The 57,671-nt window shown below is 43.8% G+C and carries 48 protein-coding genes and 1 tRNA gene (2 of these 49 running past the window's edge); 19 read left to right on the top strand and 30 right to left on the bottom strand.

The genetic code is table 11. The annotated features are described in order from the left end of the window. Nucleotides 1-501: the final stretch of a molybdopterin guanine dinucleotide-containing S/N-oxide reductase gene (locus OH456_RS02070; protein ID WP_270032695.1), read on the top strand. Its footprint begins 1,947 nt before the window's first position; only the last 501 of its 2,448 coding nucleotides appear in the window; its start codon lies off the left edge, out of view; it ends in the stop codon at nt 499-501. Nucleotides 502-573: 72 nt separating this feature from the next. Here OH456_RS02070 and pdxY read toward each other — a convergent pair whose 3' ends face one another. Next, on the bottom strand, nt 574-1,431 hold the full coding sequence (gene pdxY / locus OH456_RS02075) for a pyridoxal kinase PdxY (RefSeq protein ID WP_270032696.1): 858 nt from the start codon (nt 1,429-1,431) through the stop codon (nt 574-576). A 224-nt stretch (nt 1,432-1,655) separates the two neighbouring features. Between pdxY and OH456_RS02080 the strand changes: the two genes are divergently transcribed. Together OH456_RS02080 and gltS are read left to right on the top strand one after the other, a co-directional pair. Continuing rightward, complete coding sequence (locus OH456_RS02080) at nt 1,656-2,930, top strand: mechanosensitive ion channel family protein (RefSeq protein WP_270032697.1); 1,275 nt, start codon at nt 1,656-1,658, stop codon at nt 2,928-2,930. A 366-nt stretch (nt 2,931-3,296) separates the two neighbouring features. Beyond that, nucleotides 3,297-4,523 carry a sodium/glutamate symporter gene (gltS, locus tag OH456_RS02085; protein ID WP_006069332.1) on the top strand — a complete coding sequence of 409 codons (1,227 nt, stop codon included), beginning with the start codon at nt 3,297-3,299 and terminating at the stop codon, nt 4,521-4,523. Between the two features lie 70 nt (nt 4,524-4,593). On the opposite strand, the gene OH456_RS02090 is transcribed toward gltS, so the two are convergent. From OH456_RS02090 to OH456_RS02110, 5 genes are all read right to left on the bottom strand, one after another. Further along, the gene (locus OH456_RS02090) at nt 4,594-5,136 is read right to left on the bottom strand and encodes a glutathione peroxidase (RefSeq protein WP_242456584.1); all 543 of its coding nucleotides are present in this window, start codon (nt 5,134-5,136) and stop codon (nt 4,594-4,596) included. Between the two features lie 198 nt (nt 5,137-5,334). Then, on the bottom strand, nt 5,335-6,261 hold the full coding sequence (locus OH456_RS02095) for a DnaJ C-terminal domain-containing protein (protein ID WP_038226117.1): 927 nt from the start codon (nt 6,259-6,261) through the stop codon (nt 5,335-5,337). Nucleotides 6,262-6,403: 142 nt separating this feature from the next. Beyond that, nucleotides 6,404-8,299 carry a molecular chaperone DnaK gene (dnaK, locus tag OH456_RS02100; protein ID WP_270032698.1) on the bottom strand — a complete coding sequence of 632 codons (1,896 nt, stop codon included), beginning with the start codon at nt 8,297-8,299 and terminating at the stop codon, nt 6,404-6,406. A gap of 203 nt (nt 8,300-8,502) precedes the next feature. Then, nucleotides 8,503-8,922, bottom strand: a complete 420-nt coding sequence (locus OH456_RS02105; protein ID WP_031493751.1) for an Hsp20 family protein — start codon at nt 8,920-8,922, stop codon at nt 8,503-8,505. 282 nt (nt 8,923-9,204) lie between these two features. Beyond that, complete coding sequence (locus tag OH456_RS02110; protein WP_270032699.1) at nt 9,205-12,063, bottom strand: M16 family metallopeptidase; 2,859 nt, start codon at nt 12,061-12,063, stop codon at nt 9,205-9,207. A 352-nt stretch (nt 12,064-12,415) separates the two neighbouring features. Here OH456_RS02110 and glgC point away from each other — a divergent pair, with 352 nt between their 5' ends. Further along, nucleotides 12,416-13,729 (top strand): glucose-1-phosphate adenylyltransferase, encoded by a 1,314-nt coding sequence (gene glgC, locus OH456_RS02115; protein WP_270032700.1) that lies wholly within the window; start codon nt 12,416-12,418, stop codon nt 13,727-13,729. Nucleotides 13,730-13,791: 62 nt separating this feature from the next. On the opposite strand, the gene OH456_RS02120 is transcribed toward glgC, so the two are convergent. The 3 genes from OH456_RS02120 to OH456_RS02130 form a co-directional block, all read right to left on the bottom strand. Further along, nucleotides 13,792-14,922 (bottom strand): MFS transporter, encoded by a 1,131-nt coding sequence (locus tag OH456_RS02120; RefSeq protein WP_270032701.1) that lies wholly within the window; start codon nt 14,920-14,922, stop codon nt 13,792-13,794. Nucleotides 14,923-15,044: 122 nt separating this feature from the next. Next, nucleotides 15,045-15,995, bottom strand: a complete 951-nt coding sequence (locus OH456_RS02125) for a glycyl-radical enzyme activating protein (RefSeq protein ID WP_252039508.1) — start codon at nt 15,993-15,995, stop codon at nt 15,045-15,047. 70 nt (nt 15,996-16,065) lie between these two features. Then, nucleotides 16,066-18,357, bottom strand: a complete 2,292-nt coding sequence (locus OH456_RS02130) for a pyruvate formate lyase family protein (RefSeq protein WP_270032702.1) — start codon at nt 18,355-18,357, stop codon at nt 16,066-16,068. Between the two features lie 261 nt (nt 18,358-18,618). Here OH456_RS02130 and OH456_RS02135 point away from each other — a divergent pair, with 261 nt between their 5' ends. Then, complete coding sequence (locus OH456_RS02135) at nt 18,619-19,305, top strand: GntR family transcriptional regulator (protein WP_006069342.1); 687 nt, start codon at nt 18,619-18,621, stop codon at nt 19,303-19,305. A gap of 313 nt (nt 19,306-19,618) precedes the next feature. Then, nucleotides 19,619-21,538, top strand: coding sequence for a PTS fructose transporter subunit IIABC (locus tag OH456_RS02140; RefSeq protein WP_006069343.1), 1,920 nt, complete (start codon nt 19,619-19,621; stop codon nt 21,536-21,538). Between the two features lie 129 nt (nt 21,539-21,667). On the opposite strand, the gene OH456_RS02145 is transcribed toward OH456_RS02140, so the two are convergent. From OH456_RS02145 to OH456_RS02175, 7 genes are all read right to left on the bottom strand, one after another. Continuing rightward, nucleotides 21,668-22,495, bottom strand: a complete 828-nt coding sequence (locus OH456_RS02145) for a hypothetical protein (RefSeq protein WP_270032703.1) — start codon at nt 22,493-22,495, stop codon at nt 21,668-21,670. An 11-nt stretch (nt 22,496-22,506) separates the two neighbouring features. Beyond that, nucleotides 22,507-23,043 (bottom strand): PadR family transcriptional regulator, encoded by a 537-nt coding sequence (locus OH456_RS02150; RefSeq protein WP_198558557.1) that lies wholly within the window; start codon nt 23,041-23,043, stop codon nt 22,507-22,509. Nucleotides 23,044-23,104: 61 nt separating this feature from the next. Continuing rightward, entirely contained in the window at nt 23,105-23,329 is a 225-nt protein-coding gene (locus OH456_RS02155) for a YqaE/Pmp3 family membrane protein (RefSeq protein ID WP_086027610.1), read from the bottom strand. Between the two features lie 193 nt (nt 23,330-23,522). Beyond that, complete coding sequence (locus OH456_RS02160; RefSeq protein WP_198558558.1) at nt 23,523-24,137, bottom strand: outer membrane beta-barrel protein; 615 nt, start codon at nt 24,135-24,137, stop codon at nt 23,523-23,525. A 97-nt stretch (nt 24,138-24,234) separates the two neighbouring features. After that, nucleotides 24,235-25,245 carry a DUF1989 domain-containing protein gene (locus tag OH456_RS02165; RefSeq protein WP_006069348.1) on the bottom strand — a complete coding sequence of 337 codons (1,011 nt, stop codon included), beginning with the start codon at nt 25,243-25,245 and terminating at the stop codon, nt 24,235-24,237. A 118-nt stretch (nt 25,246-25,363) separates the two neighbouring features. Further along, nucleotides 25,364-25,663, bottom strand: coding sequence for a hypothetical protein (locus OH456_RS02170; protein ID WP_006069349.1), 300 nt, complete (start codon nt 25,661-25,663; stop codon nt 25,364-25,366). A 12-nt stretch (nt 25,664-25,675) separates the two neighbouring features. Then, entirely contained in the window at nt 25,676-26,596 is a 921-nt protein-coding gene (locus OH456_RS02175; protein ID WP_270032704.1) for a DUF1989 domain-containing protein, read from the bottom strand. 253 nt (nt 26,597-26,849) lie between these two features. Here OH456_RS02175 and OH456_RS02180 point away from each other — a divergent pair, with 253 nt between their 5' ends. Together OH456_RS02180 and yghU are read left to right on the top strand one after the other, a co-directional pair. Further along, entirely contained in the window at nt 26,850-27,725 is an 876-nt protein-coding gene (locus OH456_RS02180; protein WP_240205695.1) for a LysR family transcriptional regulator, read from the top strand. A 145-nt stretch (nt 27,726-27,870) separates the two neighbouring features. Then, nucleotides 27,871-28,731: a glutathione-dependent disulfide-bond oxidoreductase gene (gene yghU / locus OH456_RS02185; RefSeq protein ID WP_270032705.1), complete on the top strand. Its 861-nt coding sequence runs from the start codon at nt 27,871-27,873 to the stop codon at nt 28,729-28,731. Nucleotides 28,732-28,799: 68 nt separating this feature from the next. On the opposite strand, the gene OH456_RS02190 is transcribed toward yghU, so the two are convergent. Then, nucleotides 28,800-29,186 carry a hypothetical protein gene (locus OH456_RS02190; protein ID WP_006069353.1) on the bottom strand — a complete coding sequence of 129 codons (387 nt, stop codon included), beginning with the start codon at nt 29,184-29,186 and terminating at the stop codon, nt 28,800-28,802. A gap of 237 nt (nt 29,187-29,423) precedes the next feature. Next, nucleotides 29,424-30,083, bottom strand: a complete 660-nt coding sequence (locus OH456_RS02195) for a nitroreductase family protein (RefSeq protein ID WP_006069354.1) — start codon at nt 30,081-30,083, stop codon at nt 29,424-29,426. Between the two features lie 311 nt (nt 30,084-30,394). Between OH456_RS02195 and OH456_RS02200 the strand changes: the two genes are divergently transcribed. Together OH456_RS02200 and OH456_RS02205 are read left to right on the top strand one after the other, a co-directional pair. Continuing rightward, nucleotides 30,395-30,820 carry a universal stress protein gene (locus OH456_RS02200; RefSeq protein WP_006069355.1) on the top strand — a complete coding sequence of 142 codons (426 nt, stop codon included), beginning with the start codon at nt 30,395-30,397 and terminating at the stop codon, nt 30,818-30,820. A 130-nt stretch (nt 30,821-30,950) separates the two neighbouring features. Next, a complete protein-coding gene (locus OH456_RS02205) occupies nt 30,951-31,547 on the top strand; it encodes a TetR/AcrR family transcriptional regulator (protein WP_270032706.1) in 597 nt (198 codons plus the stop codon). A gap of 92 nt (nt 31,548-31,639) precedes the next feature. Here OH456_RS02205 and OH456_RS02210 read toward each other — a convergent pair whose 3' ends face one another. Further along, nucleotides 31,640-33,127, bottom strand: a complete 1,488-nt coding sequence (locus OH456_RS02210; RefSeq protein WP_062458657.1) for an MDR family MFS transporter — start codon at nt 33,125-33,127, stop codon at nt 31,640-31,642. Next, complete coding sequence (locus OH456_RS02215) at nt 33,124-34,149, bottom strand: HlyD family secretion protein (protein WP_198558562.1); 1,026 nt, start codon at nt 34,147-34,149, stop codon at nt 33,124-33,126. The genes OH456_RS02210 and OH456_RS02215 overlap by 4 nt, the downstream gene beginning before the upstream one ends. A 237-nt stretch (nt 34,150-34,386) precedes the next feature. Between OH456_RS02215 and OH456_RS02220 the strand changes: the two genes are divergently transcribed. From OH456_RS02220 to OH456_RS02235, 4 genes are all read left to right on the top strand, one after another. Next, entirely contained in the window at nt 34,387-35,310 is a 924-nt protein-coding gene (locus OH456_RS02220; RefSeq protein ID WP_006069359.1) for a LysR family transcriptional regulator, read from the top strand. A 214-nt stretch (nt 35,311-35,524) separates the two neighbouring features. Then, nucleotides 35,525-37,531 (top strand): TonB-dependent receptor domain-containing protein, encoded by a 2,007-nt coding sequence (locus tag OH456_RS02225; protein ID WP_270032707.1) that lies wholly within the window; start codon nt 35,525-35,527, stop codon nt 37,529-37,531. 209 nt (nt 37,532-37,740) lie between these two features. Next, nucleotides 37,741-38,904, top strand: a complete 1,164-nt coding sequence (locus OH456_RS02230; protein WP_252039498.1) for an efflux RND transporter periplasmic adaptor subunit — start codon at nt 37,741-37,743, stop codon at nt 38,902-38,904. 9 nt (nt 38,905-38,913) lie between these two features. After that, complete coding sequence (locus tag OH456_RS02235; RefSeq protein ID WP_270032708.1) at nt 38,914-42,027, top strand: efflux RND transporter permease subunit; 3,114 nt, start codon at nt 38,914-38,916, stop codon at nt 42,025-42,027. 58 nt (nt 42,028-42,085) lie between these two features. Here the strand turns inward: OH456_RS02235 and OH456_RS02240 are convergent, their stop codons facing one another. Continuing rightward, nucleotides 42,086-42,688: a DUF2913 family protein gene (locus OH456_RS02240; protein WP_006069363.1), complete on the bottom strand. Its 603-nt coding sequence runs from the start codon at nt 42,686-42,688 to the stop codon at nt 42,086-42,088. 59 nt (nt 42,689-42,747) lie between these two features. Continuing rightward, nucleotides 42,748-42,831 (bottom strand) — tRNA-Leu (locus OH456_RS02245). A 628-nt stretch (nt 42,832-43,459) separates the two neighbouring features. Between OH456_RS02245 and OH456_RS02250 the strand changes: the two genes are divergently transcribed. From OH456_RS02250 to OH456_RS02265, 4 genes are all read left to right on the top strand, one after another. Further along, nucleotides 43,460-43,633, top strand: coding sequence for a hypothetical protein (locus tag OH456_RS02250; protein ID WP_006069364.1), 174 nt, complete (start codon nt 43,460-43,462; stop codon nt 43,631-43,633). 7 nt (nt 43,634-43,640) lie between these two features. Continuing rightward, on the top strand, nt 43,641-44,102 hold the full coding sequence (locus OH456_RS02255) for a hypothetical protein (protein WP_006069365.1): 462 nt from the start codon (nt 43,641-43,643) through the stop codon (nt 44,100-44,102). Then, on the top strand, nt 44,099-45,130 hold the full coding sequence (locus OH456_RS02260) for an HlyD family secretion protein (RefSeq protein WP_088878927.1): 1,032 nt from the start codon (nt 44,099-44,101) through the stop codon (nt 45,128-45,130). The genes OH456_RS02255 and OH456_RS02260 overlap by 4 nt, the downstream gene beginning before the upstream one ends. 275 nt (nt 45,131-45,405) lie before the next feature. Further along, on the top strand, nt 45,406-46,089 hold the full coding sequence (locus OH456_RS02265; protein ID WP_198558566.1) for a hypothetical protein: 684 nt from the start codon (nt 45,406-45,408) through the stop codon (nt 46,087-46,089). A 118-nt stretch (nt 46,090-46,207) separates the two neighbouring features. Here OH456_RS02265 and OH456_RS02270 read toward each other — a convergent pair whose 3' ends face one another. The 3 genes from OH456_RS02270 to OH456_RS02280 form a co-directional block, all read right to left on the bottom strand. Next, nucleotides 46,208-47,020, bottom strand: coding sequence for a hypothetical protein (locus tag OH456_RS02270; RefSeq protein WP_006069368.1), 813 nt, complete (start codon nt 47,018-47,020; stop codon nt 46,208-46,210). Between the two features lie 248 nt (nt 47,021-47,268). After that, nucleotides 47,269-47,607: a hypothetical protein gene (locus OH456_RS02275; protein WP_124941717.1), complete on the bottom strand. Its 339-nt coding sequence runs from the start codon at nt 47,605-47,607 to the stop codon at nt 47,269-47,271. 11 nt (nt 47,608-47,618) lie between these two features. Beyond that, nucleotides 47,619-48,881 carry a serine hydrolase domain-containing protein gene (locus tag OH456_RS02280; RefSeq protein ID WP_270032709.1) on the bottom strand — a complete coding sequence of 421 codons (1,263 nt, stop codon included), beginning with the start codon at nt 48,879-48,881 and terminating at the stop codon, nt 47,619-47,621. Nucleotides 48,882-49,144: 263 nt separating this feature from the next. Between OH456_RS02280 and OH456_RS02285 the strand changes: the two genes are divergently transcribed. Continuing rightward, on the top strand, nt 49,145-52,195 hold the full coding sequence (locus OH456_RS02285; protein ID WP_270032710.1) for an efflux RND transporter permease subunit: 3,051 nt from the start codon (nt 49,145-49,147) through the stop codon (nt 52,193-52,195). A 41-nt stretch (nt 52,196-52,236) separates the two neighbouring features. Here the strand turns inward: OH456_RS02285 and OH456_RS02290 are convergent, their stop codons facing one another. The 5 genes from OH456_RS02290 to gntH form a co-directional block, all read right to left on the bottom strand. Next, nucleotides 52,237-53,121 (bottom strand): DMT family transporter, encoded by an 885-nt coding sequence (locus OH456_RS02290; RefSeq protein WP_006069372.1) that lies wholly within the window; start codon nt 53,119-53,121, stop codon nt 52,237-52,239. A 151-nt stretch (nt 53,122-53,272) separates the two neighbouring features. Continuing rightward, nucleotides 53,273-55,456: a TonB-dependent receptor domain-containing protein gene (locus tag OH456_RS02295; protein ID WP_270032711.1), complete on the bottom strand. Its 2,184-nt coding sequence runs from the start codon at nt 55,454-55,456 to the stop codon at nt 53,273-53,275. A gap of 174 nt (nt 55,457-55,630) precedes the next feature. Continuing rightward, entirely contained in the window at nt 55,631-56,059 is a 429-nt protein-coding gene (locus OH456_RS02300; protein WP_031494541.1) for a hypothetical protein, read from the bottom strand. Next, nucleotides 56,056-56,427, bottom strand: coding sequence for a hypothetical protein (locus tag OH456_RS02305; RefSeq protein WP_062458680.1), 372 nt, complete (start codon nt 56,425-56,427; stop codon nt 56,056-56,058). The genes OH456_RS02300 and OH456_RS02305 overlap by 4 nt, the downstream gene beginning before the upstream one ends. Nucleotides 56,428-56,507: 80 nt before the next feature. Further along, nucleotides 56,508-57,671: the 3' portion of a guanitoxin biosynthesis MBL fold metallo-hydrolase GntH gene (gntH, locus tag OH456_RS02310; protein ID WP_006069376.1), read on the bottom strand. The gene runs 465 nt beyond the window's last position; the window shows 1,164 of its 1,629 coding nt (coding positions 466-1,629); the start codon falls outside the window, past its right edge — the gene reads right to left on this strand; its stop codon occupies nt 56,508-56,510.

Here is a 57,671-nt window from a genome sequence, read left to right on the forward strand (position 1 = left end):
GGCTACGAAGATTGCCCAGCACACCCTACTTGGATGGAGCCGACCGAGTTCTTCGGCTCAGCTAAAGATGGCGAGCTACAGCTAATGACAGCGCACGCTGCTCACCGCCTACACAGTCAATTTAACTACGCTAAGCTTCGTGAAGAATATGCAATCGCTAACCGCGAGCCGATTTCAATTAACACTGAAGATGCGAAGAAGTATGGAATCAAGTCCGGCGATTTGGTTCGTGCATACAATGACCGTGGCCAAGTATTAGTTGGAGCGCTGGTTACCGATGGCATCAAACAAGGTTCTGTTTGTATCCATGAGGGTGGCTGGCCTGACCTTGATCCTGAAACTGGCATGTGCCGAAATGGTGGTGCGAACGTGCTGACTAGCGATATTCCAACTTCACGTCTTGCTAACGGATGTGCAGCGAACTCTTCATTAGTCCGTATCGAGAAGTACACTGGCAAAGTACCGGGATTAATGGCATTCACTCCGCCAAAGAATGCGTAATGTAATTCGGTAAGCAAAACGGGAAACCTAAAGGTTTCCCGTTTTTTCATTGTATAAATATCACGTCAGTCGTTATTTAACCTGAACAATCGTAAACTGCTCTTCAGGCGCCACGATCTCTTCCTGAGCTGCAATAGTTTGTAGTTCCCATTCTTGACGGTTTTGCGTCTCTTTTAAAATGGCATAGCTGGCATTATTCGCGTGAGCAAAAGCTTGCTCGGCCGTCCAGCCCTTTAATAATCCAGCTGTGAATAACGCCGAGATCAAATCACCAACACCAACCGGTTGTTTTGTAAATATCAGATGTGGACGTTGAGCAATAAAGCAGCCTTCTTGCGTTGCCAACATCATGGTAAATTTATCGTTAGAAATACTATGTAGGTGTTTCACCAGTACCATCTTAGGTCCCAATGTCAGTGCTTTCTGGCACGCCGCTACGGCATCTTCTAATGATTCAATATCCATCTGGGTGAACTGGCTGAGTTCAAACTGATTAGGAACGATAACGTCTGCCATTGGCATAACGTCATTAACTAAATACTCGGTGGTTCCTTGAGGGACAATACAACCTTTCTCCGGGTCACCCATCACTGGGTCACAGACATAAATCGCATCCGGGTTTCGCTGCTTCACTTTAGTGACGGCATCCTTAACTGCAAGACACTGCTCTGCACTACCTTGGTAACCAGACAACACCGCATTGCAGTCCTTTAGCTGACCAATATTGTCGATACCAGCGATAAGCTCTGAAATGTCTTCTGCCGAAAATGCTTTCCCTGTCCAACCTTGTTGATACTGAGTGTGGTTTGAAAACTGCACGGTGTGAATTGGCCACACTTCAAAACCCATTCTCTGAAGTGGGAAAACCGCAGAGCTGTTACCTGCGTGACCGTAAACCACATGCGATTGAATAGAGATAACACCTTTCATTGGAACTCCTGCACATTATTGTTCTGATTTAATTCATTGTATTTTCAATATGAGCGCCATCTTGTCAGCAAACAAGAGAAAGGTAATAAATTTCTTATCAGATATTCATAAGTTTCTTTAAACTGTATTGGAAACAAAAGCGTACACTTGTTTCTTCGTCTACGCTTTTTACATAGAATTGCTCCAAAAACGGTCTAACAATATTAAAAACCAAGGACTTTAGTTTGATTGAACACCACTTTCGCGACTTTGTTGCAGATAAATTAAACATCTATATGTCGACAGGCGAGCTCGATGGCGGAACGATGACACTCGTGTTAATCGTTATAAGCTTAGCCATTGCGCTGATATGTTTTATGGTTGCCCATCATGTGTTTGTGCGTTTCTTTAATCATATTCTGCTCAAAACCAATAAACCTCTGGCGGAATGCGTCACTAATAATCGTGTATTCGAAAAACTCTCTATTCTTACACCACTGTTAGTACTAAACATATTCATACCCATTGCCATCAGCCACTATGACATTCTATCGACAGTAATTGATCGAATCTTAGCCATTTTGATTTTGCTTGTGATTCTCTGGATGGTGTATTGCTTCTTAGATGCGGTGAACGATCTTGCAACTTACAAAGGCATCACGCGTCGCATGCCTATAAAGAGTTTTGTCCAACTGATTAAGCTGTTTACCTTCTTTATTGGCGTCATTGTTACTATTTCAATATTGGCCAATGAAGCGCCCGTAATCTTGTTCTCAGGGCTTGGGGTGGCGACTGGTTTTGTCATGCTGGTCTTCAAAGACACTATATTAGGGTTTGTAGCCGGTATTCAGCTTTCAGCTAACAGAATGGTGAGCCTCAATGACTGGATACAAATGGACTCTTATGGCGCGAACGGTACTGTAGAAGAGATCTCGCTCACTACCATTAAGGTTCGCAACTTCGATAATACTGTCAGCATGCTACCTGCCTATGCATTAGTGCAAAATGCTTTCATTAACTGGCAAGGAATGTCTGACTCTGGAGGGCGTAGAATTACTCGTTCAGTCAATTTAGATGTAACATCGATTCGGTTTGTTTCCAAAGAAGAAGTTGAAGAACTCACCAAACTTCGTTTATTGAGACAGTATATTTTTGAGAAGTCTAAAGAGATGGACGACTACAATCAGAGCTTGGAGCAAGATGACCTAGAAGCGAATCAACGCAAGTTCACCAACATCGGACTGTTTAGAGCTTATTTGAATGCCTACTTGCACGCGAACAAAGACATTCATCAGTATATGTTGATTATGGTCAGACAACTTCAACCAACACCAGAAGGGATACCGCTACAGATCTACGGTTTCACCAACACCACCGATTGGGGACTCTATGAAGGCATTCAATCTGATCTTTTCGATCATATCTATGCCATCATGCCACTATTCGGACTGCGACCATTTCAACAGCTTACTAGCCATGATTTCATTGCCAGTAATAGCTCACACTCTTCAAAAATCTAACTTCAATTCTCTGGCCTGAGGCGTAACACGCCTCAGCATCAGCCGATAAAACTTTTATAAATCCCATATTATTTCGCATATAAGCCATTAAATTTTCTATCTAAATATATTGTTTATCGATTGGTAACTAGCTCATTATTTCGGCACTAATCACGCCTGTTATGCTTCCCTTCCAACAATAGTATTGGTAGTAAACACCTGCCTTTTGAGACGTTGCTTACTCGTAAGGTTGCCAAGTCGAATACAATTAGATTCGACTTTTTTAGCGTCATAGTTTGCCCAATCACATTATAAGACGACGCTACAGGACGAAAGCAGTCGTTACACTCTCAGCCTCAAGGATGGTATAGACAATCGAAGTTAACTATGCACAACACTATTACCATTGATCCATTACAGTCGTTTTTGATCGCGATTGTTGTCCTGTTCGTCGGTAACTTTCTTAAAAAAAGAGTCGCCTTTCTCGACAAATACAATATCCCAGAGCCAATCATAGGCGGTCTTATTGCTGCTGTCTTAATCACGATTCCGCACTTAAATGGTATTGCGATTGAATTTTCACTGCCGTTAAAAGATACCTTTATGATGCTGTTTTTCAGCACAGTGGGTTTGACAGCTAGTTACAAACAGCTTGCTAAAGGTGGTTTTAAAGTCTTTTTGTTTCTGTTTGTCGCAACGGTCTACATCATTATTCAAAATGGTGTAGGTGTAGCGCTAGCATCAGCGCTTGGCTTGAATCCACTTATGGGATTAATCGCTGGTTCAATCACGCTTTCTGGTGGGCATGGCACTGGCGCAGCATGGGCGGGCACATTTACCGAGCAATATGGCATTCAGAATACACTTGAGCTTGCTATGGCTTCCGCCACATTTGGTCTTATCATTGGTGGCATTATCGGTGGTCCAGTTGGGAACCGACTAGCAACCAAGAACAAGCTAAGTTCAGAGTTTGGCGTAAAGCATGATATTCACGCCTCACACCCAGAACTTATGACATACGACGAGGCTCAGCAAGACAAAGTCACCTCTAAAAGTATCGTTGAAGTGATTGGTCTGCTTATGATTTGCGTCGTAGGTGCTAAAACCCTCGGACCAATGATTAAGTCGCTTGGCATTCGCTGGCTTATGATCCCTGACTTTGTCTACGCACTCTTTATTGGGGTCATCATCACCAATCTATTTGAGGCAACAGGGATTAAACGTATCAATATGGAAACGGTTCATATATTAGGAACGACTTCTCTCAACTTCTTCTTGTCGATGGCCCTGATGAGTTTACAGCTTTGGGAGATATACAATCTCGCGGTACCGTTCCTGATAATTCTCACGGTTCAAACTATCGTAATGGCATTATTTGCGTATTTCGTGACGTTTCGAGTGATGGGAAAGAACTATGATGCTGCAGTTATCGCCAGTGGACATTGCGGTTTTGGGATGGGAGCTACACCGACTGCCGTGATGAATATGGGCTCAACAGTAAGCCGTTTTGGGCCATCACCAATGGCTTTCATGGTCGTACCTATTGTAGGCGCTTTCTTTATCGACTTAACCAACCTAATTATCATTCAAAGCTACATCTTCTTTATTGGTTGATACCGCTCACGATAGGCCCAAAGCTTGGATAATCATCTCAGGCTCTTGGGTCTCTTCTATATCGAACCGTCTACAACTGTTTTTCTATCATTTGGGTGATTTTAGTGTCAGTAGGAGAAATACCTGAAGAGAATACACCAACCACCGCACCATTTTTGTCGATAAGATATTTGTAGAAATTCCACTTTGGGGAAACCCCGCTCTGCTTAGCTATTTCGGAAAACACCGGGTTGGCTTGCTGTCCTTTCACTGAACTGCGCGCCATCATTGGAAATGTGACGCCAAAATCGAGAAAGCAGACTTTCGCGGTATTCTCTTCGCTGCCACGATCTTGGTTGAAGTCGTTCGATGGGAAACCAACAACACTAAAGCCCTGGTCCTTAAATTGATTATGTAGCTGTTCTAATTGCTCAAACTGTCCGGTAAAGCCACATTGACTCGCGGTATTAACCACCAATAGTACTTTGCCCTGAAACTGCTCACACAGATTGACATCATTCGTCGAGTTTAAGGCTCTTTGAGTTGAATTGAGTATCGTAGGACAAGAGGCTGCCAATGTCTCTTTCGCTAGTAAGCCAAATAGTAGTCCTAAGACCAATGCTTTTAAAACCATGCTCATACTCACCTCCCTTAGACAATGATTTGTTTACGGGTAAGAATAAGAATAGTTCATCGGCAACGATGCTCAAGAATTGAAATAATCACTTATTTGATGCATAAAAATTCAGCCACATAAAGTGGCTGAATTCTAATACGTTACATTGTAATGCGTTGGCTTTAAGGCGGGCTTAGTTCATTTTACTTTAAAAGACTAAAGCGTTGCTCTGAATTGTTCTAACAACTCACGCTGTGCATCGGTCAGATTGGTTGGTGTTTCAACTTGAATCTTCACCAATAGATCGCCCGTTTCACCTTTACGATTTGTTATGCCTTTGCCAGTCATCTTGAACTTGCGCCCAGTTTGCGTACCCGCAGGGATTTTAAGCTTAAAGCGACTGTCTAGCACATTCACTTCTACTTCCCCCCCCAGAGCTGCAGTGACCATATCAACCTTGGTATTGCAGATAAGGTCATTACCATCGCGATCTAAAAACGCATGTGACCTAGTTGCAATAACGAGTAGTAAATCACCCGCAGGCCCACCATTGACACCTAATCCACCTTTACCTGAGTAGCGAATCTTTTCGCCATCTTTGATACCGGCAGGGATCTTTACATTGATCTTTTTCTGTTCACCATTGATTGGCAATTCGACCGTTTTTTCAGCCCCTTGAACTGCATCAATAAAGTCGACCGTCAGAGTATATTCTTGGTCTTGCCCTTTTTGAGCGCGCGGACGCCCACGACCACCTCGAGCTTGTGAGAAGATATCCTCAAAGCCACCAAAGCCGCCGCCACCGAAGCTACCTCCGCCAAAACCGCCACCTCGTTGACGGAATGCGTCACCGAAGATGTCTTCGAACCCACCGCCGCCATGACCACCGTGACCGCCATGTCCACCAAAGCCGCCACCTTCGAATGCCGCATGACCAAATTGGTCGTACTGACTACGTTTTTCTTTGTCCGTTAGAATTTCATAAGCTTCTTTTACTTCTTTGAAATTCGCTTCTGCCGTCGCATCTCCGGGATTTTTATCGGGGTGATATTTCATCGCCAACTTCTTGTAGGCTTTTTTAATATCTTTCTCTGAGGCTCCCTTGGAGACACCTAGCACGCTGTAATAATCTCGTTTTGACATGCTAAAACCTCACTCAATTTCTCACTCAAACGGAAAAAAGGGCGTATGAGTTCCCTCTTACGCCCTGAATACCGATAAGTTTATGTATTTATGAACATAACTCAACTTTTAATTGCTCGAAAACAATTATCTGTCGGTGGCGTTACTTCACTTCTTCGAAGTCAGCTTCAACCACATCGTCATCAACATTTGATTTAGCTTGAGCCTCACCATTTGCCGCTTGAGCTTTCTGTTGAGCGATTTCCATTAGCTTTTGAGCTGCAGCCATTAGCGCTTGTACTTTCGCGTCGATCGCTTCTTTGTCTTCACCCTTGCGAGCTTCTTCAAGCTCAGTGATCGCTGCTTCGATCTTCTCTTTATCTTCTGCAGGTAGCGCTTCACCAGCTTCTTCTACTTGCTTACGAGTACTATGAATCACTTGGTCAGCTTGGTTACGTGCCGTTGCTAGCTCTTCGAACTTCTTGTCCGCTTCTTTGTTAGCTTCTGCTTCTTGAACCATTTTCTCAATGTCTGCATCGCTCAGGCCACCTGAAGCTTGGATAGTGATCTTCTGCTCTTTGCCAGTCGATTTATCTTTCGCAGAAACATTCAAGATACCATTGGCATCAATATCGAACGTCACTTCAATCTGTGGCAATCCACGTGGCGCAGGCTGAATACCCTCTAGATTGAATTGACCTAGAGACTTGTTGTACATCGCTTGCTTACGCTCACCTTGAACAACGTGAATAGTCACCGCACTTTGGTTATCTTCTGCGGTTGAGAATACTTGATTCGCTTTAGTTGGAATCGTCGTGTTTTTCTCAACAAGCTTAGTCATGACGCCGCCCATAGTCTCGATACCTAGAGACAGAGGAGTAACGTCTAGCAGAAGTACGTCTTTAACATCACCAGCTAGTACACCACCTTGAACTGCAGCACCCATTGCTACTGCTTCATCTGGGTTCACGTCACGGCGAGCTTCTTTACCGAAGAACTCAGCCACTTTCGCTTGAACCATAGGCATACGCGTTTGGCCACCAACAAGAATGATATCGTTGATATCACCAACAGTTAACTCGGCATCCGCAAGTGCGGTTTTCAATGGCTCAATTGAACGCATCACGAGATCTTCAACTAGAGATTCTAGTTTCGCACGAGTCACTTTTACGTTCATGTGCTTAGGACCCGTTGCGTCAGCTGTTACATACGGTAGGTTCACATCAGTTTGAGAAGTAGAAGAAAGCTCGATCTTCGCTTTTTCTGCTGCTTCTTTAACACGCTGCATTGCTAGTGGATCGTTTTTAAGATCAATACCTTGCTCTTTCTTAAACTCATCAACCAAATAGTTGATTAGACGATTGTCAAAGTCTTCACCACCAAGGTGTGTGTCACCATTAGTTGCAAGAACTTCAAAGGTTTGCTCGCCTTCGACTTCATCAATCTCAATGATAGAGATATCGAATGTACCACCACCAAGGTCATACACAGCGACGGTGCGGTCACCACCTTTCTTGTCTAGACCGTAAGCAAGTGCTGCTGCTGTTGGTTCATTGATGATACGTTTAACTTCTAGTCCTGCGATACGACCAGCATCTTTGGTTGCTTGACGCTGTGCATCGTTAAAGTAAGCAGGAACTGTGATAACAGCGCCAGTTACTTCCTCACCAAGGAAATCTTCCGCAGTTTTCTTCATTTTCTTAAGTACTTCAGCAGATACTTGAGGAGCCGCCATTTGTTGGCCTTTTGCTTCTACCCACGCATCACCGTTGTCCGCCTTAACGATTTTGTAAGGCATGATTTCGATATCACGCTGAACTTCTTCGTCTTCAAAACGACGACCGATTAGACGCTTAATAGCAAATAGCGTGTTCTCTGGGTTTGTAACTGCTTGACGTTTTGCAGGTTGACCTACTAGCGTTTCGCCGTCTGTATAAGCGATAACCGATGCGGTTGTGCGCTCACCTTCAGCATTTTCGATTACGCGTGGTTTGTCGCCATCGAGCACTGCAACACATGAATTTGTTGTACCTAAATCAATACCAATAATTTTACTCATAATAATACCTCTCCTCTTCGCATTATTTTTTCTAATGCAAAGTATGTAATTCTATTCTTTATTTGAGTGCAAGTATTTCACTCTTGCACTCTAGATGTCGCTACACTGCATGTGTAGGCAGCAATACTTTTTAGATAAGGCTAGTGAGATCCAATTTCAAATCGAATTCTAAAATCGCCTTATCACATTTCACTTCTCAATGATTATTTGTTGATTGAGATTTTACGTGGCTGCATTGCTTCTGGAACTTCACGAACAAGATCAACGTGCAATAAACCATTTTCCATGCTTGCGGCCTTAACGGTTACGTAGTCAGCAAGTTGGAACTTACGTTCAAAGTTACGCTCTGCGATGCCTTGATAAACGTAGTTTGGTTTGGTTTCTACAGACTTAACTTCACCAGAAACGATAAGCATATTTTCGTTCTGAGTAAGAGTTAGTGCATCTTCAGAAAAGCCTGCAACAGCCATCGTTATACGATAGTTATTTTCGTCTTTCTGTTCGATATTGTATGGAGGGTATCCATTAGAAGATGGCTTTTTCGCGCTATTTTCCGCTAGGTTGAATAGGCGATCAAAACCAATGGCATGACGGTATAGGGGAGAAAAATCTACATTACGCATAATACTATCCTCATAAATAAGCAATAGTTCTTGATGTTTGATTCACCAAGACCGGAGACATACTCTGTTGCACCTCATTGGCGCCTTAAGACATATGTTCCATGTGTTAACAGGTTAAAGGAGCTTGTTGATATCGACTATTGCAACGTCAACGTCCTTTGATTACAGTTGCCTTTACTTCCCTAATTAGGCGAAGTAGACAACTCAGGAACTCCATTCGGCAGTTCGTGTAATCAATATATGCTTCCGAGATAAACCTGTCAACACTAATATTAGTTTTTTTTATTCTTCTTTTTCTTTGGGCAGTACCGCAACTGTGATCATATCTTTCAGAACGATTTGTTTCGCTAACTGTTGAACATCAGCCGCAGTCACCGCCGATACTAACTGTTTAAACGTCTGCTCATTAGCAAGGTTCTCGGGATAACTTGAAGCTTTGTACATCAGACCAAACCAAAAACCATTATTCTCGTAGCTCTGTTCAATACCATCAATCATAGGCGTCACTGCACGCTTAAGCTCATCATTCGATACACCCGTTTCCTGGATGTCTCTGATCAACTTACGATAGATATCAAACACGATATCGACATTATCAACTGTGGTATTGCTGTTCAAACTAAGATAACCGTAGTCCTTGTACAGTAGTGACTGTGACGAATCTACCCATGGTGAATACGCCTTACCCGTCTTTTCTCGAATAGCATCGTTGACGCGCAGCTGCAAAATAGAACGCAGTACCGCGAATCCAACCACTTGCTTATAATCGCGTCCATCAGGCAAAGAGAAGTAGCCCGACGCTAGTGCCGTGTTCTGTTCTCCTTGGTGATACAACGTGTAATGCTCACCAACGTTAAGCTGGATATCATCTCTTGGTCTAGGAACAAAGTCTTGTGCCTTGATATTTAACGCTCCAAACGTCTGAGCGACATAATCCACCGCCTGTTGTTGGGTGATGTTACCCAGCAAAGACACTTCGATTGGACCTTGATTAACAGAGCGATCGACAAACTGCTTCAATGCGGTTAACGGTAGTTTGTCGATTACCTCCACTTTCGGGTATTCCCAGCGAGGGTCATCTTGATACAACACCTTGCCAACATTAAAACCTAATACGCCCTCTGGAGTTGTCGGGTAACTGTCATAAACTGACTTGAGGCTCTGTACAGCAAGAGCATGACCGCTTGGTCTGTATCCAGGATGTGTCAAAAATGCCGCTGCCACTTTTAGTTGGTCTAGAGTATCTTGTGGTGGCACTCGGTAGTGACCTTCGATAGCATCATCAGTCAGGTAGTAACTGGCACCAATTTGTCGCCCTGAGAAAATTGACCGTAAATCGTTAATATCATGAGCTTCCAAGCCACCAGCGATGAAGGCAGAGTCAAACAAGGTAGCTAATGGGGAATCTTTCTTTGCAAGATCAAGCTTGCCTTTGCCCACTCGAACACTGATATAGACCGCATTGGATTCAAACTCAGTTGGTTTAACATTGAGATAAACGCCATTGTCGAATCGATATCGTGTCACATCTCCAAAGGCGGTTTTCTCAATTAGCTTGGCTGTCCCTGGTTGCCCAAAGTTCTGATACGCAAACTGTACTTTTTCTGCTTCTGCATATGGCTTAACTTGCGTCGATTCACTGTCTTTGTATGCCTCAAGTACCGTCTTGGCCGTAACCTTGGACTGGGGTTTGTCCATCACATAAATTCTTGGATGCTTATCGCTCCAATGCTTGTTGAATATTTGGTTATACGCAGAAATCTCTTTCGGTAACACATCACTTTCGAATAATGACAATGCAAATTCATTGCTCGTTGATACCGCTTTATTATTGATATCATTAACGACACCTGCTACGTAGCTCGAACTCAGCGTATCTTTAGTGGCTTCAGCATCCAGCTTTAATAATGTGTGATATTTATCTAATTGACGCTGAATTTCTTGTTTAGAAAACCCGTACTTAACCGCCTGCCTTAGGGATGATTCCAGCATATTGACCCCAGCCTGCCATTGGTCCGACTTTGTCGCGACACTCAGTTGATTACTCGTAACAACATCAAACTGATTGTAAGAGCCAACATAGGGAGATAACAGTTCGCCTTGGCTTGCGAAAGCGGTTGTCTCTAGACGGTATTGAAGCGCCTGATTAGCTACATAAAGCATGAACTCTTCAACTCGCTTGGCACGAGAATCAGGCGCTCGATTTATAGGCTCTAAGTAGTTAAATTCAACATGTGTCGTCACATTGCTATCTTTAAAGACTCTTGCTTCGGCTGTGGTTGGAAACATCACTTGCTTGCTATAAGGAACAATGTCATGACCTTTGTTATCCCAGCTTGCAAATTGTTTCTCTACCATAGAGAACACAGATTGGACGTCAACATCTCCGGCAATAACTAGGGTTGTATGATTAGGCGTGTAATAGTTATGGTAGAACGCTTTTAATCTCGATTGATTAACTTCCTTCATTCCTTCTAACGTGCCAAGTGGAATACGATCGATAATATTCGCCCCTTGAAGTACATAGCTAGACCAATCTTTAAGTATTCTTAAATCTAAAGTTGTTCGTTCGCGAACTTCTGAAGAAATAACGGGTAACTCACGAGCAATAGCATCCTTATCTAGTGTTAATTCTGATGCCGTTTCTCTCATCAAAAACAAGGCCGTCGATAGCGTCTCTTTATCGTTTTTTGGCAGATCTAACATGTAAACCGTCTGCTTAAAGTTCGTTTCTGCGTTACTGTCCTTACCAAAAGACAGTCCGTGTCGCTCTAGAATCTGAATCATGTCGCCTTCAGGCACATTAGTAGAACCGTTAAACGCCATATGCTCTAAAAAGTGCGCAAGACCCGGTTGTTTGCCAGTTTCTTGTAGCGATCCCGCACCAACTCGCATTCGAATCGAAATCGCTTTTTTCGGTTTTACGTTCTGAATTACGACAACCCGCATACCATTGTCTAAGACTTTTACATGCAATTTCTCATTCAACGGCAAATCAGACTGTTCAAACCAAAGGGTTGCTTTATTATTCGGCGTCTCAACATGCGCATTGGTTGCATATGAGAATGATAGAAGGAGCAAGGTAACGATAAATACTGATGATTTCATCAGATAAGCTCGACCTAATTGAGGAAAAACCATATCAAAAATTCCCTGAAAGTTGGTGTTGTCACTTGGGCGTAACAATACACAGATAGTGTGCATAGTTTCTTATTGTATTAAAAACTAACCAATGTCTTTGTAATAGTCTGTAGTAGCGTGTTTCGCAATTACATTGTTGCGAGGCATATGTGACAAATCACCTATTTCATAATTTTTGATAAATCTTTACCCACTATGGTATGGATTGCATAAGAAAATTCTGCTCTTATGGAAAGGATTATTAACGACGTCATCGAGCGTGAGAGTCGACAAATAACCGTCCCAAAGAAGGACGACGACAGCCACACTCCCCCGAAACGTCTTTTGTGCTTGTAATATAAGGAGTTATACAATGCCGAAGGAAAATCAATATTCCCACATTTCTAGTAACGCTCGTCTTCGTAATACCACCGCGATGATCCTAGCGGGAGGTAAGGGAACACGGCTTAAAGAACTCACCTCAACTATTGCTAAACCAGCGGTCTCATTTGGCGGCAAATTCAAAATCATCGACTTTGCCTTGTCAAACTGTATTAACTCTGGTATCCGCAAAGTTGGTGTACTCACTCAGTACATGGCTCAGGACCTAATTAGCCATATACAATCAGGTTGGCAATCGTCCTATTCTGCCTTAGGTGAAGGTGTCCATATCATTCCTGCGCAACAACGTGTTGGCGAAAACTGGTATCGAGGCACTGCGGACGCTATTTACCAAAACCTCGACCTGATAAAACGACACGATCAAACTGAGCGCATCTTGATTCTTGGTGGAGACCATATCTACAAGATGGACTACTCTCGAATGATCAACTTCCATGTGGAAAGCGGCGCTGATGTCACCGTGGCTTGTATTCAAAAACCCATCGAGCAAGCATCTGAATTTGGCGTAATGGGATTAAACGACGAAGGCGATATCATCAACTTTGTAGAGAAACCAGCAAACCCAACCCCTATGCCTAACGATGACTCTAAGGCTCTCATTTCAATGGGCATCTACATTTTTAACGTAGATGTTCTAGATGCTGAATTGCGTCAGGCTCTTACCTGTCCTGACTATAAGCACGATTTCGGACACAACATCATCCCTAGTCTTATCGGTCGCAGCAATCTCAAAGGCTATGTGTTTACAGAACGTGGTCACCCGGGCGCCAATGGCTATTGGCGAGATGTCGGTCATGTAGATGAATATTATGCTGCCACGATGGACTTACTCGCTCCGACACCAGAATTAGATATCTATGACAAGAGCTGGCCTATTATGACCAACCAAGTTCAGCGTCCTGGAGCTAAGTTTCTGTTTAATGACCCAAATCGTCGTGGATATGCCGTAGACTCAGTGGTTTGCGCCGGCGCAATTATCTCGGGTGCACAGGTTACACATACTTTGGTCTCTTCTGATGTTCGCATCGATGATTTTACCGAAATCACTGACAGCATTTTGCTGCCAAGTGCTTCGGTAGGACAAAACTGCAAGCTGAAGAAAGTGATTGTCGGCGAAAACTGTCACATTCCAAACAGTATGGAAATCGGCTTTGACGTGGAACTGGATAAGCATCGCTTTACTGTTACTGACGAAGGCATCGTCCTCGTAACTCAGGACATGTTCCCGCTGAAAGAAGACAGCCCTCTCGTTTCCGAAGGTGAGAAAAACGCTCAAACCGCGTAACGGCTTCTCGCATTCCTCTATCAAAACGCCCTAAACTATCAGGGCGTTTTGTGTTTATTAGGTTATACGTTGCGTGAGTTCTTAATAGCTACGATCATCACAAGAAGTACAAAGTACAGTCCAAGAAGCGGAAATGCAGAACCGATAGGCAAAGTCGAAGCAACAAACGAGACCAACGCCGTACACAACCAACTGCCCGAAAAAACAATGGCGTTAGCGACTCCGGCAATATGCGGGAAAGGTAATAACGCCTTTCCCAGATATAACGGAAATAGCATTCCCAGAGAAACTATAATCACGGCAACTGGCAACAAGAACGCCAACAAATTCAACCCATAAATATATTGAAATGACATACCAATCACTAACGCGGCTAGCGACGCAGTGATTGCAACGTTGGTTTTCCGTTCAGCGGATACACTAAATAAAAAACGATTTGCCAAATTACCTAGCAACCAACATGCACCCAACGCTAATGCAATATTGCCATAAAATACCGGACTATAACCCAAACGAGATTGGATGATAAAAGGGCCGACGGTATTGAACGCTGGCAAAATACTGTAGAAAACACCACAAATGATGGCTGTACGTTGAAAGTTTCGATTAAAAACGATCTCGGTAAGATTGCTTTTAATTTGCTCCCCACGTAATGGCTGCACAATTTGCAGTGTTTCACGAAAAAACAAGCAAAGAAAAACGCCTCCTAATGCGACCCAGATTGCCAGAGCAATAAAGACAGATTGCCAACCAAACATAGATTCTAAATGACCGCCTACAAACGGGGACAAGGTAATTCCCATCGCAAACGAAATCGTAATCCAGTTAACCGCTTTCAGATACTCCGCTCCATGATACATATCTTTGATCACTGCCCTGCCTCCAACACAAATCAGAGACACGGCTAGTCCTTCAACCAATCGAAGTACAATTAAGCTGTAGATGTTGGGAGAAATGATGGACAGGAGCAAGGCAGCAACCAGCAAGAAGACTCCTATAAGCATTGGTGTCTTGCGGCCGTATGCATCGACAATAAAACCAGCAACTAACTGCCCAAGGCCAAACCCCAACATTGCTGACGTAAATGACCATTGAGTTACCGTTTCAGTAGACGAAAACTCGGTTTTGATGGAAGGAAGAGATGGCACCACAATATCCACTACTATCCCACCTAGAGAGATGAGCAGGTACATAAGAATTGCGAGGTTATTTCTTTGCTGGTTAGTCATAGCAAGTAATAAAAATATCAATTTGGTGGTATATCTACTCTTTTAATCCTAGTCCTCCTCAACGTCTAGATAACGAAAATTCACAACTAACTCAGCGTAACGTTAATCTCACCATAGCGTTTTATCGATTCAATCCAAGAGTTTACTTCGTTGTCGTCAGGCATTTCCGCATCGACATCATACGTTTTGCCAATTTCGGTCGCTTTTCCTTTGCCAAAATTATGATAAGGAAGCACCTCGACCTTTTGGATATTTGTCATAGACTTCGCATGCTGTGCTATTGCCGCAAAGTGGTCATCAGAAAGGTTGTAACCGGGGATCATAGGGCAACGTAGAATCACTGATGCGTTGATTTCGTTAAGCAGCTGAAGGTTGGTATCTACCAAGCGGCGGGTCATGCCCGTTAGCGTTTTATGAAGCTCATCTCCGGTGGCCTTGTAGTCAAATAAGAACAGATCGACATACGGCGCTATCATTCGATAATGTTCCGTTTTGGAAGCACCATTGGTTTCAACACACACATGCACATCATTAGCTTTGCACATTTTCGCCAACGCTAAACAAAATTCGAATTGCTTAAGCGCTTCCCCACCGGATAATGTAATACCGCCGCCTGACTTGTCGAAATACACCTTGTCTTTAATGACCTCAGCAAAAACCTGTTCTACCGTCATCTCCTTCCCATAGATCTTGAGTGCATCTTGCATACAAGCATCAACGCATTGACCACAGGTTTGGCAAGCGTCAAAATCAACATTGTGGTTACCTTCAGCATCAAAACTATGTACATTGTTAGGACATACTTGCTCGCAACGACGACAACCAACACATTTATCCGCATTGAACGCGAGCTGTTTCTGAGCGCTCAGTGATTCAGGATTGTGGCACCACACACACTTCATTTGACAACCTTTCATAAACACTGCCGTTCTAACACCTGGGCCGTCATTGACACTGAATTTCTGGATGTCGAATACCACACCTGTAGTTGATGATTGAGCGAAGGATGTTTGAGAAGTAGAGTCTTTGATGAGCATGTTTTGCCTCATAACTGTCGCAAGAAAAAAGGGCGAACCTAAACTGCCGTGTTCGCCCAATCGGAGGTGTTTAGTCGTTAAGCGTGCGATTTAGAATTTCTAGCTGTACGTCTTTATCTAGGTTGACGAATTTGGCACTAAATCCACCCACACGAACCACAAGATTCGGGTATTTTTCGGGATTGTGATAAGCATCTTCAAGCTCACCTTTGCCCACTACGCTGACCATAATTTGTGGCCCGCCCTGTTCAAAGTAGCCATCCAGTAAAGCTTCAACGATCATGCGTTTGTTTTGGTACATATTCTTACTGAACTTCATGTTTTGCACCGAACCCGCATGTATCTCGGCTTTCAATTTTGCCAGCGAGTTTAGCATCGCCGTTGGTCCGTTTTTATCAGCACCACTTTGCGGATTGTTGGCATTACTCATATAAACACCAGTATGACGGCCATCAGCCGACGCGCTGGTTGCACGTCCCCACTCAGTGTTCACTTGGTTATTGATGATAACGACTAAGTAGCTGTCCATACCCACCTTTGCCGCGGAATCTTTAATGCCGTTGCATATGTACTCGTGCATTTCCACCGCGATATCATCGACATACGCATCATCATTACCAAACTTAGGTGCGTTGATCAGATCGTATTTCATACGGTCATAACCATCAAAATTGACGCGTAGTGCCTGAATAAGCTCGCTATAACTGTATTTTTTGTCCTCAAAGATGACTTTTTTGATTGCCGCTAAAGAATCGTAAGCGTTGGTGTTGCCGTACGTTTCGTTAGTACCACCCAACTTATACACGCCACCATCCAGTAGAGCTTTACTACGACCAATACAGTCATCCGTCAAAATACTGGTAAACAAGAAACCCACTTCCTGATTCATCACTTGATAAGAGAATGCTTGAGCTTTCGAGGTCAGTTCAATATAGAAATCCAGCAGGTCTTTGTAGTTCTTGACCACATCATCAAAGCTTGTGACTTGCTCAGGTTGTAGCAATGTGGTGCCGCCACTTTTGTTTTGACCGTCCCAGAAGTCCGTGCCGCCTGTAAGCGAAATGTTTAGAATTTTTAGGATGTTGATACACGTGTTCGGAGTTCCAACACTTTTACCAGATAGCACAAATTCACCACAGCCGAATGGAACATAGTGTTGTGCATCTTGTTCGGAAATCTGCATCGAGTTCATTACGGCAGGTACGTTCACATCATCATTATATAGAATCGGATAGGTCAGACCTTCGCCAATCGCTTCTAGGGCATCTTGGTAAACTCCCTGATTCATCCCTTTGTAAATTCGAAGAGTAAACTGCGGCTCAGTATCTTTGTTCTCACGCACTGCCTGAATCGCAAGCTTGCAATATACATCTGCGGTTTCAGGATTGCGTCGACCAAGACCACCAACAACGACTCGACCATTAACCGTGGTTTTACGAGCTTCAATAAGGCGATAGTGTGATCGAATATAATTGATAGCTTGACGTTCAGTAATGCGCCCAGCCTCCAAGTCAGCTACCAGTAAATCACCTAAATAATCATCCATACGACCAAAGTTCACCACCCCAGAACATAAGCTATACAACCATGAGAGCTGGATACCTTGTAAGAATGTTTGTGGTTTATCATTGCGAATGGCATTGAGCGCATCGATCAAGTCATTCATTTGATGTTTTCGCGTTAGGTCAGTGGTGGCTTCAAGCTCTTTCGCACACAGTTTGATATGGTGATCAATGACCTTCTCAACAATATCAAAGCAACCCAAGAAGGATTCATGCAGCGCAATGGCTTTTGTATCGTGACAAGCGCGAGCAGAATCGAGCTTGTCACCAATTAGGCGGCGCATACCGCCGATACCATTATCAATCAGCTTATTGTAATCAAGGTACATGCCGCTAAGGCGTGCTGTGGCAATAGCAGGATAGTTTACGTCAACAAACTTACCAAGCGTGGCTTCGGTTAACGTTTGGCGGAAGTAAATGGAGCGCGTGTCTCTCTCTTTCCAGTAGTCCAACAATACGTCTACTCGGCTATGCTCTTCAGGAGAAAGTTCCGTTTTAAAGGCTTCAAGTTTGTCAAAATTACAGTAGTGACCCACGCCACCGACAGAAGTCACACTACCAAAACCAATAGGCAGAGCGTCTAGACGACCCACGACGATATCTTCCGATTCGATTTGGCGGAACAACACAGGATAGAGTTCAGACAAGCAAGCCACTTCTCGTTTATAAAGATTTTCTTCGCTTTGATGGGCTCGCGTATAAGCTTCCATAATTTCAAGCTGCAGTATTGCTGGCTTCTCGCATGGAATTTTCTTGTTTACGTCTACTTGGCTTGGATTATTTTCGATTTTGGATGACATGGTAGGGCTCCTCGTATCTTTATGAGATAACCATAAATCCACACTAAAAATATGTAAATACAAATATTGGTGATTTTGCCAAAAGAATGATCGAGATCATGCATCAAAAAATGTTACTAACCACTTTGTTTTGGAATGGGCTTTTCTGGTAACATCTTGAGTATTAACGGATGGTCTCTCGATACCTTTTACTAGATATGTGTTAACAGGTATCGGCTTAAGAGGCTTTGGTCAGCAATTTGTATAGTTGTAAATGAAGTAATGAAATACGTAGAAGTTTATCAAGCAATCAAGGCTGACATTATCAATGGCCTTTCTCCAGCTTGGTCTCAGCTCGAAGGTGAGCACGCACTATCAGATAAATTTGGTGTCAGTCGCCCAACGTTAAGAAAAGCGATTGAGAAGTTAAAACAAGAGTCTTTTGTGCACTCTAGACAAGGTTCTGGTATTTTTGTCAATCCGCCAGAGTTTTACCAAGACAACAATTTAACTAGTATTTCTGAGCGAATTAATAAAGACACTGACTTAAAAAACATCGTGCTAGAATTTAGTTCAGTCCTAGCAGATCAATCACTTGCAGATAAGTTTCGTTTAGAAGCTGGCGCTAATCTTCATCACTTCAAAAGAATGCGTATCATCAATGGTGAACCCGCTATTCTTGAAGAAACTTGGATGCCAAAGAGTTTATTTCCTGACTTCACAGAAGCTCACTGTGAGCACTCTGTTCTTACCTACGTGGAGCAAGTTGCAGGGCATAACATAAGTCATGATGCAAAAACCATCTCCGGCAAGATGCTGAATGACAAAGAAGCATTCCTGCTAAGAGTCGAGCCCGGACACTTGTGCCTTTCTATCCAACATAATGTGTATCTCCTGCATTCAGTACTCGCGCAATACACCATTGAAACCTTGGCTTCAAACGAACTGACCACTGTATCAATACGCTGATTTATCAGTTATTTAAATCACCATATAGGCGGCTTTATCCTATTAAAACCGCCTGTGTTCTCTCCTCAACTACCCCACGCCTTTGGTTAAGACCCAGTCAAAAACCACCACTTGACTTAACAAATATTTTTGTGACTTTGGAAGTGCTTTGGTTTCCAATATTCGTTATCCACCTCACAGTTCACCACAAATCAATATACCCACACACAATATAATGATTTAGATCAATCTCTATCTACAAAACCATTACTAAGATTATTTTAAATTTGTAAATACATAAATTAAAAATCCCTACCAAGAAGAGATCTACATTATGATGAAAGAGATCCTAAACGCGCAGCTAATCAAGCTTGATTTGGCGGCAACCGACAAGGACGCGGTATTCAATGAATTAGCAGATGTGCTAGTCAATGCTGGCAAAGTATCTGACAAACAACAATTTGTGAAAGATGTCTGGGCACGCGAAGAAACTGGTAACACAGGTTTTGAAGATGGCATTGCACTACCACATGCCAAGAGCGCCTCAGTTGTTTCGCCAGCGATTGCCGTTGGTATCAGCAAACAAGGCATCGAATACGGCGCGGAAGACGGACAACCTTCTAATATCTTCTTTATGATTGCTTCGCCTGAAAAAGCGAGCAACTTCCATGTCGAAGTCCTTGCGAAATTATCTTCAAAGATAGTTGAGCCAACATTTTTAGAAAACCTACGAAGCGCGACATCTAATGAAGAGGCGCTTGCCTTATTAGTGGCAGACGACAAAGCATCGCAACCAACTGTCGAAGCTACCAAAGGCTTTATTATTGGTGTGACGGGTTGTCCGGTAGGGGTTGCACACACTTACTTAGCAGCAGAGGGCATCGAAAATGCTGCCGCCGAAATGGGGTACGAGTGCAAAGTTGAAACAAACGGCTCTGTCGGTGTTAAAAACATCCCTACCGAAGAAGAAATTGCGCGTGCCGATGCCATTGTTGTGGCTTGCGATAAACAAGTTGATCTTAATCGCTTTAAAGGTAAGCGCGTTATTATCACTGGCGTCAAAAAAGCCATCAAAGATGCTGACAAGTTGATTGAACAAGCCCTTGCCGCCCCTCTCTATGCGGGTGATGGTAAGTCTAGCGCGAGCCAAGCGACAACGAGTCCTGGTGGGTCAGGCAAAGACCTATACAAGTACCTAATGAATGGCGTATCTCACATGATCCCATTTGTAGTCGTCGGCGGTATTTTGATTGCCATTTCCCTAGCTATCGGCGGAGAACCAACCCCGGGCGGCCTTGCTATTCCTGAAGGCAGTTTGTGGAACAAGATCCTTGATGTCGGTGTGGTCGGCTTCACCCTAATGATTCCGGTTCTAGCCGGTTATATTGCTTACGCTATCGCGGACCGTCCAGGGCTTGCACCGGGCCTCATTGGTGGCTGGATTGCCAACAACGGTTCATTCTATGACGCTGATGCTGGTACAGGTTTTATTGGTGCAATCATTGCTGGTCTCTTGGTTGGTTACTTCGTGAAATGGATTGTCAGCTTCAATTACTCGAAGATGATTCAACCACTGGTCCCTATTATGATCGCGCCAATCGCTGGCTCGCTCTTTATTGCCGCCGTATTCATCTTCATCATCGGTGCCCCAATCGCGGGCATCATGGAAACCATGAACAACGTCCTAGCGAACTTATCAACCGGGAACGTAATCATCATTGGTTTGGTCATCGGTTTGATGCAAGGTTTCGATATGGGTGGTCCATTTGGTAAAGTGGCCTTCCTATTCAGTGTTGGTCTGATTGCCGAAGGACAAACTCAGTTTATGGGTGCACAAGCGGCAGCCATTCCAGTTGCTCCATTAGGTATGGCATTAGCTGCATTCCTCGGTAGCCGCATGAAACTGTTCGAACGCGAAGAAGTCGAAAACGCAAAAGCAGCAACCGCTATGGGCATGGTCGGTATCTCCGAAGGCGCCATTCCGTTCGCTGCACGTGACCCATTTGCTGTAATCCCTGCGAACATGATTGGTTCAGCAGTAGCTTGTGTGCTTGGCTTTACCTTCGGTCTAACTTGTAACGTTGCACACGGTGGCCCAATCGTCGTTCTACTTGGTGCGTTCAACAAACCTGTTCTAGCATTGCTCGCAATGGCTATCGGTGTTGTCACTACGGCCGCTGTTGCGATTACGCTGAAGAAGATTCGCTATAACAAAGCGCAAAAAGAACAAGCGACACAGTTAGCAATGAGCTAAGTCCCTTGCATATTCGTAGTCTCAACCATAAGTAACCAGGCGACGTCATAAGCCAGCAGTGAACTCTGCTGGCTTTTTAGTTTAGCCAAATACGCACAGGTCGGCGCACTACAATCATGACCGTCCGAGTTATCGTTTACACATTAAATAGAGTTTCGATTTGGGGGTTGCAGATACGCTTTTTCCACTAAGAAACGCGGCCTGTTCCTCATCTAGCCAAAAGGGTAAAGCTACGGGCCATGCAGTCACATCAATATGACGTTTTAGAGCTTCAATATCCGGCTTAGTTACTAAACTGGCATTTAGCGATTGGCATGTTTGCTTCGCTACTTCATAAGAGAAACGTTGCCAACGTTGGTTAGCTTCCCAGTTAGAAATGCGTGGACTCTCCGGATAGGTAGGAATAAAGAAAGTCTGTTCGCCAACTTGTTGTTGGGTCTCAATAACAACCTTTGGTTCGTTGTAACTCTGAAGGACTGATGTCACTTGACTACGATTCGCAGAGATGAATACGTGCTGCCGGAGAAAAGTCTCTTTTTTAATCAGGCTTGAAATATAACGTCCAACCACCTTGGCATCGATATATTGAAAGTAAGGACCACTCAAGCATCGGTAGTACTCTCCGTCAAAAGATTGCACTAGGTTACTTTGCGTAGCAATTGCCACCTTTCGGTGAGTATCATCAACATGAAATGGATTAGAAGAGGCTCCGCATTGCACCCAATAAAAAGCAGGCTTTTCGTCAGGTTCATCATTTCCATACAGCCCCTGACCAATAGGACAGTCCGGTGATAGAAGCGGCAAAAATGATGAGTATCGCGTTGTATCACAACGCTCTTGTACGTACTCGGTAGCCGCACTTTCATGTTCAAGCGCTAACAGTGGAAAGCTATTGATAAGTAAGACGGTTAGAGCGAACCGTTTGTAGTGTGAAGCAAGCAAAGTGTACATTCCCAAAGCGAGTTCCTTTACAGCACTTCTGGAACGATCATGACCTCTCGCTCTAGCGTTTCATCAATGCATTCGTTTAGCCATTGGATTCGTGCTTGTAGCTGTTTACATTGAAGCTTAGCGGAAGAAGCTTTCTGCCTGTCGTGAGCAACATTTTCTAGATAAAGCAGAATGTTGTTCAGCGCTTGTTGAGTTTGGTGCAAGCCACTGAGCAAATGTGAATGTATGACATCACTAGAATCCATACTTCCGCTTGCCATCAATTTTGCGCACAGCTCATCTCGTGTTGCAGGAAATGCTAGCTTTCGCCCAAGCCAATTGGCAAGTGCCTCTCTCCCCTCTTTTTCAACTATATATTGTCGTTCTGTTGGCTGATAGCTGTGCTCGGTCGTACTCGTACTAATCCAACCATACGAGGTCATTCGTTTTAGTTCGGTATATACCTGTTGAGAGTTAACTTGCCAGTATGGTAACGCATTGATAGTTCGAACTAACGTCGCACCATTCACCGCTTTTGTACTAAGGTGAGTCAATAAAATGTATTTGAGTGCCATATTCGCCAGATGATTCAAGGAGTTGGTTTAACATTCTCTAGAGCTAAGTTCAAAACCTTCTCTATTCATCATCTAAGGCAACATTTATTTTTTTATCTGTTTCGTATTGATTCAGTGCGTACACAGACCAAATAACCGCAGGTATCCAACCAATTAAAGTTATTTGCAGAATCAAACAGATCACCCCCGCTACAGGTTTTCCGATTGTGAAAAATTGCAACCATGGAATAAGAATCGCTATTAATAGTCTCATTAGTGTTTCTCTATTGACCAAAAAGTTGGTCATCTACCATTGAAAATATTGCACTAGTATATCTTTCACTCGAAAACATTGATGTCCGATTATTCTTGCTTTGTTTCCTTCATTCTTAATAGGTTGGCATCTATTAGAATCCGCGAACTCGGCCAATGCGCCAATTAATTACGGCAACCTAAAAATAAAGCCAGAAGAAATCAGGCGATCTCCTCTGGCAGTTCATTTAGAATTTAAACCCTACGGTAAAACCAAATTGGGCGTTCTCTTTCACTGGGGTTCGCACTTCTTGATTTCCTGTCATATAAAGACTTTGTACTCTTGCATCTGCATAGATCCCCACCGGCGTTGTTAGCCTTAAACCCGCAGCAGACGTCAGATAATTTCCTGAAAAATTGCCACTATATGAATCAATATTATCTTGGGTGTCGCTAGTAATAGCGACTAAAAGTCCCACATTGTGCGACTCAATAGAACCACTTACGTGTGCACCGCCAAAAGCAGCATAAGGCTTTAGGTCCCACCCATCCGCGATATTAAAAGCATAACCTATTTCACCTTCAATTCGCGCGTCGTAGCCATCCGTCTTGCCACCATACAACGCCTTAGATGAGTACTGATTGTGCTCACCATCGAATCTCATTAATGAACCATTAACCGAGAAAATCCGATTAAAATCATAACCAACCTCTATTTTTGGCTGTGCCTTTAGTGTCCCTACCCCATCCACTTTCATCCCTGTTGTTGCTCCGGCCCCGATACGCAAACCAGCATAGTCATTGCTTGCTTGAGCCATGCTCGAGAAACCCGTTACCAATGCAACTAACAGTACTTTTTTCATTTACTACCTCTGTCTTTAGAAATGACGCGCAAATAGCGCAAGTGACAACCGCCTAACCCCGCTAAAAAGCGGGGGAAGAAGGAGGAAGAGGTATGTACTACCTTGAAGCTAAGTGGGCTAATTCGACAGGTAGTTTAATCTCGTCGACTGGGCAATCATGGGCTAGCGTTTGGTCGCGCTTGGCAACACGCTCCAATGCAGCTTGTTCCCAACCTTGAATCCGCTTAGTGGCTTCGCCGTGTATAGGAGCAATACCCGTGTCATACACTTCAATAAACACATCGTTATTCTTAATCTTTGAATAGCAGGTGTGTTGGTCACCATAAGGACAGTTTGAAATCACAACATACAGGTCTTTTTCTGCGTACCACTCAATCGCCGTTCCATCTTTCACAGGTGGGGTTGGACACATTCGAGCTCGCGTAATTCTGTTCTCATCTTGGGTAAAGCGATTGCCTTGAAAGATATTCCAATCATTACGGTCCGAGAAAAATTGAATCACTTCCTGACGCAAGGTGTCATCTTCAATGTTAGCAATGGCAGGAATTCGCCCAAAGCCATGAATAAAGTTCTCATGACAAGAGTTACGCACGTTTTCTTTACCTTGTGCCAATCCAATCAACTCAGGAGAGCAATGCGCTGCTAACCAAATATGCGAGAAACCTTCTGGTAATTCGTCATATGGGAACTCATCTTCCACCAGCGTCGCCATCTTTTCGAAATGACGGCTTTGAGACCAAATACCGGAATAGAGTCTTTGGTTAAGCCCTTCAACAGCTGTAGAGCTTAAGTGACAGCTGTATTGCTCTAAGTCTGGGGTTACCATCAGCACGTCCATAATCTGAGTACGACCATTGTTACCTTTTGCGTTTGGACGCTGCTCAATACGAATAACCTGACCTTTTTTCACTAAGAAGGCATTACCGGTTTCTGCTTCAAGTACGTCCGTGTAAACCAATTGACGTTTTTTACCAGACTTAGTCGCCCTCACTTTTTGGTAGAAGTCCAAGTCTGGGCTGATTGCTCTCGCAAACGTCTCTACTGGGTCAACATCAGAGTTATAACTAGAGTCGAAGTTTTCTACTTGATTTACATGTTTATGGCACATAAGTATTTACCTATGATTGCAACATCCATGTAGGCTACGGCCGAGGGTTCCTGGCTCGACTTCAGAAATTTAGTGAGCGTCCTTGCTCAGTTTTTGTCCTTTAGAAGATTGATGTCTGTTACTTACTATTGCGCTTTGAAGATTTAAACAACGTCTTAATCTTGCGCTTTATTAAGCCTACGAGGGGCTTTCCTAGAATGGCGATGGAGCCAAATAAAATGACTTCATTAATGGCAAACCCAATGCCGACTATCGATACCGTTTGTTCTGCAGACCAACTCATTGAAGCACCTAACGCTCCAAGTCCTGCTGGCACAGCAAACATTCCTATGTTGGTGATAATGAAGGCAACCAGCGCCACCTTCTTTATCGGAGTATCAACCAACATTGTTAAATTTGAGTCTGGTTGATTCGACATAAAGACCCCTCTCTATTTAATCGAGTTATCTTTGGTCGCAATGCGTTGGTAGATTCGTTCTTCCCAACCACCGATATCTCCCAAGTGTTTGGTTTCCGGTTGAATTCCCGTGTCATAAACGCTCACATACACTGGGTTTGGACGGGCCTCTGGGTAAGGCAATGCTTGGTCTGCATAAGGACAATTACTTACCACTACATAAATGTCTTTTTCAGCATAGAACTCACAGCCGACACCATCATCAACCGTCGGTGTAGGGGCTAAGACACAGCGCGTAATACCATTGTCGTCTTGAGTGAATTTATTCGGTTGGAACATGTTCACATCATTTCGGTCAGCAAACGTCTGTACCACTTGACGTCGTAGCGTTTCATTTTCAATAGCTGCAATTGCCGGGACTCGGTTGAAGCCTTGAATAAAGTTCTCTTGGCAGCTATTCACGTTGCCTTCTTCGCCATAACACATATGTAGCCATTCAGGGCAGCAATGCGCTGCAAAGAAGATGTGACTAAAATCTTCATCCATTTTTTCGTATGGAAACTCATCTTCAACCAAGGTTACGATTTTCTCCATATAACGGCTTTGTGACCAAACTGCGCTGTACAACCTTTGATTCAGACCTTCTACCGCGCTGGTATTTAGGTGGTCACCATATTGTTCAAGATCTGGAGTGACAAAATGAACGTCAATGATTTGAGTGCGATTATTGTGTAGGGTTGGACGCTGTTCAAAACGAATGACCTGACCTGCTTTCACCAAAAATGCATTACCCGTGTGAGGTAACAACACATCATCATAGACATGCTGGCGTGTGCCATTGGCTTTAGTGCCACGAACGTCTTCATAGAAAGCGACGTTTGGTGAGACTTTACGCTCATAGGTTTTTACTGGGTCAATGTCTTCGTTGTATACAGATTTGATGTCAGTTGTCATGGTCTTTACCTTCTCTAACTATAATAAAGCGCGTCCGTTCAACTATGTATTGTCAAAACGTTGTTGCCGTTTCCCCCTCTGACAACGCTTATATTAGTCATTTTTTCTGAAATACAAATTCAGTAAACCTTAAAAATAATTGACAGAACAAAACAAAAACCTTAGCAGCTACCCCGAGTTGCAAAGCTCATGAATTCACCTAACATTAAGTGTTATCTACAAGATGAAGAACTTAGGTGTAAGTTTTACTGACATGTTAACTGTTAATCTGCTCCAACTTCAGGCATTCGTTCTCGCTGCGGAAACAGGTTCGTTTTCTGCCGCAGCTAGAAAAATGAAAAAAACTCATTCAGCAATAAGCATGACCATCTCCAATTTAGAGTTAGATGTTAATCAAGCGTTGTTTGATCGTGCCACGCGAAACCCCACCTTGACGGCAGCTGGAGAAGTTCTTCTAAAAGAGGCCAAACTTGTCTTAGCACAATGTGAGAATTTTGAGCGCTTGGCTAATGAACTTGACCCAGAAGAGGAAACGGAATTTACCTTGGCGCTGGATAGTGTTTACAGCGTTCCGATGGAAAAAGAGATTCTGACGTTGCTCGCCGACAAATTTCCAAAGCTTAAACTCAAACTGGTCGAGAAGCCTTCCTCCGGAGTTATTGCATCAGTAGTAAAAGGTGAGGCTAACATTGGTTTCACTCTGCTAGAGCAGCCTATTTTCAGCAATCTAGGATCCATCGCTCTACCTTCAGCGGAGCTACTATACGTGGCTAGTCCCGAGCACCCACTAGCCAAGCTGGAAAAGGTGACACTCGTGGACTTACAACGTCACAGGCAAGCCTATCTTTCCCACGACGTCAACGTTAAGGATACCAGCATCTCAGCCAACGTCTGGGAGTGTGAGTCTATATCAGCGGCCAAGACAGCTATCGCCTATGGAACTTGCTGGGGTATGGCGGTTGAACCCTTTATTAGACCGCAAATTACTTCAGGGAAGCTCGTAAAACTCAATGTTGAGTCATCGCTGAAAAAGAGTATTCCTGCGGCTTTGATATGGAAAATTGGTGATGAGTCAGGGCGGGTTCACAACGCAATTCGCGCTTTGTATACCGAGCAGAAGCTGGACTAAAAGACCAGTAACTTTCTCGTCATATATTATAATTGAACGATTGTTCAAAATATTTGCGATACTAATAAAAACGAGTTAGGATTTTTCTATCAAGTCGGATTCTGATGAAGCAAAAAAGCTTCCATTCAATGCATTAGGAGATGCTATGAGTAACGAATATATCCCACCTAAAGTTTGGACTCACGACAGTGAAAGCGGCGGCCAATGGGCTAGCATTAACAGGCCGGATTCTGGAGCACGCCATGAACAAGCACTGCCTGTTGGAGAGCATGCTTTACAGCTTTACTCTCTCGCTACACCAAATGGGCAGAAGGTTACCATCATGCTAGAAGAGCTGCTTGCTCTGGGTAAATCTGACGCTGAATACGACGCTTACTTAATCAACATTGGCGAAGGCGATCAATTTGGTTCTGGCTTTGTAGACGTTAACCCAAACTCGAAGATCCCTGCACTGCTTGATCGTTCCGGTGACACACCTGTACGAGTATTTGAATCGGGTAACATCCTACTCTATTTAGCAGAGAAGTTCGGTGCTTTACTGCCGAGCGATCCTGCTAAGCGCGTTGAAGCGATGAACTGGTTATTCTGGCTTCAAGGCTCTGCCCCTTATCTTGGCGGCGGTTTCGGCCACTTCTACGCTTACGCACCAGAAAAGTTCGAATACCCAATTAACCGTTTCACTATGGAAACAAAACGCCAGTTACATTTATTGGACGCTAGACTCGCTGAGAATCAATACCTTGGTGGCGACGAATACAGCATTGCTGATATCGCAACTTGGCCTTGGTATGGCAATCTAGTGATTAACAACCAATACAATGCCGCTGAGTTTTTAGACGTAGAAAGCTATCCAAACCTCATTCGCTGGGCTAAAGACATCGCAGCACGACCAGCCGTTCAACGTGGTCGTATTGTTAACCGCTCTTGGGGCGAAGAATGGGAAACACTCACTGAGCGCCATAGCGCTGCTGATATTGACGCAGTATTGGCGAAGCTGCCTAAGTAAATAGCACCATTGAATCAATTTAAGAGCGAGTTCTTCCCAGTTCTCGCTCTTCGTTTGTATCTTGATAATTAAAAATACACCCTAAAACCCGCTCTGGCCTCAAGCTCTATATCAAATTGATCCAAATAGATCGCCGGCGTCACGTCCACATAAAACCCCACAGGCTTCACTCTAAATTCCGCTCCAATTCCCGGTGTAAAGGCGATATAACGACTATTGCGATTCACATAGTGCCCACCTGCGAAAAAATAAATCGGCGTATTCTGTATGCCAAAAACTTTGTTGACACCAAAGCCCATTTTATCGTCGAGGCTGACGTTAAAACGTAAATCATTATGTTTAACATCGAGTCCCCAATAAGGGTCGCCGACGAATAAACCAATACCGGTGTCTGCTTTAGCCATTGATACCGAAAATAGTGTAATGACTAAGAGTAGTCTGATACGTTTTTTCATTACTGTTCCACTGCTTGTAAAAGCCGCCAAAGTAAGTCAGTAATTTCAATATATTGTTAGCGGTCTATGGGCTTGACCTATGTTTCACAGTGCTGAATAACACTTGAGCAGAATTGACGCAGGCGTAACGCGGTAGAAATAGTTGCTCACATTTAGAATGTAAAACAAGAAAGTAGAAGGTAGGGTGCAACGAAAAACGACCGCCATAGGACGGTCGTTTGGAAACACTATATTATCTTAAAGTACCGTAATGATGTCTTCTTGAGCTAAGCGCGCCTTTGGTAAGCCGTAGTTGTAGTCTTCACCATCTTTGTGGTAACCAAGAGCTAAAGCAAAGTCACATACATAACCGCCCAATTCATCTTTAAAGATGTCACCGATCAATGCGGAATCGACACCTTCCATCGGAGTAGACGCAATCCCCATGCGCGCTAGAGTGTGTAAAAGGTTGCCCAGTGCAATATACGTTTGTGCTTTGGTCCACTGACCGTTGTAACCATTTTCATCGGTATTCAGCTCCGCAAAGCCAAACGCGCCATTCAACATTTGGTCAAACATTTCTGCAGGCAGGTGACCGGAAGTAACCTCTACATCCACCACTTTCTTATAGTCGTCTTTGGTGAAGTGTGGGTTATGCGCAAACAGAATCGTATGTGACGCTTCTTTGGCATGCGGTTGATTGAACTGATGCATGTTGGCGAACGTATCGTGAAATCGCTGCTTAGCTTCATCACTTTCAATCACAATAAACTTCCAAGGCTGTGAGTTAATTGAAGATGCAGAAAGGCGAATCGCTTCTTTAATGACTTCCATATCTTCCGCAGAAATACGTTTAGCTGCGTCGTATTTTTTAGCTGTATAGCGGTTGTTTAGGTCTTTTATGATTTGATGAGTCACTGTGCTCTCTCCACTTATAGAATCTCTAATAGCTTGGGGGAATTATGCTTTTTCGGTGAGTTTCAGTACCGTAAGCCGCTACTCTAACCCTTAAGCCAAGCTTGTTGATGAGGTGTAGGTTAGGCGTATTGAAGGCGAAGAAAAAGAACCAAACGATCCAGACATTATGGATAATTAATTCCACAATGCTAAAACGGTCAAGATTCAAACTTGCTCTGCTTATTTTCTCTTCAATCCGCGATCTCATCGACAACATTTTGAATAACATAGGACTATGCTAGTAATAAGACTTACAACGTGAGGGCATGGTTATGAAGTACAAACATATACTAGTAGCAGTAGAGCTTTCCAAAGAGAGCCACGTGTTAATAGATAGAGCCGTTTTTCTATCCGAGCTTCTGGATGCTGATGTGTCATTGATACACGTTGATGGCACCCATGGAGAGATTTATCCTGAACTAGTTGATATCAGACTCAACCCAGATCAGCGACCACTTCATTTAGAAACCATGGACCAACTGCATGAGTTTGCCGAGTACGCCAAATGTCCGGTTAAGCACTTCATTGTGGGTACTGGTGACTTGGGAGATAAGCTAAAGAGCGCCATTGCCGAGCATGGTTTTGATCTCATTATTTGTGGCCATCATCATGATTTTTGGAGCAAAATTGTTTCTAGCTCTCGACAACTTATTAATACGTCACCAGTGGATGTTCTTGTTGTGCCACTTGAAGAATAAAGTTAGATTCAAGGGCATACACACCTAGCTAGGCTGCTCATATGCAGCCTTTATTTTGCCTGCTTTCTTAATTTCTTCTCTGCCTGCTATACTGTTGAACAGTCGTTCAACAGTATAGATTTCTTCCGTTATGGCCAAACCAGCAAAATTTAATCGTAGTGAAGTTATCCATAAAGCCATGTTGCTTTATTGGGAAAAAGGATTCCACGCCACATCAATGCGTTGCCTGCAAGATGCTATCGATATGCGCCCAGGAAGTATTTATGCAGAGTTTGGTAGCAAGGAAGGCTTGTTTAAAGCAGCGATTGAGCATTATTCGACTCAGGGACAGGCTCGTTTAGACGATCTCGTAAAGCAGTTTTCTTCACCTCTTCAAGGACTTAAGGCTTTTATCTTACAGACTGTGCAGCCTTGTAGTGTGGATAACCCTAACGCTATGTGTATGTTGGCTAAAACCGTCGCAGAACTTACCGAAGAAAATGAAGAGTTATTAGAGCTTGCGCGTTACTCACTTAGAAAAAATGAAGCCAAGTTTGCTGAAATTATTGCCGAAGCCCAATCCCTCGGAGAGGTCAATCAAGAACTCTCTCCTATGCGACTAGCGCAGCACCTTCAGATTCAGATTATGGGAATAAAGACCTATATTCACGCTACCGACTGTTCGCAGGCTCAAACTAGAGTTTTGGTTGAAGAGCTCTTCTCCGGATACATGTTTAGAGTTAAGTAATAAACAGCTTAACCCATCAACCTATGTGTGGTTGATGGGTATGTTTTCTCCTCTTACTCAAAAATGACACCCATTATTCTGTTAACGGTGCACTATTTAGAACGGATGAAAATCAGCATCGGCATCATAATTACAAACATCACTCCAACTAATTGGAACGTATGAACGTACGCAACCATCTGAGATTGTTCGTGCAACATCATTTGATACTGTTGCAACGCCAGTGGGTCGGTCATTGATAAGCCTTGCGATGCCGCCCAGTTTTGCAGTGCAGGATTATAGGTATTAAAACCTTCGCTTAGCGCATGCCATTGCTGCTGGCTATCACGGTACTGGTAAGTGGTGGCAATTGAGATACCAAATGAGCTACCGATAGTTCGGAACAAGTTAAAGATACTAGCGCCCGCTACCGACTCTTCTCTTGGTAATGTCAGATACGCCAAAGACGATAACGTTGAGAAGGTCAAACCTAAGCCTAAGCCTTGAATAATACTTGGCGTTACGATCCAAAAAGTATCAATCTCCATCGAATACAGAGTCATGAGATACGAACCGATACCAATGCAGGTCAATCCAAATACTATCTTGAGTCGCGGATCAAACTGAGGATTCAGCCGAATCACCAGAATCAGCATACAAGCCGAGGCAAGACCTCTTGGAGCCATGAGCATTCCCGTTGTTGCAACCGGATAGTCCAGCAAGCTTTCTAAGAACATTGGCTGCTGAGTAGTCAAGCCAAACATGGCCATGGAGACGACTGCCATCATCAGCGACGACACCATCAAGTTCTTATCTCGCAACAGCCAAAGAGGTGCAATGGGACTCTTAGTTTTCCAGCTGCGATACGCCCACATAATCAAACCTATCACAGACAGGACAATTGCGGTTTGAATGATTCGGGAGTCTAACCAGTCTTCGTCATTACCTTTATCGAGGACAAACTGCAGCGCACCTACACCTAGTGCCATAAATCCAATGATCCACCAATCAAAGTTGGGTTTAGATTTATTCGATAGGTGGATGTATTTATAGATAAGCGCGGTACAAACCAAACCAAAAGGCAAATTCACATAGAAGATCCAACGCCAGTTGAGGTTATCCGTAATAACACCGCCAACAACTGGGCCTAAGATAGGCCCAAGCAGGATACCAATTGAAAAAATGGCCATGGCTTTACCTTTCTGCTCAGATGGATAAATCTGAACCAAGGTAGATTGAGCCAAAGGAATAACCGAAGCACCGAACGCGCCTTGAATAATCCGGAATAGTACCATCTCTTCCAAGGAACTAGCTTGGCCACACAGTGCACTCGCGATAACGAAACCGATAACAGCAACGAGCATCACTTTACGCTCGCCAAATCGCGACACCCAGAAGCTGGTCATAGGGATAAAAATAGCTTCCGCCATACTGTATCCCGTTAACACCCAGGTAATTTGGTCCGCCGTTGCCCCCAAAGCTCCCATCATATGTGACAGTGACACATTCGCCACTGTCATATCGATTAAAACCATGATGGCAGACAACATGACCGCTACGGTAGCGATACCTCGTTTATCAGCGGTGATTTGGTTGGTCATTTCGAGTCACTTTTCAGATCGACAGTCACCTCGACACTTGCACCTACACGAAGTTGAGGCGAGTTTTTTGGCACCTCCAATTTAAGTCGCACAGGGAAGCGTTGTTTGATTTTCACCCAATTACCTGTCGCATTTTCAGGGGGCATAAGAGAAAACGAGGTACCGCTGGCTGGCGATAAACTTTCTATCGTCGCGTTCCATACCAAATCAGGATACATGTCGATCTTGATCTCAGCCTTCTGACCTGGTTTAAGATGAGTGAGATCTGTCTCCTTGAAGTTAGCTCGGACCCAGTAGCTGTTGTCAATGATCACTGGAAACAGCGTTTGACCAACAGAAACAACCGTTCCTACGTGCGCACTAACTTCTCCTGATAGTCCATCTACTGGCGAGGTAATATCGGTATAACTGAGGTTGAGTTCAGCCTGAGCAAGCTGCGCTGCCGCTTGTTGGACGATAGCAGCTTCCAGTCCTTGCTCACCTCGATTCGCAATAGCTTTCTCAACATTTGCTCTTGCTTGCTCCAGGCTTGCCTGAGCATTAGCTAATTTATTCTTAGCAGTATCTAAGTCTTGTGGAGACGCCAATTTTCGAGTGACCAATGAGTCGGTACGCTTGTATTCGATCTGCGCTTCGCTCAAGTTTGCTCGCGCTGCATCCAGTCCAGCAACCGCTTCCGTCACCTGTTTGTCAGCGACATCATGCTGCTGTACCGCTAACTGGTATGCTGCTTTTGCTTGCTTTACTGCAAGTAAGTATGGTCGTTGGTCAATTCTAAGTAGCAAGTCGCCTTTGTTGATGCGCTGGAAATCCGCAACTTCAACAGAGACAACCTGTCCTTGAACCTGAGGAGCAACAGAGAGGATCTTCGCTCTAACATAAGCATCTTCGGTACTAGGATGACTGTCTGCATAGATCCATGACCAATACAGAGCACCAAATACTGCTGCACAAACAAGTAGAAAGAGAATTTTTGTCAAGCTAGAACGGGATGATTTTTTCTGATCGGAGTTATCACTCATTTACATAACCTACCTTTATATTTATGTGATCAGTGTAGGATTTTTTTATCACCAAACAATATTATGAGTTGAAACTTTATTAACCACTTTTACAGATTGAAAAATTCACTGAACAGTGTGCAATTGATATTAATCAAAATAGCTTATATCGATGAATTTTATAGGATTTAGTTGCTACGTTCGTATAAGTAGTGCTACTGTTTTTTCAGTTTTTTACCGTACCAGTACCTATCTTAAATGAATCTTAGCCAGCTAGATTTAAGTAATCTTCTGATATTAAAACACTTATTAGAGAAGAAGCATGTTTCTAATACCGCGTTGACACTGAATATCAGTCAACCGACCGTCAGTCGCGCTCTTCAAAAAGGCCGTGATTTATTTAAAGACGAACTTTTGGTTCGCACTACTCACGGTTATGAATTGACTCCCAAAGGCGAACTAATTCGACAAGACATAGGCTCTATTCTGGCTATGTTGGACAATCTAGTTGATGGTTCTGAATTTAACCCAAGCGAATCACGCAAGACCATCAAGTTTTTCGGTTTAGTCCCTCAGGTGAATTGGCTATTGCCTCCCGTATTCAAGCACCTTAGAGAACACGCGCCTAATATGGTCCTCGATATTGATACTGTCCCTCAAAAGCATTTCGATAAATTAATTGCGGGCGAAGTACACTTTTCTATCTCGAGCCAAACGCCGCCGGCAGCCGATCAAAACCTGTATCGAATGCTCATCGCCACTCGTGATTTTCGCCTGCTTATGAACAAAGACCACCCTTTGGCTCAGCAACCCTTAACTCCTGATAATTTAAAAGATTGTCACTTTGGGCAAATATCGCTCCATGGCGACCGAGCTCTCTCTATCCAAAGTCGTTTTAACGACATCGGTTTGTCCACCAATGACCGACCGCTCTCTACACCATTGAGATTAAGTAACTTCAATGCTGCGCCAAAAATGGCTGAAATGTCAGACGTAATTTTCCACCTCCCTACGCCGTTTGCAGAGGATGCCGCACGCAGTCATAACGTGGTGACGAGAGAAGTACCTGAGGAATTACGCTCACCTTACAGTGACATTTATTTGTATTGGCATAAACGCTACCACAATGACCCCATGTGCCAATGGGTTAGAGAAATATTCAAAACGCTCTATCCAAATTAATTTTTGTTACGCAAAATCATTGAAGAAAACAGCCAATTTTCACAGCAAATTCACCTTAACTACACCTCATTTACCTCCATGCTATTTGTGAATAGTGATTATGCAATATCCGGATGCTAGTTATATTGAGCCAATTTATGGATTGATATCTAATGACAATAGTTATCATTAGCAATACCTTTCCCATAAAAATACTCCAACTATTAGGTTTAATATGACCCGCATAACACATGCAATTACGCCCTTAGCAGTGGCGATTTCGACAATCCTTTCTTACCCAGTAATTGCCCAAACAGACTCAGAAAGTCATTCGGATACGCGTATCGACGAACAGATGGTTATTACTGCCACGCATACTGAAGTATCGACAACGAAAGCACCGGCTTCAATCTCAGTCATCACCGAAGAAGATATCCTATCCGAACCAGGTCTAGCACTGAATGACTTAGTCAAAAACATTGCTGGTGTTGAAAGTCAAATGGACGGAGGTAGAGCTGGACGTGAAATGATTTCTATTCGAGGCATGGATGCTGGGTTCACTATGATTCTAGTAAACGGTCGTAAACTCAGCTCTTCGAACGCAGTATTCCGTGGCAATGACTTTGATCTTGCAGCGGTTCCTAAAGAGAGTATTCAGCGCATTGAGATCATTCGTGGTCCAATGTCCGCGCTTTATGGTTCAGAGGCGCTAGGAGGCGTAATCAACGTTATCACCAAGAAGCCAACCAATGAATGGCAATCTCAAGTCAGTGGTGATTATGGATATCGCGACGACGATGGTGGTTCTGAATACACCGCAGGATTTAATACATCTGGCGCGTTACTAGAAGATGAACTGTTTTTATCACTTTCTATGAATAAGTCTTCTCGTGATCCGTGGCACGCCTTTTCTGGTCAGGGGGTTAGCGATAATGGAAATGTCTATGACCGTTCTCAAGCAACCACTTTAGAACAGCGAGACACCCTTACAGCAAGTGGTAGTCTCCAGTGGTATATCAACAACGAGCACGATCTCGCGTTTGACTTTAGCTACGCTGACGACCAGCGTGATGGCGTGATTGAGTCAACCAATGGTCTAACAGACTCTGAGTCTAAAGTCGTTCGCAATACTCAAGCTTTGACCTACAACGGCACCTATGATTGGGGTGATGCGTTACTGCGATATAATCGTGATGCATCTGAAACCAAAGACAATTTCAATGACAGAAATGCCGACCTAGGTTTATATGATGTAAATGAAGTCAATCATACTGTTGACGGACACGGCACTACAGTCGTTGGCAATCACACATTGACGTTTGGTGGAGAGTGGAAATACACCGAACTAAAGAACCCAGACAGCCTGACTCAAACCGGCAAAGCAACGGTTAACCAGCAAGCACTATTTATCCAGGATCAATGGGCATTGAGCCAGAAAAACACACTAACTTACGGTACGCGTGTTGATATGCATGAAAGTTTTGGTACTCACTGGAGTCCACGAGCCTACCTCGTTCATTCTGCAACGGATCAATGGACGATCAAAGGTGGCGTAGGTACTGCATTTAAAGCCCCCTCTTTAACTCAGTTATCCTCTGAAAACATCGTTAACAGCTGTAAGGGTAACTGCCTACTCGTCGGTAACCCTGACCTGCAGCCTGAAACAAGTCTTAACTATGAGCTCTCTACAAGCTATGTCGATACTTATTGGTCGATGGAAGCTGGATTATTTAGAAATGAAGTTTCCAATCTAATTGACCGAGACCTCGATAATCCAGTTGATAATGTAGGTGGTCGAGATGTCTATACCTACAAGAATATTGATGAAGCGATTATTCAGGGTGCGGAGTTCAGCGGTGAGTATGATATTTTGGCAAATCTTCGTCTGAACGGCACCTACACCTACCTTACTACGGAAGACAAAACTACCGGTGAAGAACTAGAGAACCGCCCAAATCACATGGCAATGGCAAGGTTGGTTTGGGAACCTGTCGATTCAATCAGCACATTCGCTCGCGTTAACTACACAAGTAGAACTTTGCTCTCGGTTGACGATAACGTATACCGCCCGTCTTACGTGACCGCCGACCTTGGTATGAACTACTTTGTTAACAACGACTGGCGGCTAAGAGCTGGCGTTAAGAATGTCACCAATGAACAATTCGACGACTACGATGTGACACGCCGTGGCTATGTAGTCACACCACGTAATTGGTACGTCGGAACAACGTTAAACTTCTAATCCATCAAAACCACTTCCACGCCAACCACCAATCAGGTTGGCGTTTTTTCACCTGAAAAAATTCCTCACGACCAACATATTCCGTTCACACTACTTAACCCATTAATTCAATTCATTAATTTTCCCAAATGCTTCACAGACATTCGTCATTTATGGTCTAAACTCAAACAATAAACATTTTATATAATTATCAGAAACAAGGATTGTCTATGTCTTACTTTCCCAAAGCAGATGGTGTCATCGCTAAAGGACTCATCGTTGCGCTACCTATTCTCCTCCTTTCAGGTTGCGAAAAAACCGTCGAAGCCCCTCCAGCAGTCAAGCCCAGTGTAAAAGTTCTCGAAGTGACCATGAAAGAAATCACACCAAGTGAAGAGTTCGTGGGTCGCACTGAGGCAACTCAAGACATCGAACTTAAAGCAAAGGTAAGAGGCAACTTACTAAAAGCCTATTTTGAAGAAGGCAGTATGGTTGAAGAAGGACAATTGTTGTTTGAGATTGACCCTGAACAATATGAAGCCGCCCTCAAGTCCTCCAAAGCACTTGTGGCTCAATCACGTGCTGCCTATGACACAGCAGTTCGTAACTTTAAACGTGGCGAAGGATTGATTAAAGACAAGTACATCAGCCAAGCGGATTACGACAATCTATTATCCGCCAAACTGCAAAATGCAGCAGCGCTACAGAGTGCCAACGCTGAGTTAGACAATGCCAAACTTGAACTGGGTTACACCAAGATTCATGCGCCATTTGCCGGAAGAATTGGCCGTGCAGAAGTGTTTTCAGGTGATTTGATCATTCCTGAACAAACCGAAATGGTGAACTTGGTACAAATGGAACCGATTTGGGTCAACTTCCAGTTACCAGAAAAAGTCATTATCAACGCTCAAAAAGCAGCTCGTGACGCTCAAAATCAATACAAAATCGAAGACCTACCAGTAAAACTGCGATTCCCTGACGGGTCGATGTTTGAAGAAACAGGCATGATAGATTTCATCGATAACCGTGTTGACGCCACTACCGGTACTCTGGCTGTCCGTGCTGAGTTTGCCAATACAGAACACCTAATTGTGCCCGGACTTTACGTGACGGCAATAATCGAAGCTCCACGAGTTCAAGAAGTTATGCTCATCCCCCAACGCGCGGTGCAAGAAGACCAGCAAGGTCGTTATGTATTAACTGTTAGTAAGGAAAACGTCGTCAAACGTAAAAACGTCACTTTGGGTAAACGATATGGTGTTGACTGGGAGCTAGAAGAAGGCTTAGAGAAAGGTGAACTGGTCATAACTGAAGGGTTACAAAAAGCCCGTGTAGGCGCTGAAGTCGAGTACGAAATGGATACCGTACAGCCTTTCGATGAAAACGACTCTTAAGGACAAGTTATGATTAGTAAGTTTTTTATACATAGGCCGAAGTTTGCCTTCGTTATCTCTATAGTCCTGACTTTGTCCGGTCTGTTGTCGATTCCTGCTCTGCCCGTGGCAGAATTCCCTAACATCTCCCCTCCGATGGTCTCCGTGACTACATCCTATCCGGGTGCGAGTGCTGAGGTTGTTGCCGACACCGTTTCTAAGGTTATCGAGGCCGAAGTCAACGGGGTGGAAAACATGATTTACATGGAGTCCAAGGGCGCAAACGATGGTAGCTACTCGCTCAATGTTACCTTTGAGGTGGGAACCAATGTCGATATGGCACAGGTTAACGTCCAAAACCGGGTACAACAAGCCATGCCTAGGCTTCCCCAAGAAGTTCAACGAAACGGGGTAAAAGTTGAGAAACAAGACCCAAACATCTTAATGATGCTTAACTTGGTATCACCAGATGGAAGTCTAGATAACCTATTTTTAAACAACTACATGGGCATCAATATTAAGGATAACCTTGCTCGTGTTAACGGTGTCTCTAAAGTAAGCATTATCGGTGGTATGGATTACTCCATGCGGATCTGGCTCAACCCCGATCGCATGGCAAGTTTAGGTGTTACCGTAGAAGAGGCCATTGCCTCAATTCAAGAGCAGAATATCCAAGTTGCGGCGGGACGTATTGGCGCAGCACCAGTACCTCGAGATCAACAATTTCAGTACACCCTCTCCACCAAAGGTCGCTTGAGCCACCCAGAAGAGTTTGAACAAATCATCATCCGTTCGAACCCAGATGGTAGCGCAGTTTATATGAGTGATATTGCGCGTATTGAGCTTGGTGCTGCAAGTTACGATGCGGAAGCGATGCTGGATAACAAACCATCTGCACTACTTTTCATTTACCAATCAAGTGGCGCAAATGCACTCGAAGTAGCGAAAGGTGTCCACGAAGAATTATCCCGTCTTCGCGAGCAATTTCCTGAAGATATGGACTACAAAGTTCTCTACGACACCACTCAGTTCGTAGAAACGTCCATCGATGAAATGATTGAAACACTGTTGATTGCCGTAGCACTGGTTATCTTCGTTGTGTATATATTCTTGCAGGATGTTCGACAAACGTTAGTTCCTGCTATCGCCATTCCGGTGTCTTTAGTTGGTACATTTGCATTCCTACTGGCAACAGGCATGAGCATCAATACCGTGTCGCTCTTCGCCTTGATCCTCGCGATCGGTATCGTAGTAGATGATGCTATCGTTGTTGTAGAAAACACCACTCGTTTAATGGAGGAAGAAGGGCTCAACGCCGTCGATGCCACAACCAAATCCATGCAGGAGGTAACGGGGCCCGTTATCGCTACAACTCTGGTGCTACTCGCGGTATTCGCGCCAACGGCAGTTATGCCCGGTATAACTGGGCAAATGTACGCGCAGTTCTCTATCACCATCTGTATTTCGGTTCTAATTTCCTCGGTGAACGCATTAACACTCAGCCCTGCGTTATGTGCTTCACTACTTAAGCCACCAAAAACGCATGAAAAAGGGTTCCATGCCAAATTCAACGTTTTGTTTGAGAAGGCAACCGGAAAGTACACCAACTTTGTTTCGGGAATGGTGCGTAAACTAATGCTCGTTGGCGTCGTCTATGTCGCCTTGATCGGTGCAACGGGCTATCTGGCTACTTCGCTCCCTACCGGATTTGTCCCTACGGAAGATAAAAAAGCATTCTTCGTCGATGTGCAATTACCTAATGGCTCTTCCATCAACCGTACCAAAGAAGTTATGACTCAAATGGTAGACGAACTAAACCAAATGGATGGCGTAACCAATGTGATTTCAGCAAGTGGTTATTCGATTATTTCTGGCGCGGTATCGTCTAATGCAGGCTTGATGGTTGTCATTCTTTCTCATTGGGATGAGCGACAAGATCCATCCTTGGTAGAATCGCAAATCGTACGACGAGCTAACGCCGCACTATCGCAATACAGTGAAGCGACGGCGGCTGGTTTCTCCCTACCAGCGTTACCGGGTGTAGGTACGGTTTCCGGTGTAGAGTTCTATATCCAAGATACCTTGGGCAGAACGCCAGCCGAGCTCGCAGGTGTCATGCGAGCAATGTCCATCCAAGCAACTTCTGAGCCTGAGCTAACAACGGCGTTTAGTACGTTCCAGGCTGACGTACCACAACTATTCGTCGACGTAGATAGAAACAAAGCCAAAGTACAAGGTGTTGAACTAAGCAGTATTTTCACTACATTACAAACGATGCTTGGTTCAATGTATGTAAACGACTTCAACCGATTTGGTAAGGTTTTCCGTGTGAACATGCAAGCGGAAACCGAATTTCGCGATTCAGACCGAGACATCGCTCGTTTCTACATCCGAAACAAATACGATGTTATGGTGCCGCTTAATACCTTGGTTAACGTAGAGCCTAAGCTAGGCCCTGAATACATCAACCAATTCAACTTATATAGCGCGGTTAAAGTCAACGCATTCCCAGCACCAGGCTACAGTTCAGGACAGGCGATTGATGCTGTGAAGCGAATCGCGGATACGACTTTCCCGAACGGCTACACCTATGAGTGGTCAGGGCAAACTTACCAAGAGTTAAAAGCAGGTAACTTAGCGCCATTCATCTTTACCTTAGCACTTATCTTTACCTATCTATTCTTAGTTGCACAGTATGAAAGTTGGACGATTCCAGTGTCAGTTATGCTCGCTGTTCCAATCGCTATTCTAGGGGCATTTATCTACATTTGGATAATGGGGTCTGACGTTAACTTATACACCCAAATCGGCTTGGTACTACTAATCGGTCTTGCCTGTAAGAACGCGATTCTGATTGTAGAGTTCGCCAAACAGCTCAGGGAAAGCGGTATGAGTATCACCGACTCAGCCATTAAGGCCGCGCGACTGCGTTTCCGGGCGGTCTTGATGACAGCCTTCTCGTTCATCTTGGGGGTAATCCCACTGGTCATCGCAACCGGTGCAGGTGCTGCAAGTCGCGTCTCTTTAGGTTATGCGGTGATGGGCGGTATGATTGCGGCCACTATTGTAGGTACCTGTCTTGTTCCAGTGTTCTACGTGATGTTGCAATCACTTCGAGAGAAGGTAAAAGGACGTAGCTCTTAATGCACTCCAACAAAAAAGCCTGATTTATCAGGCTTTTTTATTACTTCTTAAACAGAGACTACGACTTATCAAGTTCGAGTGTAATTCTCACAAAGTTGTCGTCTTCGTATTGTATCTGGTAGCTAAAGATATCATTGGCATATATCGTTTTTAGGAACAGGTGCTTTTCACGTACCGTTCCTCTAAATAAAATCGATATTCCTGATAACAATTGGTTACGTGCACCGAAATGTGCGTTTAGGTCCGTTGATAGCACGCACAGCAAACAACCATTCTCATCATGGTTGAGATCCACTTTCTCAGGACTCGATAACAGCACTGTGGTACCCAGTTTCTTTTCCAACTCACGAATTAATAATAGATAGCTATCTAAATGTGGCTGCGAAACGTCAGGCTTAGCTTCAACTCCTCGTAATAAAACATCTTCTAAATCTACTTGCGATTTCTTTGCTTGCAAGCTCATGGCTTTTAATTGCTTTCTAATCGCTTTGTATTTATTGCTTTTTAGTTTCGGCTTTAGCCATCGAACCAATAACTCGTTCTTCTTCGCAAGATCGAATAATTGGGATTTGGACTCTAACTTCTTGAATTCTAGATGTAACAAGGCGTGCAAAGACACCTCGGTCAATAACTGAATTGATACCGAGTTAGACGTACTCATTTGCTTTGAACTGGATCCTTTGTTCTGCATTGTAGTCTGTTGGTATTAAAGAAAGGGAATGGTGCCGAGAGAGGGACTCGAACCCTCACACCAAAGGCACTAGCACCTCATGCTAGCGTGTCTACCAATTTCACCATCTCGGCATCGATAAATGCATCACTAAATCGCATCTATTTATCACCGCTGTTTTAGCGGATTCCGAAATGTTAACTGACGATTTTTTACTTGTATAGCGTTTCAATAGATAAAATCAATAAAACCAGTTCGTTTGATGAACAAATAATCACATTGGCGATTTCACATCCACTCATTTTGAGTATACGAACCTAAACACCCACGCTTGGGTACGTGATTAATACCAACCAAATGCTCAATACATTAATGAAAATGATATCTGAATTATAGTTCACTTAGTGTATTGGTGTGATCAAGCCAGATAATATATCCCCTTACATATTCAAGCTGAACGCTTACATCGACGCATATTGACGAAGTATAAAGCCCATCTGCACAAGGTTTGCCTACATACCTAATCGATATTGAGTACAAATTACGAGTCAGCCTTTGAAAGAACGAGTCACAAAAGTCAGACGCTCAACATGACTGACAGGCCGTACGACGATAATTAAGAGAGCAGAATAGCACTCATAAATCTCGCGTCGTACAGTCCTTATTACAAGAAAGCGATAGGTTCGAGCCATAATATTGCTCCAACACCTAAGTTAATTTCAATCCAACAATGCTAAGGATAGCCTGAAACAAGGCAATGACATGTTCAGACTATTGAAACACTCATTACTGGTTACCAGCGCCGTCCCAACGCTGGCCTTTGCAAGTGAACGCCAATCATCCGATAGGCTTAAACTTGGTCCTCAGGAAGTTCCCTTGTACCTACTCGGTACCGATCTGAAGCCATACCACGATGTCGCAAAGCCGAACGAGTAATCGAATCATGAAAAACAAATTAACTGCAGTACTCCGTTTCTTAACCAAGTGGATGTTAATAGTCAGTGGTTTTCTATCACTAAGCTATTTCTTTTCATTACTATCGAAAGTACATGGTAAAGACCTTCCTGAAAGCTATTTCAGCGATGGTATGCCTAGCATATTAGGGCTTCTTAACTCAGAGCTCTTTATGGGTATTATTTTCGTTATCACCATTTCTATCATCGTTTACGTCTTATACCTGTTGTGGCAATTACACGAAGTCGCGGTTCACCGTAGTCAATACATGCAGAGCGCTCACGCCAACCTAGTATTTGCACTATCCCTTTGTGGGTTATTTATCGACAAATTATGGTGGGTATTAGCTGTGATTATTGCCTTCACTAACTGGGAAGCGTTGGCTTCAGCATTAAGTAAGGTCATTCACACCGGAATCCACGGCGACAAAAAGCAGGAGCAATCGTCATGAAAGAAATTATGCTTCCGTATGTCCTGATTGTTTGGTTACTAGTGAAATTAGGCGTCATTAAGTGGACCCTCCGTAATGCGGTGATTAGCGTTGGATTTGGTGCCTTTTTAGCATTTATGCTGTTTACTGCGCACCGATTTTGGTCACCCGCTGATTTGACAGACAGCACCACAGTAAAAGCGCCTCATGCGGTACTAAGCCCTTTGTTTGGGCAGCAAGTCAAAGACATTTACGTGACTCATAACCAACGAGTCAAGAAAGGTGAGTTACTGTACACGCTAGAGTCAGAAGACACAGACGAAGAGTTGAAGAGCTTGAACTCTAGCCTTATTGCAGCTGAACATCGAATTATCAGCATAGAAGAGCAGATTGCGATTGATGTTAAGAACCATCAACGCTTAATCAATCTAGATGAATTTAGCTCTGAACAAGAAAGAGATGAGCTGCATACCAAAATACAACAAGGGAATGCAGACCTAATGGCGGCTCGCTCCGATGTTGATGGTATACAAGCTCAGATCAATCAAAAGCAATGGTTAAACGACCGTAACCAGATTAGAGCACCTTTTGATGGTGTCGTAGGTGTTATTAACATTGCCAAAGGCTCTCGTACTGGCAACTTGTATCTCTATAACATCGAGAAGAAATTCGTCGAAATGCGCGTAAGTGACCAAACTTTCCGACATATAAAGGAAGGTCAATTTGCTGAGTTTTATGTTAATTCTCATCCAGGTGAAGTATTTCGCGGTCGAGTGCACAGCATTACAACCAATACCGGTGAAGCGACCGTATCTGCTCGCGGTAACACGCAACAAGTCCGCCAGCATGTAGGAAACAATACCGGTGCACATGGTCGTACTGTTGTTATTGAATTTAATGAACCGGAAGGCTACGACGTGCCACTTGGCGCCACAGGTTCAGGCTGGATATCAGCAAGCAAGCCGTCCCAGGCGCTTGGTTTTATGGACATCATCGGTGGTGCAACAGTACGATTGAAAGCACTTAAAGCTTATCTAAGCGCTATTTAATGTTAACCCTTTTAAGGCCCGCGCATAGTTGGAACTCTGATTGGAACTGGTAAGGAAAATTGGGCCTACAACACCTCACTTATGTGGGGTGTTTTTTTATCTTTAACCAGATATTTCTCGTCATTATGCCAGCTTAATAGTCTCTTACCCTAGATACACAAATAGCAACCCAATCCATTCGAATAGCGAATACAAACCAACTAACTCCTATCGGAACTTTTCATTATCTTTTGCATCGCTCTCAACAAGAAGAGTATCAATAAAAGGTAATTAAAATGAAAAAGACAGCAATCGTTCTAGCGTTAACTTCAGTATTTGCAACTAATGCTATGGCAGAAGGTGTAACGGGCGGTGTGGAACTAGATGCTAAGTTCGTAGATGGTGCAGCCGAATATAAAGCAGACAATGGCTCGGGTATCAAAGCGTTCATCGGTTATGAAGGTTTCGGTGCTTCGGCTAAACGCAAAGCAAACTTTGAAAATGAGTACAACCTTAACTACACCCATGATTTTGGTAACATCTGGCTAAAAGGCGAATATGAGTTCGTTGATAAGAAGAGTCGTCAACAGCCAGCTAACGACCAAAACAAATTTGGTATTACCGTTGGTGGTAACGTTGCGGAACTATTCGATACCTCATTGCGTTTGCGTAAAGACACAGATTTAAACTCAGGTAATGGCAGTGAGCGTAGCAACATCTATCGTTTTGATTTAGCGGCAGGCAAGCAAGTCACAGAGCGCGTCTACTTAAATGCTAAACTGGTCGGTCAAAAGCAAACTAATAAAGCACTAATTACTCGTGACAACAAAACGAAAGACACTATCTACAATGTTGAGCTTCGTGCTACCTTCACGGCGATCGATAACCTAATCCCTTATGTAGAAGTCGGTAACGAGGGTCAATTCGGTGATGGTAAGCGCAATACCTACGGCAAAGTAGGCGTTGTTTTCCCATTCTAATTTGACACTATTAGTTAAAGCGCAAAGATATTCGAAGGAATGAATATCTTACAGCGAACCCATTTTTCCTTCTTCACCCCTTCGAACAGTCTTACCGCTCAATATCTTCAAAACAACACTAGAACTGGTAATTAAACTCTACCCTCTGGTCACCTTCAAAATAGCTTTGTTCTTGCGTCCAGTTGGCAAAATAGCGCACGTTAAAGCGAGGCGTAAACTGATAAGACACCGCAAATTCATTAGTAAAGATAGAACTCATTCCTACGCCGTATGCATTGTCGACATAAGATTTAGAACCAGATAGAGTCGTTAACCACATCGGATTGTAGTTAAGCCATAGCTTATCCGTAATCGCATATTTGGTATAAGCCCCCACTACTGCGTATGTTCCTGGAACTGTGTAACCATTATCTTGTGGTTCAGTTTGACAATCGTTAGCATCGGTGCAGCTAGGAAAATTCCCATTGCGTACATTGACGCCCAACCCTGCAAGTGGATAGAGGTTAAGGTTGCCCCATTTTGGCAATGCTTGAATAAAACTATAGGACGCATTCAAACTTTCTTGCTCCACGTTATAGTTCAGATCAAGTTGACTACCGCGACCATTGGTGGTGTCCACACTAAAGTTTCGAAAACGAACGCTATCAATTGAATTATCACGACTACCCGTTCCAGACCAACCGAGATATTCTCCAGCTATTCCCTTCACTTCGATGATGTTCATCGCCATGGTATCAGGGTTACCTGTATCGTATGTGCGTCCGACTTTGATGTTTAAACCTTTGTCCGATGTCCCAGCACCCGCTTGAGTATAAACCGCTAAAGGGTCAGACATATCTTGGATTTCAGTATCAGAATTTTGGTCTGCAAAAGAAGAAAAAGAACAAACTGCGACTGTGGCCGCCGTTAGAAAAGAAATGTGTGCACGCATATAAACTCACCCTAATACAAAACAAACCTCCTTTTGTATTACCAACACTACTTTCTCGATTGGCAGCACCTCATCCATAAAATGCTGGGGAAGCCTAAAAGCGAGAGGCTATAACCTCAATTAACTCAAGGTTATAGCCTCTATTACTCTGCGATTATTGACTCGAATATAAGTTAATAAGAATCAGCCAGTTAGTTATCAATTATATCGTCTCAAAGACTGACAAAAGTGTTAATTACATCACTCGATCACCAGCTATCATCAATCGCAGCGTCAACAATAGCATCCTCAACCACAGCGTCTTCATAGTCTGAAATAATCGCATCTTCAACAACTGCTTCACCAATTAACTGATCACATTCTGCATCCGCATATGCACCATCAATTACACCAACGGCACCACCAATCATTGCTCCTGATTTGGCATCACCGGCGACTGCTCCTACGACACCACCAACTATCGCACCATCAACAGCATCAGTAATTACATTACCTCCATCGCAAGGATGATAGGCAAACACGTTTGCTGAACAAGTGACAAGAATAGCGCTTAACCATAACCTTGTTTGAAGCTGTTTTATTTTCATCAATTCAGCCTCTATTGTTTGTGCAATTGACTAATGATGGCGTCGATCGCCGAAAGCATCTCACCATCCCATACATCATTGATGGAAGTTGGAGCGCTAGCTTGTCTAACGATGACTACGTTTTCCGTTGGGTCTACATAAATCCACTGTCCAAAGATACCCAGAGCTGTATAAGCTTGGTTGCTATTGTTAGTGTGCCAAAATTGGTTTCGGTAGCTCCAGCCTTCAAAAACTTCGCCTTTCGCTCCATATCCTCCTTTCTCGAAAGCATCAACATCACCGCCATTTTGCGTCGATTGAATGGCTTCTTTAGGTAATACTTGTTCGCCCACTAGATTCTTGCCTTGAGAGACCAACATCTGACCAAATTTGGCTAAGTCGCGCGCTGTCGCGTTGAGTCCACCCGATGCCAAAGCCGTCCCTTCATCGTCAACAATAATGAAGGCGTCTCGCTCCATACCTAGTTTTGACCAGATTCTTTCCGACAACACTACATTAAAGGGTTTACCTTCAACACGTTCAATCAACCAAGCCACCACGTCAGTGTTGGCTGAAATGTAATGGAATTCTTCTCCATGTTGGCGTGACCCCTCTTTATTCAGTGTGCTCAAAAATTCATGAATGGTTTTAGGACCGTTATAGTCTTTTTCCATTGGGGCAAAGCCAATGGTTTTCATATGCTGAAATACTTCCGCGTTAGGATCTTCGTATTTTTCTGAGTATTTGACGTTATTGCTCATATCCATCACTTTACCAACCGAAGCATCACCGAATGCTGACCCTTTTAGCTCCGGAATGTACTCAGATATCTGTACTTGGCGCTTAAGTTTTCCTTCCGCTACTAGCGTCGCTGCAATGATTCCTGTAAACGACTTCGTCACTGACATCATTTGATGCTGAGTTCGCTCTGTTTGGCCATCGAAATACTGCTCATGCACAATTTTCCCATCTTTCAATACAACGAAGGCATCCGCACGATGCTTCTCCAACATACCTTGTAAAGTCATCGGCTTGCCTTGATGAAGAAAATGGACGTCACCTAATTGCTGCTCAGCATATGAGAGTAAAATGGGAGTGCTCGCTCCTGAGTCAACATTTTTGGTTTTCATGAACTCTTGCATATTTTTATAGGTGTATCGATTTTGGTCTGCCGCCAATAGGTTCGATTCATTGATGCCCATTTCAACACGTGTTTTTCCTTCTGCTGGGTTTGCATTTGCACCAAACGATCCCATAAGTACAGCAAGTGAAAGGGTTAAAATAGATTTTCTCATAGTAGCCTCAAGTAATTGGGTGCCGAACACCATCGATTTATAGTGCAAACTTTATCCTCAATACTCATTCCTTCAAAAATAGCTACCATTGAAAATTCGAATAAATTAACACAAAGAACTGTCCAAAAAGATATCGAAAATTGGTGTATTCGAACCGCAAATAAAACCTGCCAAACATCTCAATAGATCGACTAGTAACTCATTTGTTATTAAAAATTCACGAGCGTAATATCCGGACAATTTCCAATAACTCGGTGGCTGACATGTTTAAAATGTTCATAGAAAGACCTAAATTCGCGATAGTGATAGCCCTACTCATTTCGCTAATAGGAGCCATTTCTGCAGCAAACTCACCCATAGGCAGGTATCCAGATGTCGCACCTGTTACTGTCGAAGTCCGAACCTTTATGGATGGAGCAAGTGCTAATGTCATGGCTAAATCCGTCGCGCCCGAAATAGAAAAACAAGTCAACGGCGTATCTGGTATGGAATATATGAAATCCACCAGCGGAGCCGACGGTACCTATACGCTGGAAGTGGTGTTTGAAAGTGGGACAGACTCAGACAAAGCAGTGAACCTCGTCCAAAATCGCGTAAACCTTGCGCTACCGGAGTTGCCTGGGGATGTCATGCGCAATGGTGTCAAGGTAGAAAAACTCTCTAACGGTTTAATGCTTGGGATATCTATCACCGACCCGTCAGGCGGCGCCTCTGCTATTGATATCAGCGCCTTCTCTGGAGGCCCATTAAAAGAGAAAATCCAACGTGTGAACGGCGTGTCGAAAGTAGATGTCCTCGGAGAGAAGAAGTACTCCATTCGAGTTTGGCTCAATCCAGATAAAATGAAGTATTACTCTATCAACGTAGGAGACATCAATGATGCTATCGCTACACAAAACAAGATAGCTTCAGCAGGCAGCCTCGTTGATGACAAACTGGAGTTCCCAATCACTGTGAATGGTGGTCTCGCCACTCCAGAGGAGTTTGGAGATATTGTAGTTCGCTCAGACGAGCTGGGTAAGACCATCTATTTGAAAGACGTTGCTAACATTGAGCTTGGTAGTGAAATATACACAGCCAATGCCTATGGCGAAAATGCTAACGGAACGGTTTTATTCATTTACAAAACGCCAGAAGCAAACGCGATGAATGTCGCTAAAGAGATTAAGGCACTGTTAGAGCAACCTAACCCGTACCAAATTAAAGTCGTTTATGATGCCACTACCTTCATCGATGGTGCTATTTATAGCGTGCTGGAGACCTTAGTACTTGCGGTTGCAATCGTGTCTTTAGTTACTCTGATTTTCATGCAAAACTTCAGGCTAACACTAATTACCGTTACGGCCATTCCAGTATCTTTAATCGGAACCTTCGCCGTCATGAGTGCGTTAGGTATTCAAGTTAATATCATCTCTATGTTTGGCTTAGTCATGGCAATAGGGATCGTCGTAGACGCTGCCATCATTGTCATTGAGAACGCAGAGCATCAGCTTCACGAGAACCCCGAACTTAGCGTTAAGCAGGCCGTCTCTAAAGCATTGGATATCACTTTCTCACCAATTATCGCTTCAATGCTAGTCTTGCTCGCTGTATTCACTCCATCGTTGTTTATTCCAGGAATGGCTGGAACCATTTACTCTGAGTTTGGCATAGTGCTGTGTGCCTCGGTTGTTGTTTCGACCTTAGTGGCCTTGACGCTAACAACAGCACTTTGTTCGTTATTTATGAAACCACCCAAAAAGAACATCATCGCCAAATCTGTTGAATGGGTGATTACTCAGAAAATTCGTGCCTTTGCTGGTTTAGCGTGGACAGCGACCCGTCTGCCTTTGATAACGATCTTACTATTGGCTGGTGGCCTTTATCTCTCCATTGACCGTGGTGTAAACCTGCCTACTGGCCTGCTTCCCGAAGAAGATACCAGCGCCATTTTTGTTGTTGGCAGTTTCCCTCAAGGTACTGCTCTTGCAGCAACAGATCAGTATTTGGCAACATTAACTCAGCAACTCAACAAAATTCCAGGAATCTCGACCAGTGTTGAAGCGTCAGGTTTTAACTTACTGACCAATACCGCCGAGATGAGCAGTTTTATGATGTTACTGTCATTGGATGACATGCTGAGTCGTCAAGCAAGTGATGCGGAATTGACGGAACAAATTAACCATGTTTTGTCTGAGAATACCGATATCCAAGCGTTCGCATTTAAACCGCCAGTAATCCCGGAATTAGGGATGGTTGATGGTGTTAATTTCGTCCTGCTAGCACCAGAACTGAGTCCCGTTGAGTTATACGAACTAACTCTGGAATTCAATTCTCGCTTGATGGAAGACGAGCGAGTTGGTTTAGCGATGGGACAATTTGAAGTCACCAAACCATCGATGAAACTGAACATCAAACGGCAAGACCTCCTCAAATATGGCGCTACGTTTGCTGAAGTAGTGGAAGGTATGCAAACGCATTTTGGTGGTATGTATATCAACACGTTTAATATGGATGGTCGCAATTACAAGGTCATGGTGCAAAACGATCCCAAATTCCGATTAGACCCAGAAGCTTTAAAGAAAACCGGACTTTCTAAGGCTAACGGCACCCGAATAACTTACGATAAATTCTTTGATTTTGAAGAGATCAAAGTGCCTAACTTCATCACCCGATACAATGCAGAACAAGGTGTTTTCATTGATGTCATCCCTGCCGTTTCCACCGGCCAAGCCATTAGTGCAATTCAAGAGCTAGCGGATGAGTTAGGTTATCGAGTGGAGTTTACTGGTGCTGCTAAAGAAGAAGTCTCAGCGGGCAATACAGTGGCTATTGTGATGGGCTTAGCGATGCTCGTGACATTTCTTGTTCTTGTCGCCCAATACGAATCTTGGCTAATTCCATTGGCGATTATGCTTACCGTCCCCACTGCCATTATTGGAATTGTAGAAGGCGTTATACATATTCAAGGCAACATCAATATTCTCACGCAACTCGCCGCTATACTACTAATTGGTATGACAGTTCGAAATGCGATTCTCATCGTAGAGTTTGCCAAAACACTACGAGACGACAATAACTTCACCATCAAAGAAGCAGCCGTACAAGCGTTACGTCTTCGTGCTAGAGCAGTATTTATGACGGCATTTTCATTTGGTGTCGGACTTATACCACTGATGTTAGCTAACGCAGTTGGCTCTGGAGGTCAACAAGCGTTAGGTTGGGCATCATTTGGCGGAATAGTTTCAGCAACTTTCATTGGCTGTATCATGGCGAGCGTGTTCTTTGTCGTCATTCAACAAATTCGGGAACACTTTAAGTCTATTCCCGCTTAAGCAAACTCGCAGAGCCTTCCCTAGGCTCTGCGACCAATTTGTTATGATGTTGGCGCTCGGCGAAGCGATGACAACGAGAAGCCAGTAACCAGCATTGTGCCACTAATAACCAGAACTGTTCCAACAATGGTATTCACACCTATTGGCTCTCCTAAGAATAGATTTCCCCATAAAATACCAAACATTGGGATAAGGAACGTTACTGATAAAGCCGAAGACGGACCAATGTCGTTAACTAACCGGAAATACAACAGATAAGCTGCGCCAGTGCATACAACACCAAGTAACACGACCGAGATCCAAACTTCTTGAGTAGGTGTTTCTCGCATTGGCACAAATGGAATCAACGGCAACACGATAAGACAAGCAGCCCACATGCTACCGTGTGCATTATTAAATGCAGGAACAGACGGTGCATTTTTCGCATAATTGGTTGCGATGCCATAACAACAGGCCGCCATCACGCCAGCAATTATCGGCAATGTCGCTTGCTCACCAATACGAACTGCATCCCAACCAACCAATACCGCAACTCCAACAATCCCAACCAATAAACCAAGTGCACCGCGCTTAGTTAGCGGTGTTTTGGTCCAAAATACACCAATAACTGCCCCCCAGATCGCTGCGGTAGAGTTGAGTATAGAAAGAGTGGATGCGTTGAGTGTTTGTGCGGCATAGGCAAATAACAAGAAAGGCAATGCCGTATTAAACAGCCCGATAATAAAAAAGTGTTTGGTGTGCTTGGTAAACTCAAGTTTCTTTTTTAAATAAACACTGATGATAAGAAGCGCAAGGGCAGCAAAGAAGACCCGCGCCTCAATGAGCACAGCAGGCCCCATGACATTAGCGGCAATACGCATGAAGAGAAAAGATCCACCCCATATTGATGCCAATAGTACGAGTCTTAAAAAGCTTGCCAAATTCATGGTTGTTACTTATGTCTGATAATCGTTGTCCTTACTTTGCGTGATGGTTAGAAAAACCACAACCCCTACCAAAGGCTTATTCCGCTTACACTACCGAAAATGGCGAATAGATGATGTCGAGAGCACCATCTATTCAGCATTGAAGTGCGCGTTAGAAATCGTAAGTCATACTCAACCTGACCTCACGACCAGGCCCTGGAACGCCATTTGAAAGATAAGGTTCGTAATACACATCTGCGATATTCTTCACGGTAGCTCTTAGCATAAGATCCTTGTGCGCTTGAGGCTGCCAGCTGACATAAATATCCTGAAGAGTGTATTGTTCACTCGCTTGGGCAAAGTAGATGGAATCTTCAACATTTTCTTGTGCATCATACCAACGCAATTTATAGCCTGTAGTGAGCCCTTTAATCCACTCATAGCCCAAGCCAAGTTTTACACTCATCGGTGGAATGCCGTACATATATTGATCTTCGCCACTAGAATCTGTCAATGAGCCCTTGTGTTTGCCTGCGATGTAGCTTGCACTGATATCGGCGAAAAATGCGGCAACACGATACTGTGCTTGCACATCAACACCATAGTTACGATAGCCATCCAAATTCACTTTCCAGCTCTGCAACGTATTCGGGTCACTGTCCAGATTCACACCAGTTCGGTTCATTACATTGTTGGTGACATCGTTATAGAAGCCAGTGATTTCCGTCGATAACATATCTTTGTTAGCAAACAGACCAGACAGGCTGTTGATCATAGATGCACGATAGGCATGAATGCGCTGTGCTTCCAATTCTCTTGCTGTCGCAGAGGCTTTGGCACGCGCATATTGCACCGCGTAGATATCATCAACTGAAGGGGCTTTCATTTGATAGGCATAGGCAAAGTTCAATAACGTTTGATCCGTAAGATCATAATCCAATTGAATCCTTGGGCTGAATCCGGCATGCGACACTTTACTGTAGTCGTGCCCTGCAGCCGGGTCATTGTAGTCCGGCGCAGGATTTTCTTTGCCTTTAGACGTAACATAGTCATAGCGTAAAGATGGGGTTACACGAAAACTATCGGTGACTTCAATTTTATCAGCCAAGTAAGCGGAATACGTGGTTTGCGTGCCCGATGGATCGTAATAAGGGATGAAGATACCGTAGTTTTTCTTCGGCTTATTATAGATCTTGGTAGCATTATGAACGAGCGTATCTCGATTGTTTTTCTCATATTGCAGACCAGCAGTAATGGTATGGCGACCAATTTTCATTTCATTGTTAATGTCGACATAATCTCGCTGATACGATGCCCACGATTCATGACCATACGCGCCAATGGATACGAACATCTTCTTCCAAGCAACATCAGGACGACGCCAGTGCCTCTCATTGTCACTATGTGCCGCTGTGATTTTTAGGTTCACTAAAGGTGAACTTGGGTTATATGAATATCGGGCCGATGTGGTTTTATCTGTGTATTCGTTTTGCACCGTGTAGGCGTATTTTGCCGCTTCTAATGAGCCGTATTTGCGAATATTGTAGTCACTTATCTTGGCAAAAGCTCCACGGCGGGTCGCCCAAGGTTGTCGACCCTCATCGCTATAAAAGGTATGGCTGATTTCAAAGAGATGGACTGCATTCTCGTATCCGATTTTAAATAGACCATTGTTTTGGCTATATGCAGAGTATTCAAGCGAGTCTCCTCCACCAACTCGAATATCATTAGCGTCTTTCCACGTTCCAGAAGCGAGTGCGTAAATTCCATTGTCCGCTTTACCGAACGCCGTGACACCGATATGAGTCTGGTCATCGTTATCGTTGTAACCTAAATGAACTCGAGCACCAACTTTACGGCCCGCTTTTAGCAGTTCATCTACCGACTTCGTTCTAATCCGGATAGTACCACCAAACTTACTACCCGCTTGAACATCGTGAGCGCCTTTGGTGACTTCAGCTTCACCAATTAAGTACGGGTCAAAAAAGAACGAACCATATCGATATTGCTCAAAACCAATAGGTGCACCATCAACATACACGCCAAGATCACTAGGGTCAGAAAACCCCCAAATGCTAATGCGTTCGCCACCAGCACGAGCACCACCGTCAAAAGAGACTCCTGGGATATCTTCAAACAGCTCTGCTATGTTTGTTGGCTGTTCAATTTCAATCTTTTCTTGAGTCACCAAGGTTTCACCCGGTTTATCAATCGTTAACGGCCTCGTGTAGCCTGTCCCGTAGACATCCATGACTTCGGTATCATCATTTGTTGAGCTCTCTGCCACCGCAAAAAACGTCACTTGAGGAAGAGCAAAAGCAAGCAAAATCGCTTTTCTAAGAGTTACATTCATCATTATATTTATGTAGTTATCAGGAGTCGCGAATAGTACATTTACTCCACCTATAGATCAAAATGATAATCATTATCATTACAATATCTATACTCAACTCTACAAACAATGACGTTATGAAATTAAAATGCCCAATCTATGAATACAACAGAGTGGGCACCAACGCAGTGAAACCTATCAACCCGACAGGCCACTTTCTTTTATTTGCCGGTTAAACTCTCGATCAGCGAGTTCTTGCTCATCGTAAAGGTCTTCCAAAACGACTTGATCCATTTCCATCACATCAAAGAATTGATCCTTACAATAACTCGCATTCCACTTAGGTAACATATCGGGATCATTAGCAATGTTACTCACGTGTTCTGCGGCAAAATGTGCATAATGCTCAAACAATTCTTCGTCAGTGCCATTCGCTACCCATGCTAATTTTTTAAACCACACTGCAGATTGTTGCTCTGAAATATGCTCATTTACCTTGCAAACAGACATCGCCACCAACGACTCGGTATAATTTTCATAGTGGGGCAACGTATTATGAACATGTGCACCGCAAGCAATAGCTAATGAAGGAATGAAGGTGGCTAAAATCATCGTGGTCTTTTTCATCGTTTTTGTTCCTCTGGCTGTGTACACATTTGACTAACGTGACCTTTCTGTTCTGCTTCTTGAATGAGTTGCTCACCTAAAGCAACACCTTGAAGATACAGAGGATCTTCCTCATTAAATACGTAAGGTTCGTTAAGCACATCTTCAGAAAGTCCCTCTATTGTTTCACGGACTATTTTCGAGTTGTGTTCGGTATACTCTAAGGTCATAGAGCCAGTTCCAACACAATACACATTGACGGTTTCCACTGCGGCCGCAGCCATTATTGCGTTGTCTCGGCTAAATAATGTGTCGTGAGAGTGTTGCGCTGCCATTGCTTTAAACGTGCATAGATATAGCGCTGTTACTACAATCGTAAGTCGTCGCATAAATAGGTTACTCGTTGTTGAAGTTTGGGAAGGAGTTTGAGTTTGTGAGCACAGGAGCTCTATGCCCACAAACAAAGTCACTACTCTTGTTCTGGTTTGGTATTGCCTTCACGAGTGTCGCGATATGGGTCTGCTGAATCTTTACGATGCACGGAACGAGGTTCCAATCCATGAGCTTCGCGCATTTTATCAACCATTCGCTGCTTCTCGCCCATCCCTTGCTTCATGCTTTCTGGCAATACTTCCGTTGGCACGATCAGGTCACGATCCAACGGCCACTCTTTCAATAGTTGAGGGTGGTAACCTTCGGGGTAATACAGTGCTTCATCAATTTCTAAATCACGAATCTCTTGCTCTTGAATATCGGCTCGTGAATTTTTCGGCATTGGAACGCGAAATACTTCACCGTCATTGAGATTAAACTGGGGAGCTCGGTTATTTGGAAAATCTGGAATAATCCCCTCTCGGACCCATGCTTTGTCCGGTGTAATGTTCGCGACTATCATATCGGGGGCGCCAAAGTGATATGGACCTTTCCAATGTTCACGTACCTGAGCCACAGTTTCGTTATTGTAGTAAGGGTCAAACTCCATATGAGTAGTCATAAACAAACGTGGTTGTATTTGATCTGCTAGCCATCCCGCCGCATAACCTGACGTATGATGAGTATCAATGGTATAGCGTGTTAGGAAAGCAGGCACTCCTTGAACGATGGACGCTAATCCGACGAGCTCAGTCTGAACCTCGGTTACGAACAAATCGCAACCTTTGGCATACTGAATATCAAGTTCGGTAGGTCGACCATCCCCAGTCCAGACAAAACAGAGCGACTCCTCGTCATTGATTGTCCAATCAAGGCGATACGCTGAGGCACCATCTTTTGCGTGAGAACGTCTCCAATGTGATACTTTGACGCCATCAACATCATAGATAATGCCGCCATCGTCTTTGAAGTCGAACTCAACAACTTCTATATCATTACCTGATGGGAAAACATCAAACGCGTCTTGATGCCAAGAAAGCATTTGCAACATGCCTTCTACCATATGTCGCGTCCCATCTTCCGGGTTGCGACCTGATGGACCATAAATCGTTAGTGGTTTTTCCCACCGTCCATTCCAACCTCCAAATTGGTACAAATAAGGAAGAGAGCCAAAATGGTCTACATGCAAATGAGTTATGAAAATTTTGTCCAGTTCGTTTAGCGCAACACCAGCCCCAATATAGTTAGCAATTGACGCCTC

It is taken from the genome of Vibrio sp. La 4.2.2, from assembly GCF_027586995.1.
Classification (GTDB): domain Bacteria; phylum Pseudomonadota; class Gammaproteobacteria; order Enterobacterales; family Vibrionaceae; genus Vibrio; species Vibrio mediterranei.

What these genes read in the sequence shown, in the direction of transcription:
- pdxY (WP_270032696.1), bottom strand. Translation starts at nt 1,431, where the DNA reads ATGAAAGGTGTTATCTCTATTCAATCGCATGTGGTTTACGGTCACGCA.
- gltS (WP_006069332.1), top strand. Translation starts at nt 3,297, where the DNA reads ATGCACAACACTATTACCATTGATCCATTACAGTCGTTTTTGATCGCG.
- OH456_RS02090 (WP_242456584.1), bottom strand. Translation starts at nt 5,136, where the DNA reads ATGGTTTTAAAAGCATTGGTCTTAGGACTACTATTTGGCTTACTAGCG.
- OH456_RS02095 (WP_038226117.1), bottom strand. Translation starts at nt 6,261, where the DNA reads ATGTCAAAACGAGATTATTACAGCGTGCTAGGTGTCTCCAAGGGAGCC.
- dnaK (WP_270032698.1), bottom strand. Translation starts at nt 8,299, where the DNA reads ATGAGTAAAATTATTGGTATTGATTTAGGTACAACAAATTCATGTGTT.
- OH456_RS02105 (WP_031493751.1), bottom strand. Translation starts at nt 8,922, where the DNA reads ATGCGTAATGTAGATTTTTCTCCCCTATACCGTCATGCCATTGGTTTT.
- OH456_RS02110 (WP_270032699.1), bottom strand. Translation starts at nt 12,063, where the DNA reads ATGGTTTTTCCTCAATTAGGTCGAGCTTATCTGATGAAATCATCAGTA.
- glgC (WP_270032700.1), top strand. Translation starts at nt 12,416, where the DNA reads ATGCCGAAGGAAAATCAATATTCCCACATTTCTAGTAACGCTCGTCTT.
- OH456_RS02120 (WP_270032701.1), bottom strand. Translation starts at nt 14,922, where the DNA reads ATGTACCTGCTCATCTCTCTAGGTGGGATAGTAGTGGATATTGTGGTG.
- OH456_RS02125 (WP_252039508.1), bottom strand. Translation starts at nt 15,995, where the DNA reads ATGCTCATCAAAGACTCTACTTCTCAAACATCCTTCGCTCAATCATCA.
- OH456_RS02130 (WP_270032702.1), bottom strand. Translation starts at nt 18,357, where the DNA reads ATGTCATCCAAAATCGAAAATAATCCAAGCCAAGTAGACGTAAACAAG.
- OH456_RS02135 (WP_006069342.1), top strand. Translation starts at nt 18,619, where the DNA reads ATGAAATACGTAGAAGTTTATCAAGCAATCAAGGCTGACATTATCAAT.
- OH456_RS02140 (WP_006069343.1), top strand. Translation starts at nt 19,619, where the DNA reads ATGATGAAAGAGATCCTAAACGCGCAGCTAATCAAGCTTGATTTGGCG.
- OH456_RS02150 (WP_198558557.1), bottom strand. Translation starts at nt 23,043, where the DNA reads ATGGCACTCAAATACATTTTATTGACTCACCTTAGTACAAAAGCGGTG.
- OH456_RS02155 (WP_086027610.1), bottom strand. Translation starts at nt 23,329, where the DNA reads ATGACCAACTTTTTGGTCAATAGAGAAACACTAATGAGACTATTAATA.
- OH456_RS02160 (WP_198558558.1), bottom strand. Translation starts at nt 24,137, where the DNA reads ATGAAAAAAGTACTGTTAGTTGCATTGGTAACGGGTTTCTCGAGCATG.
- OH456_RS02165 (WP_006069348.1), bottom strand. Translation starts at nt 25,245, where the DNA reads ATGTGCCATAAACATGTAAATCAAGTAGAAAACTTCGACTCTAGTTAT.
- OH456_RS02170 (WP_006069349.1), bottom strand. Translation starts at nt 25,663, where the DNA reads ATGTCGAATCAACCAGACTCAAATTTAACAATGTTGGTTGATACTCCG.
- OH456_RS02175 (WP_270032704.1), bottom strand. Translation starts at nt 26,596, where the DNA reads ATGACAACTGACATCAAATCTGTATACAACGAAGACATTGACCCAGTA.
- OH456_RS02180 (WP_240205695.1), top strand. Translation starts at nt 26,850, where the DNA reads ATGTTAACTGTTAATCTGCTCCAACTTCAGGCATTCGTTCTCGCTGCG.
- yghU (WP_270032705.1), top strand. Translation starts at nt 27,871, where the DNA reads ATGAGTAACGAATATATCCCACCTAAAGTTTGGACTCACGACAGTGAA.
- OH456_RS02190 (WP_006069353.1), bottom strand. Translation starts at nt 29,186, where the DNA reads ATGAAAAAACGTATCAGACTACTCTTAGTCATTACACTATTTTCGGTA.
- OH456_RS02200 (WP_006069355.1), top strand. Translation starts at nt 30,395, where the DNA reads ATGAAGTACAAACATATACTAGTAGCAGTAGAGCTTTCCAAAGAGAGC.
- OH456_RS02205 (WP_270032706.1), top strand. Translation starts at nt 30,951, where the DNA reads ATGGCCAAACCAGCAAAATTTAATCGTAGTGAAGTTATCCATAAAGCC.
- OH456_RS02210 (WP_062458657.1), bottom strand. Translation starts at nt 33,127, where the DNA reads ATGACCAACCAAATCACCGCTGATAAACGAGGTATCGCTACCGTAGCG.
- OH456_RS02215 (WP_198558562.1), bottom strand. Translation starts at nt 34,149, where the DNA reads ATGAGTGATAACTCCGATCAGAAAAAATCATCCCGTTCTAGCTTGACA.
- OH456_RS02220 (WP_006069359.1), top strand. Translation starts at nt 34,387, where the DNA reads ATGAATCTTAGCCAGCTAGATTTAAGTAATCTTCTGATATTAAAACAC.
- OH456_RS02225 (WP_270032707.1), top strand. Translation starts at nt 35,525, where the DNA reads ATGACCCGCATAACACATGCAATTACGCCCTTAGCAGTGGCGATTTCG.
- OH456_RS02230 (WP_252039498.1), top strand. Translation starts at nt 37,741, where the DNA reads ATGTCTTACTTTCCCAAAGCAGATGGTGTCATCGCTAAAGGACTCATC.
- OH456_RS02235 (WP_270032708.1), top strand. Translation starts at nt 38,914, where the DNA reads ATGATTAGTAAGTTTTTTATACATAGGCCGAAGTTTGCCTTCGTTATC.
- OH456_RS02240 (WP_006069363.1), bottom strand. Translation starts at nt 42,688, where the DNA reads ATGAGTACGTCTAACTCGGTATCAATTCAGTTATTGACCGAGGTGTCT.
- OH456_RS02250 (WP_006069364.1), top strand. Translation starts at nt 43,460, where the DNA reads ATGTTCAGACTATTGAAACACTCATTACTGGTTACCAGCGCCGTCCCA.
- OH456_RS02255 (WP_006069365.1), top strand. Translation starts at nt 43,641, where the DNA reads ATGAAAAACAAATTAACTGCAGTACTCCGTTTCTTAACCAAGTGGATG.
- OH456_RS02260 (WP_088878927.1), top strand. Translation starts at nt 44,099, where the DNA reads ATGAAAGAAATTATGCTTCCGTATGTCCTGATTGTTTGGTTACTAGTG.
- OH456_RS02265 (WP_198558566.1), top strand. Translation starts at nt 45,406, where the DNA reads ATGAAAAAGACAGCAATCGTTCTAGCGTTAACTTCAGTATTTGCAACT.
- OH456_RS02270 (WP_006069368.1), bottom strand. Translation starts at nt 47,020, where the DNA reads ATGCGTGCACACATTTCTTTTCTAACGGCGGCCACAGTCGCAGTTTGT.
- OH456_RS02275 (WP_124941717.1), bottom strand. Translation starts at nt 47,607, where the DNA reads ATGAAAATAAAACAGCTTCAAACAAGGTTATGGTTAAGCGCTATTCTT.
- OH456_RS02280 (WP_270032709.1), bottom strand. Translation starts at nt 48,881, where the DNA reads ATGAGAAAATCTATTTTAACCCTTTCACTTGCTGTACTTATGGGATCG.
- OH456_RS02285 (WP_270032710.1), top strand. Translation starts at nt 49,145, where the DNA reads ATGTTTAAAATGTTCATAGAAAGACCTAAATTCGCGATAGTGATAGCC.
- OH456_RS02290 (WP_006069372.1), bottom strand. Translation starts at nt 53,121, where the DNA reads ATGAATTTGGCAAGCTTTTTAAGACTCGTACTATTGGCATCAATATGG.
- OH456_RS02295 (WP_270032711.1), bottom strand. Translation starts at nt 55,456, where the DNA reads ATGATGAATGTAACTCTTAGAAAAGCGATTTTGCTTGCTTTTGCTCTT.
- OH456_RS02300 (WP_031494541.1), bottom strand. Translation starts at nt 56,059, where the DNA reads ATGAAAAAGACCACGATGATTTTAGCCACCTTCATTCCTTCATTAGCT.
- OH456_RS02305 (WP_062458680.1), bottom strand. Translation starts at nt 56,427, where the DNA reads ATGCGACGACTTACGATTGTAGTAACAGCGCTATATCTATGCACGTTT.